The organism is Streptomyces sp. NPDC054883, from assembly GCF_053610645.1.
This window is the reverse complement of the sequence record NZ_JBSGYT010000004.1, coordinates 57,672-113,715: the sequence shown is the minus strand read 5'-3', so window position 1 is coordinate 113,715 and position 56,044 is coordinate 57,672. Positions and strand designations below refer to the sequence as shown.

At 70.4% G+C, this 56,044-nt stretch carries 51 protein-coding genes and 5 pseudogenes (2 of these 56 only partly in view); 34 read left to right on the top strand and 22 right to left on the bottom strand.

What is annotated here, in order from left to right; translation table 11 throughout:
- Together ACWGH1_RS05135 and ACWGH1_RS05130 are read left to right on the top strand one after the other, a co-directional pair.
- Positions 1-46: the 3' end of a heavy-metal-associated domain-containing protein gene (locus ACWGH1_RS05135; protein WP_453352789.1), read on the top strand. Its footprint begins 173 nt before the window's first position; the window shows 46 of its 219 coding nt (coding positions 174-219); its start codon lies beyond the left edge, outside the window; its stop codon occupies positions 44-46.
- 1,106 nt (positions 47-1,152) lie between these two features.
- On the top strand, positions 1,153-1,440 hold the full coding sequence (locus ACWGH1_RS05130) for a hypothetical protein (protein ID WP_453352790.1): 288 nt from the start codon (positions 1,153-1,155) through the stop codon (positions 1,438-1,440).
- A 131-nt stretch (positions 1,441-1,571) separates the two neighbouring features.
- Here ACWGH1_RS05130 and ACWGH1_RS05125 read toward each other — a convergent pair.
- A pseudogene (locus ACWGH1_RS05125) lies at positions 1,572-1,726 on the bottom strand (IS630 family transposase); the annotation flags it as partial.
- 811 nt (positions 1,727-2,537) lie between these two features.
- On the opposite strand from ACWGH1_RS05125, the gene ACWGH1_RS05120 reads away from it, so the two are divergent.
- Positions 2,538-3,407, top strand: a complete 870-nt coding sequence (locus tag ACWGH1_RS05120; RefSeq protein ID WP_453357476.1) for an MBL fold metallo-hydrolase — start codon at positions 2,538-2,540, stop codon at positions 3,405-3,407.
- 432 nt (positions 3,408-3,839) lie between these two features.
- A complete protein-coding gene (locus ACWGH1_RS05115) occupies positions 3,840-4,346 on the top strand; it encodes a SigE family RNA polymerase sigma factor (RefSeq protein WP_453408439.1) in 507 nt (168 codons plus the stop codon).
- A 102-nt stretch (positions 4,347-4,448) separates the two neighbouring features.
- On the opposite strand, the gene ACWGH1_RS05110 is transcribed toward ACWGH1_RS05115, so the two are convergent.
- Positions 4,449-4,889, bottom strand: coding sequence for a hypothetical protein (locus ACWGH1_RS05110; RefSeq protein ID WP_453408438.1), 441 nt, complete (start codon positions 4,887-4,889; stop codon positions 4,449-4,451).
- A gap of 155 nt (positions 4,890-5,044) precedes the next feature.
- Between ACWGH1_RS05110 and ACWGH1_RS05105 the strand changes: the two are divergent.
- Positions 5,045-5,767, top strand: a pseudogene (locus tag ACWGH1_RS05105) (dolichyl-phosphate beta-glucosyltransferase); the annotation flags it as partial.
- A 26-nt stretch (positions 5,768-5,793) separates the two neighbouring features.
- On the top strand, positions 5,794-7,038 hold the full coding sequence (locus ACWGH1_RS05100; RefSeq protein ID WP_453356299.1) for a hypothetical protein: 1,245 nt from the start codon (positions 5,794-5,796) through the stop codon (positions 7,036-7,038).
- Positions 7,039-7,224: 186 nt separating this feature from the next.
- Here the strand turns inward: ACWGH1_RS05100 and ACWGH1_RS05095 are convergent, their stop codons facing one another.
- Positions 7,225-7,704, bottom strand: a complete 480-nt coding sequence (locus ACWGH1_RS05095) for a MarR family winged helix-turn-helix transcriptional regulator (protein WP_453356300.1) — start codon at positions 7,702-7,704, stop codon at positions 7,225-7,227.
- Between the two features lie 211 nt (positions 7,705-7,915).
- Between ACWGH1_RS05095 and ACWGH1_RS05090 the strand changes: the two genes are divergently transcribed.
- Positions 7,916-9,046, top strand: a complete 1,131-nt coding sequence (locus ACWGH1_RS05090; protein WP_453408437.1) for an NADH:flavin oxidoreductase — start codon at positions 7,916-7,918, stop codon at positions 9,044-9,046.
- Between the two features lie 159 nt (positions 9,047-9,205).
- Here ACWGH1_RS05090 and ACWGH1_RS05085 read toward each other — a convergent pair whose 3' ends face one another.
- The 5 genes from ACWGH1_RS05085 to ACWGH1_RS05065 all read right to left on the bottom strand — a co-directional run bounded on the left by ACWGH1_RS05085 (position 9,206) and on the right by ACWGH1_RS05065 (position 14,467).
- Positions 9,206-10,714 carry a DUF4246 domain-containing protein gene (locus ACWGH1_RS05085; RefSeq protein WP_453355153.1) on the bottom strand — a complete coding sequence of 503 codons (1,509 nt, stop codon included), beginning with the start codon at positions 10,712-10,714 and terminating at the stop codon, positions 9,206-9,208.
- 138 nt (positions 10,715-10,852) lie between these two features.
- The gene (locus ACWGH1_RS05080; protein ID WP_453355152.1) at positions 10,853-11,836 is read right to left on the bottom strand and encodes a DMT family transporter; all 984 of its coding nucleotides are present in this window, start codon (positions 11,834-11,836) and stop codon (positions 10,853-10,855) included.
- Positions 11,837-11,916: 80 nt separating this feature from the next.
- Positions 11,917-12,681 (bottom strand): ArsR/SmtB family transcription factor, encoded by a 765-nt coding sequence (locus tag ACWGH1_RS05075; RefSeq protein WP_453355151.1) that lies wholly within the window; start codon positions 12,679-12,681, stop codon positions 11,917-11,919.
- Between the two features lie 152 nt (positions 12,682-12,833).
- Positions 12,834-13,478, bottom strand: coding sequence for a dihydrofolate reductase family protein (locus tag ACWGH1_RS05070; RefSeq protein WP_453355150.1), 645 nt, complete (start codon positions 13,476-13,478; stop codon positions 12,834-12,836).
- Positions 13,479-13,813: 335 nt separating this feature from the next.
- On the bottom strand, positions 13,814-14,467 hold the full coding sequence (locus ACWGH1_RS05065; protein ID WP_453355149.1) for a maleylpyruvate isomerase N-terminal domain-containing protein: 654 nt from the start codon (positions 14,465-14,467) through the stop codon (positions 13,814-13,816).
- An 832-nt stretch (positions 14,468-15,299) separates the two neighbouring features.
- Between ACWGH1_RS05065 and ACWGH1_RS05060 the strand changes: the two genes are divergently transcribed.
- Positions 15,300-15,722, top strand: a complete 423-nt coding sequence (locus ACWGH1_RS05060; protein WP_453355148.1) for a hypothetical protein — start codon at positions 15,300-15,302, stop codon at positions 15,720-15,722.
- A 297-nt stretch (positions 15,723-16,019) separates the two neighbouring features.
- Here ACWGH1_RS05060 and ACWGH1_RS05055 read toward each other — a convergent pair whose 3' ends face one another.
- Positions 16,020-17,210 (bottom strand): ALF repeat-containing protein, encoded by a 1,191-nt coding sequence (locus ACWGH1_RS05055; protein WP_453408436.1) that lies wholly within the window; start codon positions 17,208-17,210, stop codon positions 16,020-16,022.
- A gap of 263 nt (positions 17,211-17,473) precedes the next feature.
- Here ACWGH1_RS05055 and ACWGH1_RS05050 point away from each other — a divergent pair, with 263 nt between their 5' ends.
- From ACWGH1_RS05050 to ACWGH1_RS05040, 3 genes are all read left to right on the top strand, one after another.
- Positions 17,474-17,902, top strand: coding sequence for an ester cyclase (locus ACWGH1_RS05050; protein WP_453355627.1), 429 nt, complete (start codon positions 17,474-17,476; stop codon positions 17,900-17,902).
- A gap of 555 nt (positions 17,903-18,457) precedes the next feature.
- Positions 18,458-19,462, top strand: a complete 1,005-nt coding sequence (gene galE / locus ACWGH1_RS05045; protein ID WP_453357521.1) for a UDP-glucose 4-epimerase GalE — start codon at positions 18,458-18,460, stop codon at positions 19,460-19,462.
- 187 nt (positions 19,463-19,649) lie between these two features.
- Positions 19,650-20,072 carry a hypothetical protein gene (locus tag ACWGH1_RS05040; protein ID WP_453408435.1) on the top strand — a complete coding sequence of 141 codons (423 nt, stop codon included), beginning with the start codon at positions 19,650-19,652 and terminating at the stop codon, positions 20,070-20,072.
- A gap of 292 nt (positions 20,073-20,364) precedes the next feature.
- On the opposite strand, the gene ACWGH1_RS05035 is transcribed toward ACWGH1_RS05040, so the two are convergent.
- Positions 20,365-22,536, bottom strand: coding sequence for a hypothetical protein (locus ACWGH1_RS05035; protein ID WP_453355308.1), 2,172 nt, complete (start codon positions 22,534-22,536; stop codon positions 20,365-20,367).
- A 490-nt stretch (positions 22,537-23,026) separates the two neighbouring features.
- Here ACWGH1_RS05035 and ACWGH1_RS05030 point away from each other — a divergent pair, with 490 nt between their 5' ends.
- Positions 23,027-23,782, top strand: a complete 756-nt coding sequence (locus ACWGH1_RS05030; RefSeq protein ID WP_453355307.1) for a beta-phosphoglucomutase family hydrolase — start codon at positions 23,027-23,029, stop codon at positions 23,780-23,782.
- A complete protein-coding gene (locus ACWGH1_RS05025) occupies positions 23,779-26,133 on the top strand; it encodes a glycoside hydrolase family 65 protein (protein WP_453355306.1) in 2,355 nt (784 codons plus the stop codon). Before ACWGH1_RS05030 ends, ACWGH1_RS05025 begins: the two co-directional genes overlap by 4 nt.
- A gap of 17 nt (positions 26,134-26,150) precedes the next feature.
- Here ACWGH1_RS05025 and ACWGH1_RS05020 read toward each other — a convergent pair whose 3' ends face one another.
- From ACWGH1_RS05020 to ACWGH1_RS05010, 3 genes are all read right to left on the bottom strand, one after another.
- A complete protein-coding gene (locus tag ACWGH1_RS05020) occupies positions 26,151-26,603 on the bottom strand; it encodes a DoxX family protein (protein WP_453355305.1) in 453 nt (150 codons plus the stop codon).
- Positions 26,604-26,907: 304 nt separating this feature from the next.
- Entirely contained in the window at positions 26,908-27,576 is a 669-nt protein-coding gene (locus ACWGH1_RS05015; protein ID WP_453408434.1) for an HAD family acid phosphatase, read from the bottom strand.
- Positions 27,577-27,758: 182 nt separating this feature from the next.
- Positions 27,759-28,538 (bottom strand): NAD(P)H-dependent oxidoreductase, encoded by a 780-nt coding sequence (locus tag ACWGH1_RS05010; RefSeq protein ID WP_453408433.1) that lies wholly within the window; start codon positions 28,536-28,538, stop codon positions 27,759-27,761.
- 140 nt (positions 28,539-28,678) lie between these two features.
- Here ACWGH1_RS05010 and ACWGH1_RS05005 point away from each other — a divergent pair, with 140 nt between their 5' ends.
- Positions 28,679-29,527, top strand: coding sequence for a helix-turn-helix transcriptional regulator (locus ACWGH1_RS05005; protein WP_453408432.1), 849 nt, complete (start codon positions 28,679-28,681; stop codon positions 29,525-29,527).
- Between the two features lie 114 nt (positions 29,528-29,641).
- Here ACWGH1_RS05005 and ACWGH1_RS05000 read toward each other — a convergent pair whose 3' ends face one another.
- Positions 29,642-29,956 (bottom strand): hypothetical protein, encoded by a 315-nt coding sequence (locus ACWGH1_RS05000; protein WP_453357203.1) that lies wholly within the window; start codon positions 29,954-29,956, stop codon positions 29,642-29,644.
- 669 nt (positions 29,957-30,625) lie between these two features.
- On the opposite strand from ACWGH1_RS05000, the gene ACWGH1_RS04995 reads away from it, so the two are divergent.
- Complete coding sequence (locus ACWGH1_RS04995; RefSeq protein WP_453357204.1) at positions 30,626-31,168, top strand: DUF3887 domain-containing protein; 543 nt, start codon at positions 30,626-30,628, stop codon at positions 31,166-31,168.
- Here ACWGH1_RS04995 and ACWGH1_RS04990 read toward each other — a convergent pair.
- The 3 genes and pseudogenes from ACWGH1_RS04990 to ACWGH1_RS04980 all read right to left on the bottom strand — a co-directional run.
- On the bottom strand, positions 31,163-31,369 hold the full coding sequence (locus tag ACWGH1_RS04990) for a hypothetical protein (protein WP_453357205.1): 207 nt from the start codon (positions 31,367-31,369) through the stop codon (positions 31,163-31,165). The genes ACWGH1_RS04995 and ACWGH1_RS04990 overlap by 6 nt on opposite strands.
- A 401-nt stretch (positions 31,370-31,770) precedes the next feature.
- Positions 31,771-32,493, bottom strand: a complete 723-nt coding sequence (locus ACWGH1_RS04985) for an alpha/beta hydrolase (protein ID WP_453354957.1) — start codon at positions 32,491-32,493, stop codon at positions 31,771-31,773.
- 393 nt (positions 32,494-32,886) lie between these two features.
- Positions 32,887-33,042 (bottom strand): annotated as a pseudogene (locus ACWGH1_RS04980) (SDR family NAD(P)-dependent oxidoreductase); the annotation flags it as partial.
- A gap of 223 nt (positions 33,043-33,265) precedes the next feature.
- On the opposite strand from ACWGH1_RS04980, the gene ACWGH1_RS04975 reads away from it, so the two are divergent.
- Positions 33,266-34,429: a pentapeptide repeat-containing protein gene (locus ACWGH1_RS04975; protein WP_453354958.1), complete on the top strand. Its 1,164-nt coding sequence runs from the start codon at positions 33,266-33,268 to the stop codon at positions 34,427-34,429.
- Between the two features lie 1,367 nt (positions 34,430-35,796).
- Here the strand turns inward: ACWGH1_RS04975 and ACWGH1_RS04970 are convergent.
- Positions 35,797-37,209 (bottom strand): oxygenase MpaB family protein, encoded by a 1,413-nt coding sequence (locus ACWGH1_RS04970; protein WP_453354960.1) that lies wholly within the window; start codon positions 37,207-37,209, stop codon positions 35,797-35,799.
- A 482-nt stretch (positions 37,210-37,691) separates the two neighbouring features.
- On the opposite strand from ACWGH1_RS04970, the gene ACWGH1_RS04965 reads away from it, so the two are divergent.
- Positions 37,692-39,077, top strand: coding sequence for a S53 family peptidase (locus ACWGH1_RS04965; protein ID WP_453408431.1), 1,386 nt, complete (start codon positions 37,692-37,694; stop codon positions 39,075-39,077).
- Between the two features lie 972 nt (positions 39,078-40,049).
- On the opposite strand, the gene ACWGH1_RS04960 is transcribed toward ACWGH1_RS04965, so the two are convergent.
- Positions 40,050-40,814 (bottom strand): hypothetical protein, encoded by a 765-nt coding sequence (locus tag ACWGH1_RS04960; RefSeq protein WP_453356485.1) that lies wholly within the window; start codon positions 40,812-40,814, stop codon positions 40,050-40,052.
- Positions 40,815-41,506: 692 nt separating this feature from the next.
- On the opposite strand from ACWGH1_RS04960, the gene ACWGH1_RS04955 reads away from it, so the two are divergent.
- On the top strand, positions 41,507-42,112 hold the full coding sequence (locus tag ACWGH1_RS04955) for an RDD family protein (RefSeq protein WP_453356486.1): 606 nt from the start codon (positions 41,507-41,509) through the stop codon (positions 42,110-42,112).
- A gap of 304 nt (positions 42,113-42,416) precedes the next feature.
- Here ACWGH1_RS04955 and ACWGH1_RS04950 read toward each other — a convergent pair whose 3' ends face one another.
- Positions 42,417-43,583 carry a hypothetical protein gene (locus tag ACWGH1_RS04950; RefSeq protein ID WP_453408430.1) on the bottom strand — a complete coding sequence of 389 codons (1,167 nt, stop codon included), beginning with the start codon at positions 43,581-43,583 and terminating at the stop codon, positions 42,417-42,419.
- Positions 43,584-43,986: 403 nt separating this feature from the next.
- Between ACWGH1_RS04950 and ACWGH1_RS04945 the strand changes: the two genes are divergently transcribed.
- Positions 43,987-44,154, top strand: coding sequence for a hypothetical protein (locus ACWGH1_RS04945; RefSeq protein WP_453353806.1), 168 nt, complete (start codon positions 43,987-43,989; stop codon positions 44,152-44,154).
- A gap of 136 nt (positions 44,155-44,290) precedes the next feature.
- On the opposite strand, the gene ACWGH1_RS04940 is transcribed toward ACWGH1_RS04945, so the two are convergent.
- Entirely contained in the window at positions 44,291-44,638 is a 348-nt protein-coding gene (locus ACWGH1_RS04940; RefSeq protein ID WP_453353807.1) for a nuclear transport factor 2 family protein, read from the bottom strand.
- Positions 44,635-45,264 (bottom strand): TetR/AcrR family transcriptional regulator, encoded by a 630-nt coding sequence (locus ACWGH1_RS04935; protein ID WP_453353808.1) that lies wholly within the window; start codon positions 45,262-45,264, stop codon positions 44,635-44,637. Before ACWGH1_RS04935 ends, ACWGH1_RS04940 begins: the two co-directional genes overlap by 4 nt.
- Before the next feature lie 340 nt (positions 45,265-45,604).
- Between ACWGH1_RS04935 and ACWGH1_RS04930 the strand changes: the two are divergent.
- The 15 genes and pseudogenes from ACWGH1_RS04930 to ACWGH1_RS04860 all read left to right on the top strand — a co-directional run.
- A pseudogene (locus tag ACWGH1_RS04930) lies at positions 45,605-45,864 on the top strand (IS5 family transposase); the annotation flags it as partial.
- Entirely contained in the window at positions 45,855-46,187 is a 333-nt protein-coding gene (locus tag ACWGH1_RS04925; protein ID WP_453408429.1) for a hypothetical protein, read from the top strand. The pseudogene ACWGH1_RS04930 and the gene ACWGH1_RS04925, both read left to right, overlap by 10 nt.
- A 385-nt stretch (positions 46,188-46,572) precedes the next feature.
- Positions 46,573-47,037: a hypothetical protein gene (locus ACWGH1_RS04920; protein ID WP_453353810.1), complete on the top strand. Its 465-nt coding sequence runs from the start codon at positions 46,573-46,575 to the stop codon at positions 47,035-47,037.
- A gap of 723 nt (positions 47,038-47,760) precedes the next feature.
- A complete protein-coding gene (locus ACWGH1_RS04915) occupies positions 47,761-47,940 on the top strand; it encodes a hypothetical protein (protein ID WP_453353811.1) in 180 nt (59 codons plus the stop codon).
- Positions 47,941-47,989: 49 nt separating this feature from the next.
- Positions 47,990-48,226, top strand: a complete 237-nt coding sequence (gene rpmB / locus ACWGH1_RS04910) for a 50S ribosomal protein L28 (protein WP_453353812.1) — start codon at positions 47,990-47,992, stop codon at positions 48,224-48,226.
- Positions 48,226-48,531: a 30S ribosomal protein S14 gene (gene rpsN / locus ACWGH1_RS04905; RefSeq protein ID WP_453353813.1), complete on the top strand. Its 306-nt coding sequence runs from the start codon at positions 48,226-48,228 to the stop codon at positions 48,529-48,531. The genes rpmB and rpsN overlap by 1 nt, the downstream gene beginning before the upstream one ends.
- A 693-nt stretch (positions 48,532-49,224) precedes the next feature.
- Complete coding sequence (locus ACWGH1_RS04900) at positions 49,225-49,401, top strand: hypothetical protein (protein WP_453408453.1); 177 nt, start codon at positions 49,225-49,227, stop codon at positions 49,399-49,401.
- The gene (locus tag ACWGH1_RS04895; RefSeq protein WP_453408428.1) at positions 49,398-49,586 is read left to right on the top strand and encodes a hypothetical protein; all 189 of its coding nucleotides are present in this window, start codon (positions 49,398-49,400) and stop codon (positions 49,584-49,586) included. The genes ACWGH1_RS04900 and ACWGH1_RS04895 overlap by 4 nt, the downstream gene beginning before the upstream one ends.
- A gap of 886 nt (positions 49,587-50,472) precedes the next feature.
- Entirely contained in the window at positions 50,473-52,500 is a 2,028-nt protein-coding gene (locus ACWGH1_RS04890; RefSeq protein ID WP_453353814.1) for a HelD family protein, read from the top strand.
- Between the two features lie 360 nt (positions 52,501-52,860).
- Positions 52,861-53,025, top strand: a complete 165-nt coding sequence (gene rpmG, locus ACWGH1_RS04885) for a 50S ribosomal protein L33 (RefSeq protein ID WP_453353815.1) — start codon at positions 52,861-52,863, stop codon at positions 53,023-53,025.
- Positions 53,026-53,049: 24 nt separating this feature from the next.
- Positions 53,050-53,298 (top strand): type B 50S ribosomal protein L31, encoded by a 249-nt coding sequence (locus ACWGH1_RS04880; protein ID WP_030843780.1) that lies wholly within the window; start codon positions 53,050-53,052, stop codon positions 53,296-53,298.
- A 26-nt stretch (positions 53,299-53,324) separates the two neighbouring features.
- A complete protein-coding gene (locus ACWGH1_RS04875) occupies positions 53,325-54,437 on the top strand; it encodes a CobW family GTP-binding protein (RefSeq protein ID WP_453408452.1) in 1,113 nt (370 codons plus the stop codon).
- A 30-nt stretch (positions 54,438-54,467) separates the two neighbouring features.
- The gene (rpsR, locus tag ACWGH1_RS04870) at positions 54,468-54,704 is read left to right on the top strand and encodes a 30S ribosomal protein S18 (protein WP_453352700.1); all 237 of its coding nucleotides are present in this window, start codon (positions 54,468-54,470) and stop codon (positions 54,702-54,704) included.
- A gap of 52 nt (positions 54,705-54,756) precedes the next feature.
- Entirely contained in the window at positions 54,757-55,308 is a 552-nt protein-coding gene (locus tag ACWGH1_RS04865; protein ID WP_453352699.1) for an N-acetyltransferase family protein, read from the top strand.
- Positions 55,309-55,449: 141 nt separating this feature from the next.
- Positions 55,450-56,044: pseudogene (locus ACWGH1_RS04860) on the top strand (Y4yA family PLP-dependent enzyme) (it continues 874 nt past the right edge of the window).

Sequence of the window (56,044 nt, the reverse complement as noted above, 5' to 3'; positions counted from 1 at the left end):
CGCCGCGATCGCCGGAGCCGGCTACGGCGCCACGCTCGTCCCCTGACCGGTCGCCGGGGCGCCTCGTGCTCGCCCACGGGGCGCTCCGGCCACCGCCGTCAGACCGCAGACCGCAGACCGCAGACCGCAGACCGCAGACCGCAGACCGGCTCAACAGCTGCCCCTTGGCGGCGGACATGGGGCGCTCGGTCAACGGCGGGCAGCACACGACGACGGCCCGGCCGGCTTATCGTCCAAGGCGGGGCAGCCCCAGTCGCGTACGGTCTCCACGGCTCGTCGAGCCGTCTTCTCCGCCGCCCACCGATCGGCTCGGAAGGTGAGCGCGGCAGTGCGCCGGTTCCACACGCTCACGCGGGGACGTCGTACGACGACCTACGTCTTCGGCTTCGTCGCCGGCTGAGGCCGCACGGGCTCGACCGGCTTCTTCTGCGGTGGCGGAGTCTTCGGCGGATAAGTCGGAGGAAGCTTCGGGCCCTTGCCCGCCGAACTGATCAACGTGTCCTCCTCGCAGCAGGTGCCGACAGCTTCCATCCATCCTGACAGGACCTCCGCCTGCGGGTGCGGTTCATCCGCCCGGCGCCGTTCAGGGGCCGCCTCGGGCTCTCCCCCCTCCGGTCCGCAGACACCCACACGGGTTCGGGATACGGCTGGGTCTCGATCGGTTTCCGCAGCCCGGAACTCTTCGTCCGGGGGCCGAGGGGGTGCAGTCGCGGGCCGACGACGGCTCTCACGACTCACTACGAGAGCACAGGTCCGGTGCCGACCGATGCGAGCCGGCACGGGGCGACATATCCATGCGGGTCGCATGCCGCCGACACCGAGAGGATCCGAAGCACCTGTGGGACCGCGCTGTTCACCGCACCGGCTGTCGTCACGACCGAGCAGGTGCTCACCTTCGTCCTACCCCGTGTGGCCCTTCACGGGATAATCCGGGGGTCTTAACCCGGAACCCCCACGCGGGGCGGGTGTGCACGAACTGCGCACCATCCCCGTCTCTCTGCAATCACCGAACCCTCAAGGCCGGACGTCACTCATGAAGATCCTCGAAACGGCAGTACAGGCCTGGCGAGAGCCGGTCTCCCGCGTATACGCGGTCCTACGCGCGGTGTGTGCGCTGTGGGCGGTGGCCGGTGGCAGCGGCCTGGGCGAGGAATGGCGGCTGCCCGCATCATCGCGGTGATCCTGACGATGCCCTGGATCCTGCTCGTCCACCTCTTCCTCGTGGTCACCCAGCTCGACTCGTTGCTGCTCGGCTACAACTTCTACTTCGACTCCCCCGCCTGGCTGTTCGAACCCCTCTTCATCGCCTACTGCCTCACCGCGGGACTGCTCAACGCCCACCTCCTCGGCCGCTGGTCGCGCTCAGCGAAACGGACCTGGCCGGTGCCGGTGTGCGCCGTCGGCTTCTTCACGGCGGTCTTCACGATCTGGCGCCTCTAGACATGAGGCATCAGGAGCGGCTACTGAGGTTTCCAGGGTGGCGGCGCCGGTTCGACGGGTCAGGTCGGTCGGCTCGGCCGCGCACCGCTTCAGTCCGCCGGCCGGGTGTGGGTTCAGATGGCCCCAGACCACCAGGACGGGCCGTCGAAGCCGTGCGCTGCCGGGCCCTTGTCGAGTTCCTCCTCCAGCACCGCGAACTCTGCGCCGTGAGCGTCGGGAAGTTCGCCGGGCCCACGGAACGCAGGCCCTCCACGCCACCCTCACGCCAGGCACGGCGCCCGCGTTCACCGACCGCGTTCCGGCCGGACCGCGAGCAGGTCGCATTCGCCACCCTCGGCCGCCCTCATGTGCATGGCGGCGACAGCCGGCCCGTGCCTCCTCGCGCGCGACCTCAAAGGCCCCGAAGATCACCAACAGCATCACCGGCCGTCATGACGGCCGCGAGCCGTGCGACGGGGTCGTCGGCGATCTGGTGCCGGGACTGGTGCGCCGGCCAGGTGGAAAACCTGTCGTCCGACCAGCGCGGGACGACGTGGAAGTGCAGGCGAGGGACTGCGCCGCCTTCGGTTCGGCCACCCAGCGGCCGAACCACCGCGTCGCCGTGCCGACCCATTCCTCGAACACCTCCGCCGTCGCGGCCGGCAACACCTCACCGGCCGCGAACCGCGGTGCACGTGGCTCCGGCCAGCGAGGCTCTGCGGCCTTGCACGATCCTGCCGCAGGCGAGGACACAGACGACCGGCGAGTTGCAGCCCCGCCTGTGCACCCGTCCGTCCTGGGTGGTCACCGCCGGCTGGCGGGCCGGTGGCGTAGAGCTCCGCCGTGCCGCCCGCATCGACACGTCGGCCCCGACGGAACGGCAAGCAGCCATGAACAAAGAGACCACTATCAAGCGCCCGCCACACCAAGGGTGGGTGCTGAGCGTCTCTGCGGGCCCTCGTGCCATGGCCGACGCGGCCTGGAGTCGACCGGATCGGGAGAACGTATCGGGACCGAAAGCACAAGATCGGCAGGGCCTACCGATTCGGGCCGCAAGTGGGATATCCCTGAAAGGCGGCCCCGGCCGGGGGTCGTCGCCCCGTGGAAGGACGCTTGCCGTGGACGGCTGGTACGTGGATGACCGCTGCTTCAACTGCGATGTCGCACGACAGCTCGCGCCCGACCTGATCGGCGAGGCTGAGGGAAGGTCCCAGATGCTGCGCCAGCCGCGCGATGAAGCGGAGACGCGGGACTTACACGCAGCCGTCTTCGCCTGCCCCACGCGCTCGATCCGTCCCTCCTCCGGGCAACCGGACGACCGGCTCGATCCCTTTCCGATGGCGTTGGACAACGGCGTACTGCTGTGCGGGCACAACTCGGCACACACGGCCGGAGCCAATTCCTACTTGCTTCTGCGGCCCTCCCGCACGGTCATGATGATCGACACACCGCGCTGGAGTCGTGAACTCGCCGAGCGTTACGCAGCAGTGGGCCCGGTCACCGATGTGCTCCTCACCCACCGCGACCACGCTGCACACGGCCGCCGCTACGCGGACCAATTCGGCGCCCGGCTGTGGATCCACGAGGGCGACCTCGATGCGGCGCCGGACGCGGACCAGGTGATCCGGGGTCTCGAACCTCTGGAGATCAGTGAGGGAGTCACCGCCCACCCGCTGCCCGGCCACACTGCGGGCAGCGTGCTCTACCTCGCAGATGACCGGTACTGCTTCAGCGGGGACAGCTTCTACTGGTCACGCACCACGTCCGATCTGGCAGTCGCGGACAGTGTGACCTGGTATTCCATTGAGGAATTGGCCAGCTCACTCGCCAGGGCGGCCGGACGGCTCCGGTTCGAATGGGTGCTGCCAGGCCACGGCGATCGCCGCCGGCTGTCCGCCGACGAGATGGCCCGGCGGTTCGGAACACTGGCTGAGCGCACTCGGCTGCTGCAGCCTCGGCCGGTCGACTTCACCGCCGTTCGCTGGTGAAGGGGCGGGCGCGAACGGAGCCGCGCCCGTGACACCGGCCACCGTGCCTCAACCTGGACGTCCCCGAACAGGCAGCAGGTCCCCAGCTCGCCGGCCAGCCGCGCCGGCACGTCGCCGAAGTCGGCCTTCACCTCCGCTGCGGGCACCATGCTCGTCCGGCAGCCACTCGGAGATCCGCTTCACCGTGTGCCACCGGTTGCGCGGCGCGTCCAGTTCAGCCCGCAGCATCTCGTCGATCAACGGCTTGCACGGCTCCAGCCGCATCGGCCGCGCATGGCCTTCCAATGCGTCCGATCGGCCCGGCTCTTGGGAGGAACTGCCCCCCGCGACACCCGACATGTGACGCAGGTCACGGCGACCGGGTGCAGCGCTCCAGGGGGTCCAGGGCCTTTCTCCTGATGTAGACAGCCGGCGAGAACGGGGACCGTGGGAATGGAGCATGTTCGGGCCGGTGAATACGACGCGTTTGTGGCGGCCCGCTGGACGGCGCTGTTCCATCTGGCCCGTCTGCTCACCGGAGGCGATCGGCACCGGGCCGAGGACCTGTTGCAGGAGTCCCTGGTCACGTTGTGGTTCGTCTGGCCGAAGGTCGCCGACGAGGCACCGGAGGCCTACGTCCGCAAGGTGCTGGCGCGGGCCGCTGCCCGGTCGGCCCGTAGACGGTGGTGGAGCGAGCGGCCCGTCGAGGAGCTGCCCGAGGTCGTGGCGGCAGGCGACGTCTCGGCGACCGTGGCCGAGCGCTCCCGGCTGGAGGCGGCACTCGCCCAGCTGAGCCCGCAGCAGCGGGCCGCCGTCGTACTGCGCTACTACCAGGACCTGCCGGACCGGCAGGTCGCCGAGACCCTGGATTGCCCGGTCGGCACCGCTCGGTCCCACGCCGCGCGCGGGGTGGCCCGGCTGCGCCGGCTCCTGGCCGATGTCATCGAGCCGGTTGGGTGAGGGAGAACCCGTGGACCACATGGACGGCATGGATCACTTCGAGCGGCAGCTGGCGCAGCTGATGCACCGCACAGAGGAAGAGACGCCTTTCGCGGCCGGAGATCACGAGCGACTGCACGCCGGCGTGCGCGCCCGGCGCCGGGTACGGGCGGCCCGCCGGGCCGCCGCTTCCGTGCTGGCCGTGGCCGCGCTGAGCCTCGGGGTGTTGCTGCGGCCACAGGCCCCAGCCGACGACCGGCCCAGCGCGCCGCTACCGCGGCCCGCCGTCAGTCCGTTGCCGAGCCCGACTACGTCACCGGCGCCGGACGGCTCCCCGAGCGCACGGCCCACCTCGCCCGCCACGACCGGGTCCCCGACCGAGGGCGGGCGCTCGCCGGCCTCGGAGCCGCCCGGCACGACCGGGAGCTCCGCGCCCGCTTCCGGCAGCCCACCCAGCGGCCGTGCCACGGCGGCCGGGAGCACATTCCCCACACCGCCGGTCACGGAGCCCACCAGCACCCCGGCCGGCCCTTCGAACCAGCCGTCGCCGGTCGACAGCGCCACCGGATAGCGACCGGATCGCGCGCCGGCCCGAGTAACCGCACCGCCATGCCTGCCTTCGGCACGCCTGGAACCCAAGGACAAAAGAGACCTACGTGATAAATCTTCGCTCCGTTCGGACCACACCGGCCAAAGCGCGGCCACCCCGGCACGCTCCCCTGCCCAGGCATCACGAGGAGCCGGTCCTGGATGTGGCGGTGCCGGTCTTCAACGAGGAGAAGGACTTGGAGCCGAACGTACGGCGGCTTCACACCCACTTGCAGGACACGTTCCCGTACCCGTTCCGAATCACCGTCGCCGACAACGCCAGCACCGACCGCACCCCGCGCATCGCCGCAGCGCTCGCGGACGAACTGGCCGAGGTGGAGTGGCTGCGGCTGTCCGAGAAGGGGCGCGGGCGGGCGTTGCGCGCGGCTTGGTCAAGGTCGCGGGCACCGGTGCTGGCGTACGTCGACGTGGACCTGTCGACCGGGCTCGCGGCGTTGCTGCCGCTCGTCGCACCGCTGATCTCGGGCCACTCCGACCTGGCGATCGGTACCCGACTGGCACCCGGCTCCCGGGTGGTGCGCGGGCCCAAGCGGGAGGTCATCTCGCGCTGCTACAACGTCCTCTTGCGCTGCACGCTCGCGGTCGGCTTCTCCGACGCGCAGTGCGGGTTCAAAGCGATGCGCCGCGACAGCGCCGAGCGGCTGCTGCCCCTGGTACGGGACAGGGAGTGGTTCTTCGACACCGAGCTGCTGGTGCTCGCCGAGCGGGCCGGGATGCGGATCCACGAGGTGCCGGTGGACTGGGTCGACGACCCCGACAGCAGCGTCGACGTCCTCTCCACCGCGCTGGCCGATCTGCGCGGCATCGCCCGGATCCGCTGGGACCTGATCCGCCATCGTCGTGCGGGGCGGGCCGGCGCATGAGCACGACCCTCGATCCCGTCCAGGATCCGCCCGCGGTCGCGCGCCACACGCTCCGTCCCCGCCTGCGCGCCGCGGCCCGCCACCACGGCCCGGTCCTCGCTCTGTTCGGCGTCCTCAAACTCGCCGGCTTCTGCTCCTTCATGCTCCTGCTCGCCTCCACCGGCGACTTCCGCACCAAGCATCCTCGTTTCGGCGGCGGAGCGCACCCCTGGGACGTGCTTGCCACATGGGACGGCTGGTGGTACCAGCAGGTCGCCCTGCACGGCTACGACCCCGAGCTCGCCCAGATCCCCGGCGCCACCGGCCTGATCACCCTCGAGGGCAATTCGGCCGCGTTCTTCCCGCTCTACCCGGCGCTGATACGGCTGACCATGGCGGTCACCGGAATGGGTTCGTACGGCGCCGGACTGCTGGTCTCCATCCTCGCCTCTTTCGCGGCAGCCCTGGGCATCTACGCGATCGCCGAGTGGTTCGCAGGCCGACGGGCCGGTCTCGCCGCGGCCGGGCTGTGGGCCGTCTGGCCCGGCTCCGGCGTGGAGTGGGCGGTCTACTCCGACTCCCTGTACGTCGCCCTCGCCGCGTGGGCCTGCTACGCGGTCATGACCCGCCGCTGGCTCACCGCGGGCGTCCTCACCTTCGCGGCCGGACTCAACCGGCCCACGGCCGGCGCGCTGATAGCCTCGCTCGCCGTCGCCGCCCTGCTCGCGCTGCGCCGCCGCGAGGACGGCTTCCTGCGCCCCTTGCTCGCACTCGCCCTGGCGCCGCTCGGCCTGCTCGGCTACCTGGCCTGGGTGGGCCGGCGCATGGGCGACTACGGCGGCTACTTCAAGCTGCAATCGGGAGCCTGGGCCCACGAGTTCGACTACGGCAGACAGACCTTCGACGTACTGACCTCTGTCCCCGTGGGCCACTTCACCTACCTGTCCGCCTTTCCTTGGGCGGACGTGATCGGCGTCGGGGTCGTCCTGCTGGCCTTCATCCTCATCCCCCTCCTGGCGCGGCTGCGCCCACCCGCGGTCCTCGTCGTCCACACTCTGCTGACCCTCGTCCTGGTGCTCGGCAGCCAGCAGATCTTCGCCAACGTCTCCCGCTATCTGCTCCCGTGCTTCCCGCTGTTCATTCCGCTCGCGGTCGGGATGCGCCGGCTGAGCCCGCCCGTGCAATGCGTCCTGCTCGGCATCGCCGCGGTGGCCTCCGGGTCGTACGCGGGCTACGCACTGTTCGAGCTCGGCGTGCCGTAGCTCTCCTGCCGCTGCTCCGGCGCAGGCCTTGTCCGGGTTGCTGCCGTCCTCGTCCTTGAGGACCTCTCGGTCGCCCCGATAGGCAGCTGCCCCACAGGTCAGCCGCCCTCGGGCGCCGGCCTGCCCGGCCGACTCGAATGGGCAGCCCGACAGATCCGGTCCTCCCGGGGGCGGGCGGCGGCCCTCCTACGGCGCGGGCGCCGCGGGTTCCTCCGGCACCGGGGGGTGGCACGCGGCGCGGGCGTCGCGCTCCTCCGTGCGCGGCCAGTGCCGTCCTTCGAGGGCCTCGGCGCTGCGGTTGAGCCGGACCAGGACGTCCTCGAGCTCCCGCACCTCCTCAGGGGACCAGTCGGCGACCACCCGGGCCAGGCAGGACCGGTTGACCTCACGGTCTCCGGCGAGCCGGCGGCCGCCTTCGGCGGTGATGCGCAGCTTGCGGGCCATGCCGCCGTTCGGGTCCGCGACGCGCTCGGCCAGTCCGCAGCGCAGCAGTGCGGCCGTCTGGCGGTTCACGGTCGAAGTGTCGAGCCCGAAGGCCTCTGCCAATTCCCCGATGGACATGGGTCCTTGCGTCTCGATCCGGCTGAGCAGCAGGTACGCCGACCGCTCCAGGCGTTCGGGGTCGCGCTCGCGCCGGGCCAGCACCTGGTGCCGCGAGAGCAGCATCAGCTCCCGCTCCAGTTTCTCCAGCACTGCGCCTCCCACTCCTTCCGGCGCTCCAGTATCGCGGACCCGAGGACCGGCGGACCTCTGCAGGGACGGTCTGCGGACGGCTCGGCGCGAGGACCGGCCGGCAATATGCATGATACATAACATGTGTACTATGCACTCCTGGTTGTCACCCCGACGAGCCACAGCTTCAACCCGGAGGACCCGCATGACCGTCACCACGTCCACCGCCTCCCGCGCCGCCGAGATCCTGTCCCGGCCCGTCACGCTGAACGGCCTGACCGTCCCCAACCGCATCGCGATGGCTCCGATGACGCGGATGTTCTCCCCCGGCGGCGTGCCCGGCGAGGACGTGCAGGCGTACTACGCCAGCCGGGCCGCCGCGGGGGTGGGCTTGATCGTCACCGAGGGCACCTACGTCGGTCACGAGTCCGCCGGGCAGAGCGACCGGGTGCCGCGGTTCCACGGCGAGGACCAGCTGGCGGGGTGGGCGAAGGTCGCCGCGGCCGTGCACGAGGCGGGCGGCACGATCGTTCCTCAGCTGTGGCACATAGGCATGGTGCGCAAGCAGGGCGAGGCACCGTACGCCGACGCGCCCGCCGTCGGCCCCTCCGGCATCCGCGTCGACGGCACCGAGGGAACCGGCAAGGCGATGACCCGCGCCGACCTCGACGAGGTCATCGGCGCGTTCGCCGACGCCGCCGCGGAGGCCGAGCGGATCGGCTTCGACGGCATCGAACTGCACGGCGCCCACGGCTACTTGCTCGACCAGTTCCTGTGGGAGCGGACCAACCGCCGCACCGACGCGTACGGCGGCGACGCGGTGGCCCGCACGAAGTTCGCCGCGGAGATCGTGGCGGCGGTCCGCGAGCGCGTCCCGGCCGACTTCCCGGTGATCTTCCGCTACTCGCAGTGGAAGCAGGAGGCGTACGACGCCCGGCTGGCGCAGACCCCGGAGGAGCTGGAGGCCATCCTGGCCCCGCTGACGGCGGCGGGCGTCGACGCGTTCCACGCCTCCACCCGGCGCTACTGGCTCCCGGAGTTCGAGGGCTCGGACCTGAACCTGGCGGGCTGGACCAAGAAGCTCACCGGCCGGCCGACCATCACCGTCGGCTCGGTCGGCCTCGACGGCGACTTCATCCGCTCCTTCGTCGGCGAGGGTGCGGCGCTCGGCGACATCGACAACCTCCTGGAACGCATGGAGCGCGACGAGTTCGACATGGTCGCCGTCGGCCGGGCGCTGCTCCAGGACCCGCAGTGGGCGGCGAAGGTCCTCGGCAACCGCTTCGACGAGCTGAAGCCGTACGACCCGGCGGCGCTCAAGTCGCTCAGCCGGTAGCCGGTAGCCGGTTCGGCTACCGGAAGCCGGCAGCCGTCCGGACGGATGATCCGAGGAAGCCCCGTGACGTCGGTGACCGACGTCACGGGGCGTTCGCGTCCCGGTCAGCGGGTCAACCCTGTGCGGGCATTCTCACGACCCAGGCCCGGCACACCAGGTTCAGTGCTCGCAGAGCGAGAATTCTCGTTCGTAGAGCTGCTCGTTGTGTTCGTCGACGAAGAACTTGCGTTCCTGCATGAGTTGTTCGCGGTAGTCCTTGGCCTGTTCGAGCGTCATGGTCGAGGTGTCGGACCACGGCTGTTGTGGCGGTACATCGGATGTCGAGACGATCATTTCCGACGGGTCGACCAGGAAGAACGCGAGAATCTTGCGATATCCCGGGCGGGTGGGGTCCGTGAGACGGAACGAACCGACGCGGTGTTGCAGGATGTTCGGAAACGCCAGGCAGCGACCCGCCGGGGTCGACGCCGAACCCAGCACCTGGTTCAGCGCGTCTTCGTTCTCCAGGCCGTAGACCTCACGAACGCCGTTGTCGTCGTTCTGTTCGTAGTGCGGGTCGTCCAGGGCCGCCCGGAAACTCAGCCGGCTTTCGGTGATGTTCTCGCTGTCCCAGTAGGAGATGGCAGTCGAGACGATCCGCTCGTTCAGCATCCCCTCGACGTGCCAGGAACCGCCGGGGTACTCGGGCTTGTCCGGGGTCAGATGAATGGTGGCGAGCTTGACGATGACCTGGAGACGGCGGCCGCGCAGGTCGACTCGGGCGGATTCACCCGGCAACTCGGGCGGGGTGAAGGCAGGGGCGTCCGGGATGACCGGGCGACGGCTTTCCCACCAGTCGTCCTGCGCCTCTTCCCACGCATCGAGGGCTTCTGCGTAAGCCCCTTCATCGCTGTAGGAGGATTTGTTCGGGTACTCCGGCTGCGAGTCGTACCACCCGTAGGGATCGGCCTCGATCCGCAGGGGCCGCGGATGACGCAGATCGGTGAGCACGTTCTCCAGCAGGGGGCGCACGCATGCGAGCAAGTCAGGCAGGACCGCAGCCAGTTCGCGGTGCTTCTCGGGGTGCACGTTGTTGACGTACGAACGGAAGGTGACATCACCGTCGTCACTGATGTCTACGTCCGTGGGCAGCCACTGGAACTTCTCCGAGAATTCGTACTTCGAGTAGCGGTCCGCCGGGTTCTGCCAAGCCCGCTCGGGGGCTCCGCTCACCTCTCTCACCAGGCAGAACAGGGAGGGATGAACCAGATCCAGCACCTGGCCGTCGGAACCGGGATGCCAGTCTTGTTCCGCTTCGGGGACCTGCTCCAGAACCCGAACCGCCTCGCGCAGCCGGGACCTGAGCTCGTCGTCGACCAGCGTGTCCGACTGCCACACTCCGTCAACGGCGGACACCTCGATGCCGGTTCCCGCGTCCCGCAGCCCGGCGTAATGCCGGAGTTCGGCAAGCACGTAACGAACCTGTGCTTCGGTGAGGCCCTGGGCGACCGCTTCCTGGGTCCACCTGGCGACGATGCCGGCATCGTTCATCTTGTCGAACCACCCGGGCTTCGCCCGAATGAGTGCGCTGCACTGCATCATCTGGAGTTCCCGCAGCGTTCGGGGTGTCGCGAACGATATCGAACGAGAAGCGTGGAAGGGCAGCGGGAAAGCAGACAGGCCAGTCAATTCTCTTGGTCTCCCCGGTCGGTGTGCGGTGGCAGGAAGGATACGTCAGCAGACTGACACCGCAGCCGTGGTCTCCGTCATCGCCGGCCCGGGAGGCGGGACTGCGAGGAAGTCGTGTCTTTGCCACCAGGGTGGCGGTCAGGACCCGGCACGGGGACCGCCGGCGGTACGGGCGCCTCGGTCAGGCCCGCACGGCGCGGGGTCGACCGTCTCCGACGGTGCGGTCGAACGAGGCCGGTAGCGGGAGACCGCGACCCCGGCCAGGCAGAGCACTCCGCCGAGCAGGGACAGCCAGCCGGGCACCTCACCCAGGAGGGTCCAGCTCAGCAGCACCACGATCGCGGGGACGGCGTAGGTGGTGGCACCGAGTTTGCCGGCGGGTGTGCGCGCCAAAGCGTAGGTCCAGGTGATGAACGCGAGGGCGGTCGGAACCACGCCCAGGTAGACCATGTTCAGCGTCGCGGAGAGCGGCGCCCTCGGCAGCTCCGTGACCAGCTGCCCTGCGAAGGGCAGGCAGGCCACGGCACCCGTCATGCAGCTGTAAGCGGTGATTTGCAGGGGTGTTCCGAAGGACAACGCGGGTTTCTGCGAGACGACACCGGTTGCATAGGCCACAGCTGCGAGCAGGCACAGCACCACGCCGAGCACCGAGGTCGACGCGCCGCCACCGGAGGACATGGACAAGCCCACGACGACCGCTCCGACGAACGAGACGGCCATGCCGGACAGCAGGCGCGGCGGCAGCGCCTCCCCCAGGAGACGGGCGGCGAGCAGGGCCATCAGGATCGGGCCGGTGTTCACCAGCAGGGAAGCCGTACCGGCGTCGACCAGTCGTTCCCCCCAGTTCAGGGCGACCGTGTACCCGCAGAACCACACCACGCCGGAGATCAGGATGCCCCGCCAGGCCTTACGCGGCGGCAAGCCCTGGCGGCGGATCACCAACAGGGCGGCGAGTACCGCCGAACCGGCCAGCAGACGGCCGAGGGCCAGGGCCCCAGGGGAGTAGGCGGCGCCCGCGCTGCGGATGGAGACGAAGGCGGACGCCCAGGCGAACACGGTGAAGGTCACGGCGCCGACCGTGACGGCGCTGTGCGACATGCGGCTCGGGCGCAGGGAGATCATGTGTGCACCCTACCTCAGAACATTTCGGTGAGTGCCGAAATGTTGGGCACCTCCCGGGCCCTTCCGCGCACTCCCAGCATTCAGTTCCAGTCGTCGGGAGTGATTCCCAGCAGATCCCGCAAAGCGCGCTCACCGGCGGCGGTCACCTCCAACGCCCGCCCGCCGCCCGCCGGTCGCACCACCCACCCACGGTCCAGCGCCCGCGCGCACAGTCGCGCCCCGGCAATGCCACCCAGGTGACGACGGCGCTCCGTCCAGTCCAGGCAGGAACTCGCCGCCGGCCTTCGACCCACGGGTGCCAGGGCCACACCCGCCTCGGCGCACCACCGCCGACCGGCCTCCGTCAACTCGAAGACGCCCTCCGTACGGAGCAGCCCTCGGCGCTCCATGGCGTCCGTCACCGCCATCCCCAGGCGTCCCGCGAAGTGGTCATAACAGGTGCGGGCCCGAGCCAGTGGGTCGGGCGCCGTGACCACGGGCACCGCGTGCGCCGCGTCCCGGTCCGGAACCGCATGCGAGGCGACCTCGTCCAGGAGGCGGGCCGTCGCGGCGTCGGCGATCCGTACGTAGCTGTGCCGCCCCTGCCGCTCGGTCACGCAGAGACCCGCCTCGGTCAGACGGATCAGATGGCCGCTCACGGTGGACGGCGCGACCGAGGTGATCCTGGCCAGCTCCCCCGCGGTCCAGGCGCGCCCTTCCAGTAGCGCAATGCAGATGGCGGCCCGCGTCTCGTCGGCCAAAGCCGCGGCCAGAGCCGCGAGGCGCGCGGCCGGGGCGGTGGCCTCCGCGGGTGTCCCGGCGCCCGGCGCTCCGCTGCCCGGCGTGGAGGCATGCAAGTCGGTCATGCCTCCAAGGATGCACCATCGCTTCGGTCATCGACGAACGATAGGCCCGGGGAGTGCTGCTCGGACTCACCGGTTGGTTCCCGCGGCGAAGCGAGCCGTTGCCGCGTCCACGGCACCGGTGCAGCCGTCACGTTCGGCGGCGCGGGGTGACTTCACCCGTCGCTCCCGGCACCGCGATCGGGTGCGCTCATGTCTCCCGTGGCGGGAGTGCCGTCGGCGAGCCCGTAGCGCAGGTACACGGTGCCCTTCGGACTGGTTGCCGGGGGCGCGAGGAGGCTGAGGTTGGTGGGCACCGCGCCATCGTCGAACACCTTCTTCCCGACACCGAGAACGATGGGGTGAACCCAGAGATCGAGGCGGTCGAAGAGCTTCTCGCGCAGGAGGCTCTGCACGAGGTTCAGGCTCCCGACGACCTTCACGTGTTCGTGGCGGTCCCGGATCTCGCGCACCGCTGCGGCGAGGTCCGGACCCAGCTGCGTGGACCCGGCCCATGAGAGGTGAGGCCGACCGCGCGAGGCCACGTACTTCGGGACGCTGTTGAAGAGCGTGGCGATCTCGTTGTCCCGGCCGCCGTCCTGGTGTGGCCAGTAGGCGGCGAAGATGTCGTACGTCCGCCGGCCGAGCAGGAGTGCGTCCGTGCCCTCGTACGCGGCACCGACCTGCGCACCGGCGACCTCGTCCAGCAGGGGCGCCTGCCAGCCGCCGAACGGGAACCCCACGGGGTCCTCGTCGGGTCCCCCGGGTGCCTGTCCGACGAGGTCGAGGGTCGCGAACATCTCGATGTGGATGACGCCCATGACTTGCTCCCGGTGAATCGGCTGTAGTCCGTCAAGAGATAGACCTGCGGGTGTCCCCGAACTCATCGCCACGCCGGAACCCTGGCTCACCACACGACCCGGGCGTGCGACGGGACGAGGGCAGGTCCTTGACAGTCCTGCACGGAGTGCCGGACGACGCGCCGCGACCGGAGCCGGGGAACCTGTGGTGCGGCGCGCTGCTCGCCGGGTGTCGGCCGGACCCGGCCCGCGAACAGCGACGGCATCCCGCCCTCCAGCAGGAAGTGGCGCCCTCGTGTGCGCCAGGCATTCTGAGTGGCACGGCCGGCCCGGCCCGGGGCTGGGCGTGGAGCGCGTCAGCCCAGGATGAACGGGAGACCAGCCGCCATGGTTTCCAGTTCGGCCCTCTCCGCTGTGGTCGGGGCGCGCCGTCCCGTGCCGACCAGCAGGGCGTCCGCGTCGGAGAAGGACGCGGGGAAGGTCGCGCCCGCGATCCTCTCCAACAGGGCGCGCGACCCGGCGAGGCCCTCGGAGGGCGGCTGCGTCCCGGCCGGGAGGTGAGCGACCAGATCGAGGTGGTGCAGCGTCCACTCCAGGACGTACGCGTGGAGGTAGTCGCCGACGGTGAGCACCTCGTCGCGGGTGGCGACCCGGGCCGCGGGGTCGGCGAGTCCGGCGGCGCGGCCGGCGGCCGAACCGACGTCGTCGAGGTGGAACCTGAGCAGCCACGGCTCCTCGTACGCGGCTGCGAGGCGGACGGTCAGCGCGTCGAGCGGGTCCTCGCCGGTCGGTGCCTGGACGAGGTTCCAGTAGGTCGCCGCGTTCCTGGTCGGTTCCGGGCCGGCGGGGGTGGCGAGGGTGATCAGGACGTCCTGGGCATCGATGACCAGGTGGCACACCAGGTCACGTACCAGCCAGCCGGCGCAGCCGGACGGCCGGGAGAAGTCTTCGTCCGGGAGGGCGGCGACCGCTGCGCGCAGCGCGGCCCAGGAGCGGGAGAAGAGGTCCACGACCGCAAGCTAGCAGGCGACGGGCTCAACGGCGGGCCGTCCGCTTCCGGATGGTCGCCGGGCCGACGGCCAGGAGGAGCGGGGCGGCGGGGACGAGGCCGCCTCGGCGAGACGGTCGGCCAACAAGTGAGGGACGGGTTGGTCGTCATCGGCTGGAAGACGCAGCAGAAAGCCGAGCGGAGGGGCCACCGTGCATCTGGTCACCCGGCCTCGGGTCCCACAAGAACCCGGGACGCCTCCCCCGGAGACGGCTCACCCCGGCCACCGCCGTCCCGCGGGTACAGCGGCGTCCCGGCGTCGTCCCCCGTCAGGCGACCCCCGGCGGCGACGGCCCGGGGCCCGCCGGCGCCTCGTACGCCCCGGCCGGCACGAGCGCGCTGCGGCGCACGGAGGCGTCCGCCACGTTCTCGTACAGGGCGCCCCCCAGGCGGCCCCCGGGTACCCGCCGTGTCAGGCGCTGCGTCCCGGACCGGCCCGGTCCCGGCCGTCGACGACTTCCGCCCGTCAGGGAGCACCGCACTCAAGCCCGCTCGCGCCCGGCGAGCGTCATGGACCGCTGCTTCGCCGGGGGGGCCTTCAGAGGAAGTTCTTCTCCACCAAGAGGCGCACGGCGTCCGGGACCGACCCCGCCGCAGCCCTCACCACCGCGCAAGCCGCCCTCAGCGCAGCCCGTGAAAGGGGCGACCAGCTCCAAGTCGGCTGGGCCCTGGGCTACGCCGCCGGAGCACTCCACCGGCTGGGACGCACCGAAGAATCAATCACCCGACTCCGAGAAGCAGCAGACCACCTCAAAGAGCTGACCTGCCCACCGAGCCGGCTCGCCGAACTGACCGTGCTCAACACCCTCGGCCAACATCTGCGCCACACCGGCCGCGCGCAGGAAGCCCTGACCATCCACCGACGCAGCGAAGCCATCTGCTGCGCCGGCGTCCCCGGAAAGCCACGGGAACTGATCGGCCTGTACCTCGCGGTGACCCGTCAGCACATCGGCAACGACCATGCCGCGCTGCGCCGATGGCACATGGCCGAAGACCCCCTGCGCTATGCCCTCACCCACTTCGAGGCGGCACGGATGCCCGCCTGGAGCGAACCGGTCCGCCTCGACCTCGGAATCGTCCTGCGCCACCTCGCCCGGTACCAAGAAGCCCGCGAGACTCTGACCGCCGCCCACAACGCCCTGGTCCAGCTCAACGACCCCCGCCGGCTCGAAGCCCTCAAGGAGCTCCAACCCGTTGCAGGCGACACCACTGGCTGAGGGGGAAGGGTCTCAAGGGCGGCTCGCCCGTCAAGGGCTGCTCCGGGTATGGTCCGTTCAACGGACCGGCCTTCGGCCGGGAGCACCTGTCGAATGGCGGAGTCCACCGATACGCGTCCGGAGAGGTACAGCGGCCTCGTCCCCTGGCCGCCGACCTCTACGCGAGCGACGCCGGATCCTAGCGCCGGATTTGCCGTCAGGAAGGCCGCCCGGTACAGACGCCCCCGTCCTGCCGCAAGGCAACGGGGGCCGGCCGCGGCAGCGCGCGGCCGGCCCCCGAAGACGGGTGCTACCGGGTCAGCCCGAGGAACCGGCGCGGCGCATCCGCGCGGCGAGCAGGAGGCCCGCGCCGGCGACCAGCGCGGTGCCCGCACCACCCGCGAGCAGAGCGGAGTCACCCGCGCCGGTGCTGGCGAGGGGGGCACCGCTGCCGCCCTGGGGAGTGACGGCCGCGTTGCCGGAGGTGGTTCCGGAGCCCGTACCGGGGTTGGTGCCCCCGCCGGCCCCGGAGCCCGAGCCGGAGCCCGTGCTGCCGTGGCCCTGCTGGTCCTTGTTCTTGTCGTTCTCCTGCTGGGTCTTCTTGTCCTTGGCGCGGGCCTCGTGCTGGCCCGTCTTCAAGAACTCGGCGCGGTCGGCGGCGGTACCCGCCAGCGCGGCGCGGCCGGCCTTGACCAGTTCCGGACCGCCACCGTCGATGATCTTGGCGATCGCGACCCGGTTGTCCTGGTCGCGCAGCTCGTACTGGGTCACCTCCAGGAAGTGGCGCAGCTCGGCCGGGGTCGGGGACGTGTTGAGGAGCCTGCTGATGGCCTCGCTCAGGATGGGGCCGTCCCAGCCCTCGTCGATGCGGGCGAGTTCGACCCGGTCGTCCGAGGCCTGCGCGAGGTACCGCCCCGCCTTGAGGAAGGCGACGCGGTCGGCGGGAGTGCCCTGGAGCGCCTTCTTGCCCGCCTCCTTCACACCGGGGCCACCGGTGCCGATCAGCCTGGAGATGTCGACCTTGTTGTCGTCATCGCGCAGCTCGTACTGGGTCACCTCGTAGAAGTGGCGCAGCTGCTCCAGAGTCTGCTTGTCGCTCCGGAAGAGGTTGTTGATGCCTTCCCTCAGGCCGGGTCCGGCGCCGTTGGTGAGCCTGAGGATCAGCACCCGGTAGTCGTCGAGGCGGATCGTGTGCTGATCCGTCTCGATGAACTTGCGCATGGCCGGGGGGCCGTCGGCTATGGCCTTGTGGCCGGCCTCCTTCATGTACTCGCTGGCCATCGGTTCGGCGATGATCGCGAGGATGGTCTCGCGGTCCTGTTCCGCCTGGTCCTTGTCGGACCGGCCCTTGTCGGCCTGGTCCGGCGCCGCCTGGTCAGGTGCGGTCGGAGAGGTCGGATAGGTGGATGCGGCAGTGTCCTTGCCGGCGGCGAACGCCGGTGACGCGATGAGGACGGCCGGAGCAAGAGCGGCAGTGGTGACCGCCGCGGCGATCCGGGACAACTTCACAGACAAAACCCCCTGGAAAATGTACTTATGAGGATGAGACTCGCCGGATGCGCCGATGGTTGTACGACGCATCGAGAAGCGCGCATCCGCACCCGGTCGCACCACCACCCCACCGCCGCGTCACGGCGACATTGCGCGGTTCCGCCGCGGAAGATCAGCGTCATCGAGAGGGGCCGCGTCTCGCCCCTCGCCGCGTCGCGGGCCAGCCGGGGCACCCGTCGCATGATCGCGCCCGACCAGTACCCGAGGGGGAGAGAGTGGCCGTGAGCACGGACAACAACAAGCAGTGCGTACGGGGGTTCTTCGCGGCGGTCAGTGATCGCCGGGCCGACGACCTCGAGCAGTTCATGGCAGCGGACGTCGTCGACCACAACAAGATCATCCATGGCGAGGCCGACGAGCCCGGGTCCGCGTTCGACGGCATCCGCAGCCAACTCGCCGCCTTCGACCCGCTCACTGTGCAGGTTGAAGAGCTCATCGCCGAGGGCGACCGCGTCGTCGCGCGCGTCGTGCAACGGGGCACCCACGGGGGCAACCACCCCCGGATGCCCCAGCCGACGGGGCGCGACTTCGAGGTCGAGGCGATCTGGATCTTCACGCTGGCGGACGGGAAGATCGCGGAGATCCGTGCGGTCAGCGACCGGCTCGGGTTCTTCCTCCAGTTGGGCTGGGACTGGCCCCGGGCCGCTTGATCCGCGGCGGACCTGAGGTGGGGTGGTGTGAGCGGGCATACGATCGCTCGTTGGGGCGTGACCCGGCCGGGCGTCGGGCGCCTGGGATCTGCACCACCCGCCGGTGCACGGGCTGCTCGCCGAACTCGCGGCGAGTACGACGACGCGTTGGGTCACGGCGGGGCCGCGCTGTCGAGGCTGCTTCTGCTCGCCCACGCCGCCCCGTAGTGGGTGTGACGGCCAGCTCCCGGGCTGGCCGGGCGGCGGCCCTCCGCCACCCCCGTCCCGCTGGGTGAGGGCACGCGGCGCTCCGACGCGTGCCCTGAACAGCGTTCGGAGCGGCCGGAGTGCTGCGGATCCCGGCCGCGGCGGCTCGCGGGTCACCAGCCGGGTCGTCAAGGAGGTCTACCGGTCAACGTGCAGTTATCCGCAGACTTCTGCCGCAGCGGGTTCCACGCGCAGGGCGAACGCTCAGCTGCATGGCTTCCTCCGCTCGCCGCTGATCAGCCGATGATGCCCCGCTGGGTTCTCCGTTAGCCTGGCGTCGATTGCCACTGGGGCTCCAACGACCGGGAAGTGAGCATCTTGACAACCGTCCTCATCGCCGGAGGAGCCGGCTACATCGGTAGCACCGTCGCCTCGGCCTGCCTGGACGCGGGCATCACTCCCGTGATCCTCGACAACCTCGTCCGGGGCCGCCGCGAATTCACCCGGGGCCGCACCTTCTACGAGGGCGACATCGCAGACGGCGAGCTGATCGACAGGATCTTCTCGGTGCACCCGGACATCTCCGCCGTAGTGCACTGCGCCGCCCTGATCGTGGTGCCGGAGTCCGTCGCGGACCCGATCGGCTATTACGAGGCGAACGTCAGCAAGAGTCTGGCCTTCGTCGGCCACCTCCACCGCAACGGCTGCGACCGCATCGTCTTCAGCTCCTCTGCCTCTGTTTACCGGGCCGAGGACGGCTCCCCCGTCAACGAGGACTCGCCGCTGGCCCCGCAGAGCCCCTATGCACGGACCAAGGCCGTCTGCGAGGAGATGTTCGCCGACATCGCCGTGGCCGGGCCGCGCGTGCTGTCGCTGCGGTACTTCAACCCGGTCGGGGCCGACCCCCGGCTGCGGACCGGTCTGCAGCTCAAGCGGCCCAGCCACGCCTTGGGCGTGCTCATCAGGGCACACCAGGAAGGCCGTCCCTTCCCGATCACGGGCACGGACTACCCCACGCGCGACGGCACGGGCATCCGGGACTACGTGCACGTCTGGGACCTCGCCGCGGCCCACGTCGCGGCGATCGAGCGCTTCGACTCCATCCTCACCGACTCGAAGCGGTCGGTCGCGATCAACCTGGGTACAGGCTCCGGCACCACCGTCCGGGAACTGTGCGACGCGTTCAACCGGGTCGTCAGTACGCCGCTGGCCACCGTGGACGCCGACCCGCGCCCAGGGGACGTGGCAGGCGGCTACACCAAGAGCGACCGGGCGGCCGAACTGCTGGCGTGGGCACCGACCCTGTCCCTGGAGGAGGGCATCCGGTCCGCCCTGGAGTGGATCCCGGTGCGCGACGAGCTAATTCAGGACTGACCCGCTCTCCTCACCTTTCCGCTCCTCCCGCCGTCGCCCCTCCGCACGGACGGGCCGGTCGGGTGGGCGTGCCATCCCCGGTGGAAGGTGACTGCCGCGCCAGGGCCGTTGACAGTGGCGGGGGTTAGCGTGGTCGGTGCCGGTCGTAGGCGGTCGGCACCGAGCAGGACGACCTGTGGGGGGAACCATGAAGTACACGTACACCGCCGGCAAGGCCCTCGCGACCGTGGCGATGGCCTCGGTACTGGCGCTGCCCGCGGGGGCGGCCCAAGCCGCCGCGGATGACGAACTGGTGGGCTATCCGGGTCCGGACGGGCTGATCTGGGTCCCGGCGCAGACCGGCTCGGGCGGCTTCGTCTCGGGCGGGCTCTACGCCGGCCTGGACACCTTGATCACCGTCGGCTGCGAGGGCGGCGGCAGCATTCAGGTGACCTTCCGCGTCGACGAGGAGCCCGAGGCCCGGGCACCCTTCAGCGTGGACTGCCCATCCGGCACCCCGGCCCGCGTCACCGTCCCCCTCGGCACCGGCCTGCACGGCGGCTTCGGCGCCGTCGTGACGACCTCGTCCCCGTCCATACGCTGGGGTGCCGCTGTCATCCAGCCCGAGTAACCGGCTCGCACCGGCCACAGCGCCCGTCAGACCTGGTCGGCGACATGACGGGCGCTGTGTCGCAATCCCAGCACGGCCGGAAACCTCCGCCGCCCGGAATCGTGGCGAGGAGACCCGTCCCCACCCGTGAGGGCGTCGGAAAGCCGGCTCACGCCGAAAGGCCTCCGGCCGTCCCGCGTACAGGCGGGACGGCCGGAGGCCTCGAGTCGGTGGCGAGGAAAGCGAAGGGACTAATTTCAAGGAGTGTGGAGAAGGAAGCCCCTTCATGGCCTCGCCACGGTCACGTTAGCACTCAGGCGGGGATCAGGTCGCGCAGGTTTTCTGGAGTGACGATCCGCGACCGCGGGTGGAGTCCGGCGGGGCGCTCCAGGCCGATGTAGGTGACGGGCCCCGTCGGGACCGTCTTGCCGTCCCACTCGGTGACCGTCGTCGCGCTGCCGGTCATCAGCTCGGTGAGGTAGCGCACGGTGAGCTGCTCGCGCTCGACGATGCCGCGCAGCAGCGTCGCGACCGTCGCCCGGTTGCTCTCGACCCTGTTCGACGACGGGGCCCCCTTCAGGTACAGGTTCAGCCACTTGGCGCGCCACCTGCCGTCGGGCCCGCGCAGGAAGACCAGGGGCAGGGCGACCCGGCCCGGACCGCGCAGTTCCGACTTCATGCGTACCGTGCGCGGCTCGAACGGGCGTCCCTTCTGCTCGCCCTCGCGCAGCATGAACCCGAAGAACGACTCCGCGACCTCCTCGAAGCCCTCTCCCGAGAAGATGTTGACCTGCGGCACGACGCAGGCGGCGCGCACAGCGCCCAGGCGCAGGTTGATGAACTCCGAGGCTCCGTCGGGGGCGTCCGTGATGTCACCGGAGTGCTCGCCCTCGACACCGCGCAGGTTGGTGTACGACAGCCAGGAGGCGGTCGAGTAGTCGGCGTTCAGGAGCGCCGCCGACAGGTCGTAGTCGGTCGAGCGCTCGCTCTGCTTCCAGTACACGAAGAAGCGCAGCAGCTTTCCGTCGACGCGGGACACCGAGCCGCGCGGCAGCACACCGAGCCCGGATGCGGTGGCCTTGCCGCTGAGCGGCAACGCCACGTCCAGGACCTCCGGGTCGATCAGCAGGTGCTCCGCGGCCGGCAGCCGGCGGCGCAGCTCCGTGTCGAGCGCGGCGATCAGTCGCTCGCGCTCGGGCGCGAACACCGGGCGGCGGATGTCGTCGGTGACCCAGGCCCGGCCGAGGCGGTTGACGAACACGCGCTGCTCGCCGGTCTCCTGCTCGCGGTTGTGCAGGTGCTGGCGCACCGACAGCAGGACCCGGCCGGATACGTCGGGAACGACCTGCTCGGCGGCGGCCACGACGACGTCGCGCTCGTCCTGGGTGGAGGAGTCGCGCAGCAGCTGGTCCACGGAGCGGAAGAGTTTGCCGGGCGCGGCCTTCAGCAGCTCGACCGCAGCGGTGGTGTCGCCACGGGCGAGCAGCTCCTCGACCCTGCTGTCGAGGGAGCGCGCCGTCTTCTCGCCGCGGGCGACGGCGAACACGTCGGCCGCGTGCGGCCACTGCGGGTACTCGTGCGGGTGCAGCCGCTCGCCGAGCCGCTTCCACATCTCGCGGTGGGCGGGCACGTCGGCGAGCTTGGCCGGCGCCGCGGCGACGACCGCGTCGAGGCCCGCGAGCAGCGCCCGGCGCACCGATCGGGGCAGGGTGCGCAGCCGTGTCGGCTCCCGCAGGGTCAGGTCGCCGCCCAGGAGCGCACAGGCCAGGCGGAGCACGTCGGTGACCGTGTCCAGCAGCAGGCCCGCACCGGCCATGAGCCGGGCCTGGTTGACCACGGCCCGGTTCTCCCGTACGGGGATCTCCGCGGGCTGCGGCCCGTCGGCGCAGTGGCCGGCGAGGTCGCTCAGGTCGCGCAGGCCGTCCTCGCCGAGAGGCGTGGTGCTGCCCGTCAACGCCGAGTAGAGACGGGTGATTTCGTCATCGAGGGTGCCGCCCAGGTGCAGGACCGTCATACGGTCTCCCGCCGCGGCGATCAGCTCGTCGTGGTGGGCGAGCATCTCGGCGTAGGTGTGCCGGTGGTTCCCGTACGACGGGAGGCTGAGCAGGTTCACGACACCGGTGCTCAGCTGCTCCAGCGTGCTCGCGCGCGTGGTGTCGTCGGCGAGCGCGTCGGCGATGCACCGCGTCCAGAAGTCGAAAGTGTCCGGGACGTTGGCGGGGAAGTCGATGAAGTACACGTTGTGCCGGACGTGGTCGCCGACCATCTCCCGGACGGCACCCAGGGTCCGTACGGCGGTCTCGACGACCGCACCCTCGGAGAGCCCCGACAGCTGCGCGAGCAGCTCGGCCGAGAGCTTGAAGCCCGCGGACATCAGCGCGGAGTCGAACTGCCGCGCCGCGACAGCGCCTTCCCCCACGGGTCCGGTGGGGCAGGGGATACGGTGGGTGTGCCGGATGACCAGGGGTTCGAGTCGGTGGACCATCCCGGGATGATCCCAGGGCGGGGCGAGCGGCCGCACCCGGTTTTCGAGACCGCAGCACGCCCGTGGGACCGGCGCTCTGCGGGCCGTCGGCACGGACCGCTCCGGCATCCGCCGAATGATCCGCCTGGAAGCCGTCTGCCGCGCCCGCCTACGGGCCCGCTGCTTGACTGCCCGGTTGGCCCGTTCGGGGCGTGGAAGCTCAGTGGACCGACCACCGGCGCGGTCCCGCCGTGCTCCGGCGCCGGGCGGGAATCGGCGGCGGTGTCCTCGCGAGGCGGGTTGCGTGCAGCGCCGTCCGGGTGGTGTCGCCCGTTCGCCTCCGTCAAGGGCCGGGCTCGATGGGGAGGGCCTGTTGTCCTGCCTGGTCCGTCCCACGGCCGTACGTACGGCCCCGGGCGGGCGGTGCGGGACGGCTCGGCCACTGCGCGCGGAACCCCGACACGGCGATCACAACCGTCTCAGCGCCGCGACACGGGGAAAGGTTGGCCGTATGACAACAGAGCTCGGTCTGCCCGAAGAAATCCAGGCGTGCCTGTTCGACCTCGACGGGGTCGTCACCAAGACTGCCGTCGTGCACGCGGCCGCCTGGAAGGAGACGTTCGACGCATTCCTGCGCGAGCGCGGGGGAGAGGGCTTCCGGCCCTTCGACGCCGTCGCCGACTACGACGAGTACGTCGACGGCCGGCCCCGCGCCGACGGGGTCCGTACCTTCCTCGACTCCCGCGGCATCCGACTGCCCGAGGGCAGCCCGGACGACCCGCCGGACGCCCAGACGGTCAACGGCGTCGGCAACCGCAAGAACCAGCTGGTCCTGGAGAAGATCCATGACCAGGGCGTGGAAGCGTACGACGGGACGTTGCGCTACATCGAAGCGGCCCGGGCCACGGGCCTGAAGACGGCGGTCGTCTCCTCCAGCGCGAACACCCGGGACGTGCTGCACTCGATCGGCGCGGAACACCTCTTCGACACACGTGTCGACGGGGTGGTCGCCGCCGAACGCAAGCTGCCGGGCAAGCCGCACCCCGACACGTTCCTGTCGGCCGCCCGCGACCTCGGCGTCGACGCCGAGCACGCCGCTGTCTACGAGGACGCGCTGGCCGGCATGGACGCGGGCCGCTCCGGCGGCTTCGGATTCGTCGTCGGCGTCGACCGCGTGGGCCAGAGCGACGCGCTCTACGCTCATGGCGCCGACGTGGTCGTCAGGGACCTCGCCGAGCTTCTCCGGGAGCGGGGAGGCGCCGCGTGATCACCCACCGCTCATACACCGTCGAACCCTGGGCCGTGCGGGAGACCGAGCTCGATTTCGATGTCCTGGCGCAGAGCGAATCCGTGTTCGCGCTGTCCAACGGACACGTCGGCTGGCGCGGCAACCTCGACGAGGGCGAGCCGCACGGACTGCCCGGCTCCTACCTCAACGGCGTGTACGAGGTGCATCCGCTGCCGTACGCCGAGGCCGGCTACGGCTACCCCGAGTCCGGTCAGACGGTCATCAACGTCACCAACGGCAAGATCGTGCGGCTGCTCGTCGACGACGAGCCGTTCGACCTGCGCTACGGCCGGCTCGTCTCGCACGAACGTGTCCTGGACCTGCGCGCGGGAACGCTCACCCGGACCTGCGAATGGGTCTCCCCCGCCGGCTCCCGCATCCGGGTGCGCTCCACCCGGTTGGTCTCCCTCACACAGCGGGCGATCGCCGCTGTGGCCTACGAGGTCGAGGCCGTGGACCGCCGGGCGCGGGTGGTGATCCAGTCCGAGCTGGTCTCCAACGAACAACTCCCCGAGTCCGACGGCGACCCGCGTGCGGCGATGGCGCTGCAGGCAGCACTGGAACCGGAGGAGGACTTCGCCGCCGACAGCCGGCTGCGCCTCGTCCACCGCACCCGGCGCAGCGCACTGCGCGTGGCCGTGGCCGCGGATCACGTCGTGGACGGCCCCGAGCCGACCACGACCGCGAGTGAGAGCCATCCCGATCTGGCCCGGCTGACGGTCACCTCGGTCCTGGAGCCCGGGCAGCGGCTGCGGGTGGAGAAGGTGACCGCCCACGGCTGGTCCGGCGTCCGCTCGCTGCCCGCGATGAGCGACCAGGTCGACGCGGCGCTCGCGGCCGCCGCGCGCGGCGGCTGGTCGGGACTGCTGGACGAGCAGCGGCGGTACTTGGACGATTTCTGGGCCCGTGCCGACGTCAAGGTCGAAGGCGACGAGGAGATCCAGCAGGCCGTACGGTTCGCCCTCTTCCACGTCCTGCAGGCCGGCGCCCGCGCCGAGCAACGGGGCATCCCCGCCAAGGGACTGACCGGCTCCGGCTACGACGGGCACGCCTTCTGGGACACCGAGATGTTCGTGCTGCCCGTGCTCACCTACACCGCGCCGCAAGCGGTCGCGGAGGCACTGCGCTGGCGGCAGTCGACCCTGCCCGCCGCGCGCGAGCGCGCCGCCCAGCTCGGCCTGTGCGGCGCGGCCTTCCCCTGGCGGACCATCGAGGGGCAGGAGGGGTCGGCGTACTGGCCCGCCGGCACGGCCGCGTTCCACGTCAACGCCGACATCGCGCACGCCGTGACGCGGTACGTGGCGGCGAGCGGCGACGAGGAGTTCGAGCGGGACACCGGGGTGGAGCTGCTGGTGGAGACCGCCCGCCTGTGGCATTCGCTGGGCCACCACGACCACCACGGCGCCTTCCACATCGACGGGGTCACCGGGCCCGACGAGTACAGCGCGGTCGCCGACGACAACACCTACACCAACCTGATGGCCCGGGCGAACCTGCTGGCCGCCGCCGTACTCGTGGAAAAGTATCCGAAGGAGGCGGAACGGCTCGGCGCCGGTGAGGAGGAGAGCGCCGCGTGGCGCGACGCCGCCCATGCCATGAACATCCCCTACAACGACGAGCTCGGGGTCCACGAACAGCACTCGGGCTTCACCCGCAACCAGCGGTGGAACTTCGCCGGCACCCGACCCGACCAGTATCCGCTGCTGCTGCACTTCCCCTACTTCGACCTGTACCGCAAGCAGGTGGTCAAGCAGGCCGACCTCGTGTTCGCCATGTACACCTGCGGTGACTGGTTCGACGAGGAGCACGTCGCCCGCAACTTCGCCTACTACGAGCCCCTGACCGTGCGGGACTCCTCGCTGTCGGCTTGCGTCCAGGCCGTGATCGCCGCTCAGGCGGGTCATATGCGCCTCGCCTACGATTACGCGTCCGAGGCCGCCTTGATGGACTTGGAGGACTTGGAGCACAACACGCGCGACGGGCTGCACATCGCCTCTCTGGCCGGCACGTGGATGACGCTCGTCGCGGGGTTCGGCGGCACCCGCCGCATGGGCGGAGACCTGCGGTTCGCCCCGCGGCTGCCGGAGAGGTTCAGCCACCTCGCCTTCGCGCTGCAGTTCCGCGGCCGACGGATCCGGGCGGAGATCGACCGGCAGAGTGCCACCTACACGCTGCTGGAGGGCCCGGCTCTGACCATCCACCACCACCGCGATCCGGTCGTGCTGCGCCCCGACACCCCGACGTCCCGCCCCATCCCCCCGCTCAGGCCGGGTCCGGCTCCCGAACAGCCCCCGCACCGCCGGCCGAACGCCCACCACGGACGCGGGTGAGGGCCGAGGCCGTGGGGCTACCGGTCCGGGGTCGGTTCACCCCGGACTCGGCGCCCTGATTCCAGGGGCGGTGGGGAGGCGAGCGACCGGCCCCACGCAAGGGCGCCCGGGCCGGTGAACACCAGCAGCAGGAAGACCCAGCAGAACATCGCGGACGCCTCGCCGCCGTTTTCCAGCGGCCACAGTGCGCGCGGCTGGTGGACCGTGAAGTAGGCGTATGCCATCGAGCCGGACGCGAGGAGGGCGGCCGTACGGGTGCACAAGCCCAGGACGATCAGGCTTCCGGCGCCCAGTTGGATGACGGCGGCGTACCAGCCGGGCCACAGCCCGAACGGGATCGTGCCGCCGGTGTGTGCGCCGCCGAGGACACCGAAGAGGGCGGCGGCTCCGTGCGCGGCGAAGAGCATGCCGGTGACCATCCGGAATGCCGCGACGGCGTACGGGCGGTACCGGTCGAGGTGTGTGGTCACCGGGCTCCTCTCCTCGTGGGGCCGCCGGTGCGCAGACCGGACGAGTGCGGCTCCACCGCTTCGGGGAGGACCGCGGCGGGATCCTCGGGAAGACGCGTCGTGGTGGGGGGGACGGCGGTTCGGGCATGGCATGGTGCGTTTTCGGCGGAGGTCAGCGTCTGGCAGTCCGCCTTCGCCGGCCAGAAGGAAAGGTACCGCTCGCCGGTGGCCGTCGACGGGTCCGGCGCGCGGCGGCTTCAGCGTTGTCGGAGCGCCCGGGCCCGTCCCGTACGCGGGCGCTCCGCCTCCCTGCAACGCGGGTACGTCAGGAGAGCTTGCCGCCGTAGTCCGGGAGTTTGAAGGTGCGTTCCGCGTGTCCTCCGACGAGGTCGCTCTCGTTGTTGCCGATGTTGGCGATGATCGTGTAGCCGCGGTTCTCGATCTCGGTGCGCTTGGCCGTCTTGTACGCGCTGACCTCACTGAACAGGTTGGGCAGGTCGCGTACGTAGAGCCCCGATACCGGGTAGCCGACGGAGGTCAGGTTGCGTTCGGTGAGCGAGTGGAGGATGCCGGGGCGGGCGGTGACGAAGAAGACGGCGACGCCGCGCGCGTTCGCGTACCGGGTCAGGTCGAGAACGGGGGCGATCGCGGGGGTGGGGCTGGTCCAGAACCAGTGGAAGTCCGTCTCCAGCGAGGAGTTGTCGATGTCGAGGACGATGGCGGGCTTCTCGCCGGCGGGGGAGGAATCGAGGCGCTGCTCGACGTAGGGCCGGGCGGCGGCCATGACGGCGCCGACGTCGCGTTGCCAGGTGGCGTAGTCGATGCCGAGGATCGCGGCGTTCCCGCCGGGCGCCCAGGTGGTGACGGCGGCAGGGGCCGGTACGGGCGCCCTCGTCACCGCGTTGGCGGCGGTGGCCGGGGCCAGGGCCAGCACGGCCGCGGCTGCTGCGGTGCCCAAGGCGGTGCGGGCTCTGCGTGTGGGGGTCACAGTCACTCACTCCTGGTGGAGGTTGGCATGTACTCGAAAAGAATCTGCCGGCTCTCCCGTGATTTCTACTGGTCGGTAGGTAATTTCTGGCAACCGTCGGGTGAACGGGCAATCGGAAGTGTCCGGGCGACGGGCCCGGCCCGGCGGGGGCCCGGCGACCGCCGGGCAGCCCGCGGTCGCCGTTGGAGTCAGCCGCGCACGTGCAGCCCGAACCCCGCGCGGCCCTCGCGCTCCAGTCCCTCCCTCAGGTGCAGGGAGGGGATCTCGTAGTCGCCGAAGTTCTGCCGCCGGAACGGGATCGGCTCGGTCGACTCCAGGGTGCGCAGGCGCTGCTCCCAGGCCTTGGCGATGTCGGGGTAGTCCTCTCGGGTCATCCGGTCGGTGCCGTACAGCACGAACGGCGGCAGCACCTCGATGCCCGGGTAGTAGAGGATGCCGTGGTGGATCGGGAACAGCAGATCGTCGATGGGGCCGTTGATGCCGCGAGCGGCGTAATGAGACTCCAGGCCGCCGGCGGTCACCGACAGCAGGGCCCTCCTGCCCGCGAGGGTGCCTTCGCCGAAGCGCTCGCCGTACCGGGTGTCGCTGTGTTCGCCGACTCCGTAGGCGAAGCGGTAGGTGAACACCCGGTCCACCCAGCCTTTGAGGATCGCGGGCATGGTGTACCACCACAGCGGGAACTGGAAAATGATCGTGTCCGCCCACAGCAGCTTCTCCTGCTCGGTGAGGACGTCCGGGGTGAGGGTCCCGGCGTCGAAGGCCCGGCCCGAGTCCAGGGCGACCTTCAGCGGAGTCGAGACGTCGGGACCGTAGTCCGCGGCGTCCACGACCGCCTTCCAGTTCATCGCGTACAGATCACTCACTTGTACCTCGTGCCCGGCGGCCTCCAGCGTGGACACCGCGAGGTCCTTCAGCGAGCCGTTGAGCGACTTGGGCTCAGGGTGGGCGTAGACGATCAGCGTCTTCATGGGAACTCCTTCTCATCGGGTGCCTTCGATCCTGGGCGGCGTGGCGCCCTGCGTTCAGGGGCTCCTCTTCCGTCGGACGGGACTTCCTGGTACCGGCAGGACCACCTTCACGGGCCCCGGCCGGCGCCATACTGATGACCATGGACGATCTTGCAGGCTTCCTCCGGACCCGGCGTTCCCGGGTCGACCCGGCAGCCGTCGGCATCCCCACCGACAGCCGTCGCCGGGTCGAAGGACTGCGCCGCGAAGAGGTCGCGCACCTGTCCGGAGTCAGCGTCGACTACTACGTGCGCCTGGAGCAGGGCCGCGCGACCCAGCCTTCCGAGCAGGTCCTCGACGCGCTCGCCCGCGTCCTCGGCCTCGACGCGACCGAACGCGGGCACCTCTACCGGCTCGCCCGGCAGCGCCGCCGCCGCGCGAGCGCGCCGGGCGGGCGGGTCCGCCCGGAACTGCTGCGCGTCCTCGACCTGGTGGCCGACGCACCCGCGCTGATCATGGACTGCCGACTGGACGTGCTCGCCGGGAACCGCCTCGCCGGGCTCCTGTTCGGCCGGCCTGTGCCGGGCCTGAACATCGCCCGGCACGTCTTCCTCGTTGAGGGCGAGCGCGGCCTTTATGCGGAGTGGGAGGAATGCACCCTCGACGTGGTCGGGCACCTGCGCCTGGCCGCCGGCAAATACCCGGGGGATCCTCGCCTGGCGTCGCTGATCGGCGAGCTGGCGATGGGCAGCGAGCGCTTCCGCCGGCTCTGGGCCCGCGCGGACGTGCGCGCCCGCACGCATGGGCGCAAGGCGTACCGGCACCCGTTGGTCGGCTTGCTGGAACTGCACCAGGAGAACTTCTCGCTACCCGACGAATCGGGCATGGAGTTGCTGGTGCTGTCCGCGGCCCCCGGCAGCCCTGCCGAGGACGGGCTGCGCCTGCTCGCGGGGCTGGGCGCGGACATCGGAGACGCGCATCGCACAGTGAACGCTCGGGTACGCGAATAGCTCCCCGACGCACCCCACCGCCGGGGATGGGGCTGCAGGCCTCTCGCTGTCGCCGCGGCCGTCATCACCCGTCGGCACCGCTGTGCGTGGTGACGTTGTTCCCGGCGCTCGGGGTCAGCCGGTCTTGGGCACGGCCTGGACCGCGAAGGACGAGCTGTTGTCGGCCGTGCCGGCGTCGCCGGCGCCGGTGATCGAGGCGTGGATCGTGCCGTTGCCGGCCCGCGCCACGGTGGCGCGGTACGGGATCTGGTTCGTCTCGGCGGCCATGACGGTTCCACCGGTGCACCGGAAGCCGGCCGGGCCGGAGGCCGCGCAGGTGAAGCCGCTGAACGTGCCGGACTCCGGAGGCCGGCGCAGCGTGAGCGGTCCGGTGACCCAGAGCTCGATGACGGCGTTCTTCACCTCCGCGCCGCGGTTGGCGTGGGACACCCAGTAGTTCCGGTTGGTGCCAACGACGGCTTCGCCTCGCCGGAGATCGGCCCGACGGACAGGGCCGCCGTCCCGGAACCCTGCTTCGACGGGTCCGTGGGCTCGGCACAGACCCGGTCGGACCGGCTGACCGCCTCGAACCGGGTGCCGATGCCTTCCGCACGGTCGACGGTTTCGATGACCTCGCGATAGGCGACGCCCGGCTTGATGCCCGAGTTGATCGCCTGGCGTTGCGGGACTTCGCCCCCGACCGGCAGCAGGACGGCTGCCGCCCCGGCGGGTACTGATCCAAGTGTCCGGCAGCCCCTCCAGGTCGGCAACCACGGCGCCGCGGCGGCCCTGGTCGGCAACGGCTGCGACGACGCCCGGCGCCGAGCGAAGCCCTCCCGGCGGAGTGTCCTACTGATCGGCGCAGCGGGCGCGCCGGCCGCGGGGCGAGGGCCCGGGCGGGCGGAACGCGCTCGCGCAGACCGTCGCCCCCGACATCGCAGGCGGCCCTCGATCCTGGTCTGCCGAGCAGCCACGACCGCCCTACGTGGGACGCTCGGCTACGCCCTCCCTTCCAACAGGCCGACACGGCGAGCGGATCGGCGCCCCCGTCCACGCCGACAGCTCCTGCACGCCGTCCGGCGAAGGGCCGGCATGCGGGGGGAGGGCGCGTGGAGCACGATGGACATGTCGGACTACCGAGCTGGAGAAGTCGTGGTGCTGATGCCCGGCAAGGACTCAACGCTCAGCAGCAAACGTCATCTGGCCCAGGCTGTGGTACCGCTCGTACTGGCCGCCTGCGTGCTGTTGCCGGCCGGCGCTTTCCCGCCCGCTGCGGCACTCACCCCCGCCGCATCGACGGTCGCGGGCACGGTCGCCGCGCCCCTGCCGGCTCAGACACGGTACGACCGGATCGCCCTTCAAACACTCGATGCCATCGCGAACGGCAGGTTCACCGCGGCCACGGCCCACTTCGATCCGACCGTGCGCAAGCTGCTGCCGCCGGCCGCCCTCGCGCAGGCCTGGCAGGCCTACCAGACCGCGTTCGGACGCTACCGCTCGCACGGCGATCCCAAAGACGTCGCGTCCGGCGGGTTCACCGTGGTCCAGGTGCCGTTGAGCATGGAACACCGGGCCGGCGAGTTCCGGGTGAACTTCCACGAGGACGGAACCATCGCCGGTCTGTGGTTCCTCAAGACGGGAGTGCCGGCTTCAGTCTCATAGGGGCGCGCAGCCACCGCGTACCGAATCCGGCCGGTGCTCGACCTCGAACGGCTCGTCGCCGTACGACGTCCCACCGCAAGTCCCGTGCGCCGTCGGCGAGTGGGTGACCACGATGCAAGTCTCCTTCGGCCGGATCCGGTGGATGTCCGCCCAGGGCTGCACGGCCAGCTCCAGCAGGTCCTCGCCATCGTTGCCGACCACCAACCGCGGACCGTCCCCGGCGGCCCCGGTCCGTGAGCGAGCCGCCCGTCCGCTGCGGCCGACGGGTCAGTGGTGGACGGCTCCGAGCCGGCCATCCACAGGCCAACAGAACCGGTCAGCCTGGTGGTTCGGCATTCGAGGCACTGCCGCGGTAGCGTCCTCCCGCGTCGCCAACCAGTACGAGGAAGTCCGGGACATGGCGACGCCGTCGAGGTGCACCGTGCTGGACAGAAGGAACGGCTGGGCGAAGGCTGGCGTCGCGGACGTTCGTCTCATCACCCCGTCCCTTGGGCAGTAGAAGGCCACCGCTCATCGAGGAGGGTCGGAACCCGCCCTCGATGAGCGGTGGCCTGGCCTGGTCGGCATCGCCTACCGTCTGCTGCCGGCCTGACGGACCGGTGTCACTTCAGGTGCCGGCCGAAGAACCGTTCCCCGTCCTCCACCTCGAACCACGGGGTACCGACGTGTCCGCCCATGTTGGCGTGCAGCGTCTTCTCCTTGCTGCCGAAGGCGTCGAACAGGTCCAGGGCCCGCTGCCGGGGGTTTCCCTCGTCGTCCCACTGCAGCAGCAACAGCATTGGAATGGTGACCTGCCGGGCCTCCTCGCGCTGGGCACGGGGCACGAAACCCCCGGCGAAGAAACCGGCGGCCGCGATGCGCGGCTCGACCGCCGCGAGGCGGATGCCGACGGCGGTCCACCCCGAGTACCCGACCGGGCCGCCGATCTCGGGCAGTGCGAGCAAGGCGTCCAGGGTGGTCTGCCATTCCGGGACCGCCTTCTCGACCAGCGAGCCGACCAGGGACTCGAAGATCTCCTCGACCGGCTCGCCGGCCTGCATCGCCCGGCGGAGGTCGGCGCGAGACTGCTCGTCGGCGGCGGAACGGGGCCGGTCGCCGCAGCCGGCGGCGTCGATGGTGGCCACCGCGTAGCCGTGCGCCGCGGAGTGCCGGGCCCGGGCCACCAGCCGGGATTGCTTCCTGGGGAGGCCGTTGTTGTGGGCCATCAGGATCAGCGGGACCGGTGCGGCGGATTCGGGCGTCCACAGGGTGCCGGGGATCTCGCCAAGGGAGAATTCGCGCTCGAGGACGCCGTCGTCGAGGCGCTGTTCGGAAGTGAATTGCATGGTCGTGTCCTTCGGGAGTGCTCTTGAACGGCGCTCCCGGACGACCTATCGCCCGACCGTGACCCCGGAGGGGAGCACCCATGTCGTTACTGCATTCACGGGTACCACCTCCTCGTTCTCTCGCACGGCCTCCGGAAAGGTAGCAGTGAATCGCTGCGGTCCGCCAAAGTGTTTTTGCGGAGACTCCGTGGATCCGGTGCTACCGACACCGTCGGCTCCTCGGTAAAGCACGGCTCGGGCGAGGGTGACCGGCGCCGGAGGCGCCCGGGGCGTGTGGGTTCGTCATGCCGGTGAGCATCCACCGGGCCCCTCAGCGTGCGGTCACCGCCGACTCACCGCCCCTCGCCACCACCGACGCTCACGAGGGCGCGACACGCGTGCCGGCGCTTTCTCCTCGATCCGGGCCACCGTTTCCCGGGCGGCTTCCTCGTCGCCCCCGTAGTGCACGGCGACCAGTGCGCCCTCGGCCGCGGGCCGCAGCGCGACCGCCCGGCCGATCCCCCGGGACCCGCCCGTCACCAGCGCCGTCTTGCCCGTCAGCGTGTGCAGGGTCCGCTCCTCGTTCCCTGGCAGGCGCGGGGCCGGCTATGGAGCAACCGTGCCGGGGGCGGCACACCGCCCGCTCACCGCCCGCTCACCGGCAGGCGGCTGAGCCGATGCGCTGGGTCCGGAGCAGAAACCGGTACAGGCGGTTGCCGCTTCGCGGGCTCCAAACGGGGGAGCGCGGTGTGGCGGTGGTGGCCGTTCCGCCGCGGCGTGTGCCAATGATCGGATGGCCGGGACCTCTATCTACACCCGATTCCGCAGGAACGCCCACCGGCGAGCTGCGCGGCGCCGCCTGAACAACCGGCGGCGGCGGGCCGTCGGCCCGGGATCCGGCGGCGGCCCGTCCCCCCGCCTATCCCTGCTGATCTTGAGCCTGCCGGGGCTGGCTGCCGTGGCCGCGCTGCTCTTCACCTGGCTCCAGGTGGGCCAGAACGGAAAGGAGCTGCGGATCGCCGAGGAGGGGCAGATCACCAACCGTTTCAACGCGGCCATCGCCAATCTGGGATCGGGCTCAGTGGATGTGCGACTGGGCGGGATCTACGCGCTGGAGCGGATCATGAACGACTCTCCGCGCGACCAGGCCACCGTCGTCTCGGTGCTCTCCGCGTACGTCCGCCGACACGCCCCGGTGCCCACGTCCGTACCGATGGCCGACATCAGCGCGGCCATGAACGTGCTGGTACGGCGCCGCCCAGACAAGGACAACGGGCTTGAAGTGAATCTGGCTCGCACCGATCTGCGGAGCTGGCGCCCCGCACACCCTTACGAAAATCAGGCCATCCAGCTGCGGGGAACGATTTTAACAGGCGCAAACCTGAGCGACACGGAATTAAATGGCGCAGATCTCGCCGAAGCCAGCCTGGATGAGGCGAACCTCAGCCGGGCGAGCCTTTCCGAGGCGAACCTCTCGGCTGCGGTTCTCCAGAATGCACAGTTGCGCGACACGGGGCTTTCTGGCGCTGACCTCACCGGCGCGTACTTCTGTGCCCTGGCTGTGGAATGCGCGGACATGACGGGGACGAACTTTGCCGGGGCGGACCTGACCCGCGCCTTCCTTACGGGCGCGGACCTCAGGAAGGCAACTCTCTGCGGGGAGCTGTTTCTGGCTCCCGTCGGCAGCACCGAGGAGCCGAAAGCCGTAACCACATGTGCCGCTCTACGGGAAGCCAACCTCATTGGCGCCAACCTGTCCGGAGTGGATCTGGCCGGTGTCGACCTGTCCGGGGCGGATCTCACCAACGCCGACCTCACCCACGCCGAGCTCACGAGGGCCAACCTCTCCAAAGCCGATCTCACAGGTGCGAATGTCACAGGCGCCGACCTCTCGGGCGTCAAACTCGGCGGCGCCAAACTCAAGGGAGTGCGAGGCCTCCCAGACTCCCTGCGCTAGCAGTGGTCGTCGGAGTGGCGCGCCCGACGCCGGAGCAACGCGCGAGTGACGGGCGCTCGACAGGAATGGGCGGTCTCGACTTACCTTTGACGGCTTCCGCCCGAAGCGCGCCCCGGCTACAGCGGAGCCGCAGCGACAGCGGGCAATGCCCGGCAGTCGGGGGAACGCCGAGCGCGCCTGATTTCCATCACCAGCAGGCCCTGTTTAGGGTGCCTATTCCCGGCCATCGCGTCCTGAGGGGCTGCTGTGACACAGATCCGGATTGCCACGTTCAACCTGGAAAACTTCGACGAGACCGCCCCTGGCGCGCGTCCTTCTCTGGCTGAACGCGCCGACGCGCGGATCATCGTCGCCGGCGACTTCAACGCCGAGCCCGAAGAAGTTCCGGTCCTGGCCATCTGCGGCAACATCGAGGACACCAACAACGGCGCCCTCGCCACCCGGGTCCTGGTTCCCATCGAGCACACCATCCCCAGCGACGCCCGCTACAACCCTCTTCCACCACGGCCGCGGGCAGATGATCGACCACATGCTCGTCACCCGCAACCTCCTCGCCCAATTCCCCGAATCCGACCACGCTCCCGTCGTCGCCATATTCGACTTCGACTGACCGGGAACCCGCTGGGCCCGTCGAGGGAGCCACGACACGGGTGTCGAGCAGCACCGCCGTCTCCGGCTCGCAGCATTTGCCTCCGCGGCCGGTGATTTTCGTACAGGCCCAGCAGAATGCCGGGCTCCAAACCCCGCACACCTACAACCCACCCTGTCATCTCGGCGACAGCGACAGACCGTAAATGGCGGCTTCCATATATCGCCGAGGTAATCGTCAGATGCGTCCAGGCGCTGTTTGCCGGACCCGATGGAAAGCAGTGAGAGACATGTGGCGGATTCCACTTCGCAGGTGCGTGACGGCACTCGCCGGCTGCCTCATCGCGGGCAGCGTTCTTCTCCCGTCGTCAGCTGAAGCTGCCGCGCTGGTAACCACGAGATGGTCCTGCAACGGAGGGCCGGTCTTCACCGTCACCACCACCCCCCAGGCCACCGCCCTACTCAAGCAGATCTACCCGCAGTACGGCTGTCACCAGGTGGCATAACCCGCGCCATACCGGGCCGCGCACCGCGACCGGCCGCACTCCGGGCCCGGTGGCCGTCGCGGCCGGCCCGTCCTGGAGGGGCGGGCCGGTGTCACGAGGCGAAGGTCCCTCGGAGGCCGGGAGCGGGTAGCGGGTAGCGGGTAGCGGCGGGAGGACGGACCGGGGCCCCGGACGGTGGAGCGTTCACCTTGTGCGGCAGATCGCGCCGGCCGTTGGCGCCGGCCCGGCTCGCCGCCTGCCGGCCTGTGCTCTCCCTGCGCTGCTTGGCCGCCCTCAGGGGCGGCCCAGCAGCGCCACGCCCGCGGCGGTGTCCGCACGAGCGGTGAAGAAGTCGGTGAAGGCGGCGACGAATTCCTCCTCGCTGATCCGGCCGTCGCCATCTGCGTCCAGCTGCCGGAAGGCATCGTTCAGCTCGGCGGGGTGGACGCGCGGGCCCCCGAACAGGACGCGGTACTCGTCCGCGCACAGGTGTCCGCTGCCGTCGGTGTCCGCGGTCCGGAACAGGACGCGCACCGCCGGCTTGAGGCCCTGGTCGAGGTAGTCCGGATCCCCGTCGATGCCCTTGAGCATCGCGGAAACGAACTCGGCACAGTCCACCGCCCCGTCGCCGTCCGCGTCCATGCCCGCGCGCAGTTGCTCCCACCAGGACTCGAAGGCGGCGTAGAGCCGGTCCTCGCGCTCGACCGGAAGCTCCAGCTGCCAGCACACGTTGTGGACCATCGCCTGGAGGTCGGCGGAGTCCACCTTCCCGTCACCGGTCTGGTCGAGCACCTGCCGGAAGAACGCCTCCAGCCGCGCCGGGCGGGAGTCGCCGCCACGGGGCCGGGGCAGCCGCGGAGCCGCCGTGGGCCGCCGGGGAGCGGGCTGCTGACCGCCGTCCTCGTCGGAGTGGCCGCGATAGCGCAGGCGGTCGGGCAGGCGGGTCATGACCTGGCGCATGCCGCGGTGCAGCGTCCAGGACAGCGCGGCGGCCCTGCGGGTCCGGGGTGTGCCGAACCGCTCGTGCCAGGCCGGCGGCAGGTCCGCGATGGTCAGGCTGGTCAGCAGGCTCGCGACGACGGCGCGCAGCAGCGGCCAGGCCGGCCGCAGCAGTCCGAGTCGGCGGGGTGCGGGAGCCTCGCGCAGCATGTCGAAGAGGAGGTAGCGGACCTGGTCCCCGAGCTCGAGGACCTCGCGGACGGTGCGGTCGACGTAGGCGGGTACGTCGGCTGCGGTAGCCGGGAGGAACTCGCCGGAAATGCCGAGGGCCTCGCAGACCTCCTTGAACTCGCCGTACAGTGCGTCGAGTTCGGACGGTGCGAGCGGATCGCCGGACAGCTCGCGCATGGCGGTCATGGCCTCGTACAGCGTCAGCATCACCCACGCGCGCACCTCCGGGTCCTCGGCGCTGTACGGGCGGCCGGCGTCGTCGGTGCCGCGGATCCGGCGGTGCGCGCGCTCCAGCCGGGCGATCTCGCGCTGCCTCTCCTGGGGTCCGGCGAAGAACAACCGGCTGCCGCTGTCCATGGTGTGCTCGATCCGCCGCCACGGGTGGGCCCGGTAGGTGGAGTAGCGGGCCGTGCCGGCCGCCACGACCGGGTGCGCCGTCTGCAGGACGAGCAGCCGCCAGGCAACAAGCCCGATGCGCCATTCCCCGAGGGTCTGACGCAGCAGGCTGTCGGTCGCGGGCAGAGAGGTGGGCGTCACACGGTGCTCCTGGGGTGGGGGGACTTGGGCCAACAGGAGTACAACGCCGCACGCGCAGGGAGGATGCGGCGAGCGGCCAGGGCACCGGGTGGCGTCCCGGCGGGGACAACGCGAGGTCCCAGGCGCGGCACTGCCGCCCTCCGCCGCCCCCGGCATGACACGGGGGTGTCACCACCCGGGCGCGTCGGAGCCCGCCGGCCGGCGCAGCCGAGGTGTCCGCGGCTCAGTCCCTTCCAGGCTTGGCCGTCTTCCGCTCCCGCCGCCACGAGCACGCGGCCAACGGTCCGGCGGGCCGGACCCCCATGCGCCCGTCGCAGATCCGCCGCCGAACTCCGCCCATGATTGGGTCAGGAAGCGTCAAAAGATGGGGAGTCAGGCAAAGCGTTCGACATCAAGCGACAAAGATCCTTGTCCAGTGCATGACCTCCCGATGGGATCGCGGAAGCCGTTACGTGCGGCTCCACCCCACACAAGGAGCACTCATGCGCATACCCCGCCCCAAGCTCCGCGCCACGGTCGCCACGGCAGGGGCCACCGCCCTCGCCGCCGCCGCCCTGGTCACCACGCCTCTGAGCGGGGCCGCCTCGGTTGCCCCCGCCGCCGGCGGGCAGGTCAAGCCCGTTCCGGTGGTGGCCGGACACCAGTTGATCCGTGCCGTCGGCAGCCCGCTGTCCACGGAACAGTGCCAGGCGAAGTGGAAGATCGCCTGCTACGGACCGCTGCAGTACCGCCAGGCGTACCACTTGGACCCGCTCTACCAGGCCGGCATCACCGGCAAGGGCCGGACCATCGTGATCGTGGACTCGTTCGGCTCGCCGACGATCCAGCACGACCTCGACGTGTACAGCAAGCAGTTCGGCATGCCGAGCAGCAAGGTCCAGGTGGTCAAGTGGGGCAACGTCCCGGCCTGGGACCCGAAGAACGCCGACATGACGGGCTGGGCCGGTGAGTCCACGCTCGACGTCGAGATGGCCCACGCCATGGCGCCGGACGCCAAGATCGTGCTGGTGGAGACGGCGGTCGCGGAAACCGAGGGCGTGACCGGCTTCCCCGAGATGATGTCGGCCGAGAAGTCCCTGATCGACCGGGGCATCGGCGACGTCATCACCCAGAGCTTCGGCGCGACCGAGAACACCTTCCCGGGCTTCGACAAGGGTGACCTCTCAAGCCTGAAAAACCTGCGGTACGCCTTCAAGGCTGCGGCGGCCCACGATGTGACCGTCCTCGCCTCCTCCGGTGACGGTGGCGCCACGGACAACACCGCGGACGGCAGCGGTTACTACAAGGAGCGCGTCAACTCCTGGCCCTCGTCCGACCCGCTCGTCACCTCGATCGGCGGCACCCAGCTGCACCTCGACGACAAGGGCAACCGCCTCAGCCCCGAGAGCGTCTACAACGACAACGGAGCGGGGGGCGGCGGCCAGTCGCACGTCTTCGCGCGGCCCACGTTCCAAAACGGCGTCCGCGGGATCGTCGGCAACCGGCGCGGCACCCCGGACATCTCGATGGCCGCCGCCGTCAACGGCGGGGCGTGGGTGTATTCCAGCTACGACCCGACCGCGGTCGGCTGGGACGTGTCCGGCGGCACCAGCGAGGCCGCGCCGCTGTTCTCCGGCATCGTCGCCCTCGCCGACCAGGCCGCCGGTCGCCGGATCGGCAACCTCAACGAGGCCCTGTACGCGCTGTACAAGGACGAGGGCTACAAGCCGTCGAGCGGACTCGTGGACGTCAACGACGGCACGGACAACAGCTATGCGGGGGTCACCGGCTACACCGCGGTCAACGGATATGACATGGCGACCGGTCTCGGAACCATCGACGCGGCGCGCTTCGTCCCGGCCCTGGCGCGGGTGAGCCGCCGCTACTGATCACCGGGCCGCTCCCGACCGCCGCGCACGGCGCCTCCCGGTTCTCCGGGGGCGCCGTGCGCATGTCCGGCGCGGACGGGCCTCCTCCGGTGGAGCCCCCCGCCACGCCGGTCGTGCTGAGCGCGCGGCGGAGAGGCCCGGACGGGAGTCGCCCGTGTCCCGCGTCGGGTGCCCCGCCCGTCGGACCTCCCTTCCAAGGACCGAGAGATCACGCCGCTGCTCCCCGTCCGGCGGATGGCCGCGCGGCTACCACTCCAGGACTGATCCGCCCCACCGCAGCGGCAGGACCCGGCCCGACGGCCGCGGGTCAAGGGGATCGAACCGCGTACGAACAGACTCGACGGGACCACCACGTCATGCCCGCAGCGCTGCCCCTGCACGGCCACCTGGTGCATCTGGAGCCGATGTCCCGCGCCCATGCTCCCGGTCTGCTCCGCGCGGCGACCGAGGACCGCAGCGCCTATGCCCACACCTACGTCCCCGCGGACGCGGCCGCGATCGACCGGTACATCGAACGCGCCGAACTCGACGCCCGCTCCCACCTCGCCGTCAGCTACACCATCACCCGCAACCGGGACGGGGCCATCGTCGGGCACCAGCCGCCTGCGGGACTTGGAGTACTGGCACGCCGGGGTATGGCCGCCGCGCCCCGGCCACGTCAGCCCCGACGCGATACCCGACGCCCCTCGCCTTCTACCAGTGGGGCGTCCACCGCATCTCACTGCACACCGACGTCTGCAACACCCGCGCCTGGGAGCGATCCACGAAGGCATTCCGCCGGGCCCACTTCCTCGCCGCCGACGGCAGCGTGCGCGACTCCGCCCTCTACTCCATCACCCGCACCGCCAGGGGGCCAGCCAGGTGGAGCCGATCTGGCCGACCGCAGGCACCCATCCCCCTCGGCCAGGGCCACTCTCCTGGGCTTGGTGTTCACGAGTGACCTTCGAGGTCAACCACATGACCGGCCCCCGGTCAGCGGGCCAGGTGCAGCCGGGTATGGAAGTACCCCGCCGACTCCTTCCCTGCCGGGTCCTCGCCGAGGGCGGTGACGGTGGCCACCGCGCGCTCCTGCTCCCGGGGATCCGTGAACCGTCGCTGCGGCTGGGTGGTGCCGGCCCGCTCGACGGTGAGACCGTACGACCGCAGGCAGCCGGAGATCGCCCCGTAGTCGTGGGTGCGCAGGACGAAGGCGGCCACCGGCACGGGGTGACCGATGGCGGTGAAGAGCCGGACAAAGGTGCGCTCGGTGAGGAAGCTGGTGCCGCCGGTGATGGTGATCAGGCCCGTCCCGGCGAGCGAGCCGCCGAGCCGCTCCCCCGGCTCGGTGCGCTCCAGGTCCACGCAGTGCCCCTCGTCGAGCAGCCCGACGGCCACCGCATAGTCCAGGGCGGGCCTTGACACGTCGATGCCGATGGCCCGCACGGCGTCGGGGCGACGGCGGGCTGCATAGAAGGCACGGTCACGGGCGCTGAGTTCCGCGGTGGTGAGTTCGGCCACCCCGTCCGAGGTGTAGTGCGCGAAGAGTTCGCCGAGGGTGATGTCGTGGTTGAGGAGGGCGGCGTTGATCCCGTAGGAGCAGCACACGTCGAGGACCGTACGCCGCCCCGGCCCGAGTTCGGCGGCGAGCGCGCGGAAGACCGGCTGGGCATGGCCGGGGGTCTGGTACTCGTACGGCCCGAGGGCGGCGAAGTAGCCGCGCGGGTCGGGCAGGGCGTAGACACCGTCGAAGCTGGTCATGCCGGATGGGGTCATCAGGTGCGCCTCCAGGGTGAATCGGCCGGAGCGGGGCGGGGACACGGGAGTCCAGTGGTACGCCAGTCGTACCCGGCCACGCGTCGACACCGAAAGACCGCGGATCCGGCCACCGCCGGGCACGGGGGACGCCGACCCGGCACGTCAGCCGGGGGACATCAGCTGGCGCCCCATCAGGTGAGCGCGCCGCCTCCGGCTGCTCGGGGCGTCACCGGACCGCTTCGCACAGGCCCTGACGCCGGAACGTCAGAAAAGCCCCGCCCGATTCGCTGCGCTGCGCTGTCCTGCGAGCTCCGTGCGGCGCACCAGCAGACCGGCCTCGTCCGCGCAGGCACCAGTCGCGGCCGGAAACAGCTCCGCCCCGCTACGTCGGCACGTCGGCGCTGTCCTGTCTCACGGAACGCCGCGCTGCGGGCGCTCACGGCCGAACCTGTCCGGGCCGTGTACGAGGTGCCGGCGGGTGGTAGTGACACGCTCTGGACGAGACTCCGGCCGCGCGGAGAGGCCGCCCCGCTCGGTGCTGTGGCGGCGTGGATCCGGGACCCGGGAAGTCGCGCCCTGCGGGCGGGTCGTGGCAGTCGGGAGCTCGGCCAGACCGCGGAAGACGATCCGAGCCGTCCGTGTGTCAATAGGATGATCGATGCGCAATGCAGACGATTCTCCGCCAGGAAGGCACCATGTCGATCCCGCCTCAGCATCCGCAGCACCAGCAGTTCCCCGCAGGGCCTCCCCAGCCCGCCGCCCCACCACAGTTCCAGCAGTCCGACGGCCAGGGCTACGGCCCCGCGTACGGGCAGGGGCACGGATACGGGTATACGGCGCCGCCTGGTTGGACGCCCGCCGGCCCCGGCTACGGAGCTCCGGCCGGCCTGGCGAACATCGGTGCCCGGCTCGGCGCGCGGTTGCTGGACGTGATCTTCTGGTACATCGGGTACTTCCTCTCGGCCATTCCCATGATGATCTGGATCGACGCCGGCGGTGGCGCCCCCGCCAGGGCCCTGCTCATCACCTGGCTCGTCGCGTCCTTCGTGCTGTACTTCGCGGTGTCCATAGGGAAGTTCGGTTCGACGCTGGGCAAGCGCATCTGCGGGATCCGGATCGTGCGCCGGGAGACGGGCGCCCCCATGGGGTTCTGGCGCGCCGCCGGACGTGAGGCGTTCTGGCTGCTGGCAGCCGTCGTGCCCGTCCTCGGTCTGCTCAACCCGCTGTGGTGCTGTTGGGACAAGCCGTACCAGCAGTGCCTGCACGACAAGGTCGCCGACAGCATGGCCGTCACCCGCTGAGCGCCGGAGGGACCTGGGGCGCCCGGGCGTACCAAAGCCTGGACTCGGGCCGCCAGAGGACCTTCTGCTCTTGGTCGCCGGAGTGCACGCTGACCTGCAGCCCGCACCTCGCCACCCCCGGGGTCACCAGCATGCTGCGCGACACCGCCACCACACCCACCACACGCCGCCGGTGAACGCGCCGAATGCGCCCGGCGATTCGTCTGATGGGCCCGCGAGCCGTACGGCGGCGGGCGGGAATCGTGGGGCACCCCCTGGGGTGGCACGCCACATAGTCCTGGGCCGCCGCGCGGTGTGCCCGTGGTCAGCCGCCACCTGGACGGCCTGCCCGCAACGCCCGGGCCCGGGGTTGGAAGATGCCGGCCCGCATGTGCTGCGTGAGGTTGTCCAGGACCTCGCGCAGCCATGGGTTGCGGACGCTCGGCAGCCGAACGAGGGTGTGCTGGAACACTCCGGAGTCGGCGCGGAACAGGTGCCGGGGGTGCGGCGCGGGCGGGTCGAAATCATCACGGAGGACACCGTCCGGCAGGCCGCCCGACGCGGGGACGGGAAGGTCCGGCTCAGGGAAGGCCAGCCACAGCCACACCCCGAACGGCAACGGCACCGGGTACGCCGCCGGGTCGGCCGGGGCCCACGCCTCCCCCGTCTGCGGATGGGCCGGCACGAGGAGGATGTCGGCGTCCCGGTCCGGAGCAGGCCGACCAGGTCCGGCCAGAACGGCTCGTCGTGCCTGGGGACCAACTGGCAGCATGGCGTCCAGCGCGCGTTGGAACACCTGCCCGAGCAAGCCGTCCGGGACGATCACCGGCCGGCCCTCCGAGGCGGCGAGCAGGTGCGCGAGCGCATGGCCGGCCGCCGCCTCCCACTGGGGGCTCCACGACCACCAGTGGTTCGACCAGTGGCCCGCCCCCATCCGCGACCCCCACGTGGCGATCGGTTCGAACGGGGGCGTGCCCGTCCCTTGCGCCATCAGCTCCGCCCAGGAAAGCGGTACGACGTCGGCGCCGTCGACGGGAAGGCGGCGCACGGCGTTCGGCGCGAGCCACATCGCCTGCCAGAGCGAGCAGTCGTCGATCCGGCTCGCCACGGGCAGGGCACACGCCATACAGACCACGTTGGGGCCGTCGGCCCCGTCGAGGCCGCAACAGTAGCCAGTTCCCCGGCTCTCCGGTACCGGCACGGTGCCGCAGGCGTCGCCTGGCGCGATGACGATCGCGCCAGGCACGCCGTCGGACAGGGCATAAACCGGCGCGTAGACACCGCGGGCGACCGCCTCGTCCGGATGGATCTCTTCCCACGCCCGCCACGGCGGCCCCCAGGGCTCCGCATCCACGGCGAACGTGCCCGACTCCATGAGCACAGGGAGTTGAATCCCGTTCCCGTATTTCTGATGGACGTGGACCGGCAGGGCGACCTGGGACAGCGGAGTGGTCAGCTCAGCGCCGCACCCGGCACACACGAAAACGAACAAATGCCCTCCGCCCGGGAAACAGAGGCATCATCGCAGCTCACCGGCGGCCGGCCAATCGGTTTCGGGCGGGGGGCTTGGCTGAGCCAGAACCTGCGATCGGGGAGCAGCTGACACCCCTTTGCGCAGCGTCCGCGGTTGTGCGTGACTCGGCATCCGGAGTCGGATGGCCGGCTCGGCGCCACCCGGATCCGCCGCACCCCCTCCGCTGAGCTGTCCGGCAGCGGCGACTCATAGCGCTACGTCCGGCGAAGCTCAACCGTCCTCTGCGCCTCGGGGGCCGTTGGGCCGGTACGGTCCGACCCCTGACGTCGTATCCCTGCAACAAGAGGGCAGCGCAGCCGGCCGGCACCGGAGGCGCAGGGAGAAACAGCACTGAACGGTTCGGGAACTCCCGCCGTCATGGATGGCCGTCGCCTCCGACGAATCGCTCGGAGAGTCGACAAGGACGTTCACCGACCTGCGTCCTGGCGCGGCCGTCCTCGACCGGTTGTCCTTCGACGGCGCCCGCATCGAGACCGGAACGGAGTCCCACCACCCGCTCCGACAAGCCAAGCAGCAGCCGACGAAGTAGCCGTCACAGGCGGATGGATCCGTGCGAGGGCAATTGCGGCCCCGGGGTCGCGTTCCCTGGGCGCACTGCGGTCCCCCGGAGTTGGACCGTGCGGTACCGACGCGCATCGCCGGGTACCGCACGCACGCGGTTGTCGTCAGGCGGGAAGGAAGAATCCGGTCACGTCGGCGAGGAGGCCGTCCCGGTGTACCGCGCTGCTCACGCCCGTCATGAAGGTCTCGCCGTCCGGGCCGATCTGGGTCCAGCGGGCCAGTGACCGGTCGTGGTGGTCGAGGACCTCGTCGATGCGGAAGCGGTGTCCGGGAAACGCCCCGGCGAAGCCGCCCATGTACGCGTCCAGTCCGGCCAGGCCGCCGACCTCGGTCCCCGGGTCCCGGTAGGTGACGTCGTCGACCGCGACCGTGCCGAGCGCCGCGAGCCGTATCGCGGGGTCGGCCGACCAGCACGCGGCGTAGTCGTCCCAGAGCTGCTGTTGGTCACTCATCGCTGTTCCTCTTCGTTGGCTTGCTTGGATGTCTCGGTCTGCCTGGCACCGATCGACGCCAGGGCTCCGTCGGTGATGGTGTGCAGTTTGGCGGCGCCCGTACCGGACCGGACGAGCACCAACAGCCCCTGGTACAGCGCCAGGAGCTGGGCGGCCGACTCCTCTACGTCGAGTTCCGCGGGCAGGAGGCGCTGGGCGCGGGCGCGCGTCAACGCGTCCGCGAAGCCGGACTCGATCGTCTCCAGCCCCCGGCGCACACCCGGCGTCGCCTGCGGAACGGTGAACGACTCCACCGCAGTGTTGGTGAGCAGGCACCCGGGATCGGGTTCGGAGCCGGTGCCGGTGTCGAACGCCGATGTGAAGAACGAGCGGATCCCGGCCACGGGGTCGTCGGCGTCCCGTAGGTGGATCTGGACCCTGCCCTCCACCACCCGCTCGTTGTAGGCGTCCAGGGCCGCGCTGAACAGACCTTCCTTGCTGTGGAAGGTCCGGTACAGGCTGCCCGGGTGCATTCCGGTTGCCTCTTCGAGGTCGCGCACCGAGGCGCCGAGGTATCCACGACGACGGAACAGACGCATGGCCGAGGCCAGCACCTCGTCCTGGTCCCATACCTGTTTGCGGCCCATCAGCGCTCCTCGTAGTTGAACGATCGCTCACAAAGTAGCATACGTCGATCTTGAAGACCGGCTGCTGCTGCCCCGGCCGCTTCCGTACAGCCGGTCCGCCACCGGCCCCGAGCGCCTGGGCGTATTCGGTACGTGGCGGTACGCCGGAAGCCGGTAGTTGACCGAGCCGGTGCCGGCCACTTGGCGCTTCGAGCGCCGTGGCACGGCCCTGGACTACTTCGACCGGCCGCCGAGCATGACCTGCACGACATCATGGACGCGATCTTGTATGTGGTCCGGACGCGGCGCTCGGCCTCCTTCTCGCTGCGCTGGTCACCGCAGCGAGCGTGCAGGACTCCATCGCCGACACCTCGTCGAGCATGCCGCCACCCTCGGCCTCGACATGAAGATCACAGACCGCAAACCCGGAACCAAGGGTTTCACTCCGATACCGAAGCGGTGGCCGTCGAGCGGACCGGCTGACTCATGCTCCGCCGCCGCCCGGCCCGCGACTACGCAACCCTGCCCACCCGCTCCGAAGTCCTGATTCACCTTGCGATGACCGACCTCATGGCCCGCCGCCTCACCAGCGAAAACACCATCTCCGCCGAATGGCGGTGATGGCTGACCGTTTCTTCGGGCGAAATCGCCCAACCAGCGAGTCAGCCGACGGTGTGTGGGAGCGAAACAGTATCCGGGTACTTGCCGTCCACGACTCGGCCGGTCACATCATCTCACTCGTCGCTTCGCCGGAAGACGCACCGACCGTGAGTATCGAACTTCGGGCGGGAGAATACATGCATGCGGTCGACGTCTCTGAATTGTCACTCGACATGGAAGAGTCCCGGATCTACGAGCGACTGGCCGAGGTTGCCGAGAACTTCCGAGTCGATGCACCCGAGGCCGCCATCCCCAAGGCGCAACTCATCCCCCGGGACAGCTAACAGCTACTCCGCGAGCCCGCACAGCCCATGATGCTGCGCCGCTCCGGGCTGACGCCCCCACGTGGACCTCGCTCACGGCACCTGTCACCACATCGAGGGTCGAAGCTCGGACCTGGCTCTTGAGTGGTTCCACTCCTCATCATGCCGTTTTGCTCGCAGCGGGTACCCGGCCGCAGATCGTTGACCGGTCCACATTGGAGTGTTTTCATCATTGAAAGCTGCGCGGAACGAAGTCTCCTGACTTGCGATCAGGATCCAGGAGTGCTGGTCTTGAACTGGCGGCGGCAACCGGCGATGGCAATGGCAAAGACCCTCAGTAGAGGTGGCTGGACGCGTCGTGTGACCACTAGACCCCCAGTGCTGCCACCCTACAGGGAGGTACACGATGACACACGTCTCTTCTCCCGGCAGTCCACTGCGCCGGATTATGGCCTTGTTCGTGACGGCCGCCTTGACGCTTTCCCTCTCGGCCACGGTCACGCTCGTCTCGGCGAAGCACGCGTCCGCCTTGTGCGTGACAAATGCCTTCTCGGGAAGATGGCGTTCATCCGATGGCAGGCTGAGCCGTATCGACGTGTGGCCCGGAGAGAACTGCCAGCTTTACGCGAAAGCCTGGTCCCGCTGCCAGGACAACGCCTCGCTCGACTGTAGTTGGGATAGGAGGGGGATGGAGCTGCAAGGTACCCCGGACAGGAACTTCCGGTTCGTCAGTTACAAGTGGAACAACGCGAACGAGGTGGTGCAGCTGCACCTGAAGGACAGTTCCCATTTGGCGGCGTGGGACCACACGGATTACAACTCCGGTCGGACGGACAGCTTCTGGGTGCAAATGGTCAAAAAAGACCGCTGAACGTGCCTGTCCGCCGAACAGGGCTACAGCAGGGCCCCGGAACGTGATCGTGCCGGGGCCCTCAACCATGTGCCCCGATCCGAGGCGCCGTCGCGGCCTGAGGCCCCTCGTGCGCGGCACACCGCCCATCCGTTCACGCCGCGGACGCCGTCGGTAGGCCGGCCGGTTGCACGCGCGCGAGGGCTACCACTACCCCCACCTGCGGAAATGGTTAGGTCAGCGCGGTAATCGGGCACCTCTTCGCCCGCAAGGGAATCGTTTCCTCCGAGTGGCTGGGTGCCACCGCTGGACGACAGGACGTGCCATGGCCTGACTCGCCCTGTTCACCATCATGCTGCTCTGCGCCGACTGGGCGACGCCATCACCTCGAAGCCGCCGGACGTGGCCCGGATCGCGCCGCCCTGCTGGTGTACTCGCACTGATGCGGGCCGGGTCACTCGCCATCGGCCCGGACTCCCCGCACACCGCCCCGTCGGCATGCACCGCCGCGGGCCACGACTGCGAATTCGCCATCGCGGTCGCCTTCTCGGGCGTCGCCGGTCCCCTCATCGAGGTCCCCGCACTGATCGGCCTCTGCTACGTCGTCCTCGCCGCCTGCCAGCACTTCCCCACCATCGCCGCACCGGCGGCTGCCTGGCTCACCGACTGCACCGCGCGACGGATGGAGGTCCGCTCAGCCGGTTCCGCGCCGCCGACAGCGTCGGCCCAGCGGCCGCGGCAGCGATGGCCGAGGTCGCCATCGACATCTCCACCCAGGCCCCGAAGATCCTGACCGCCGATGCCGTGCAGTCCTCTCACGTCGCCGTCACGACGGGATGCGGGGACGCCCGTCCGGGCTTTCCCGGCAAGCGCTACCTCGACCGGACGCTCGCCGACCGCTGCCGAGGCGCTAGTATATGGTAATGATTACCATTACCAATAAGTGGTGGCTGAAGAGAGGCAGGAACCATCCATGTCCGCCCACTGCCAACTGACCGGCGCGAAGCCCGGGTTCGGCAACTTCATCTCGCACTCCCACCGGCGCACTTCACGCCGCTTCGACCCGAACATCCAGAGCAAGCGCTACTGGTTGCCCAGCGAGGGTCGCCATGTCCGCCTGACCCTGAGCGCCAGGGCGATCAAGACTGTGGACTCGATCGGCATCGAAGCGGCCGTGGCCAGGATCCGGGCGCGCGGGGGGAAGGCCTGATGGCGAAGAAGAGCAAGATCGCGCAGAACGAGAAGCGGAAGGCGACCGTAGAGCGGTATGCCGCCCGGCGAGCCGAACTGAAGGCGATCACCAGCCGCCCGTCGTCCACCGACACCGAACGGCGAGCCGCTCTGGCCGAATTGCGGAAGCAGCCGCGCGACGCGAGTGCCACCCGGGTACGCAACCGTGACAGCGTGGACGGTCGACCGCGCGGCTACCTGCGGAAGTTCGGACTCTCCCGGATCCGCGCCCGCCGTCAGGCACATGCCGGGTTCCTGCCGGGAGTGACCAAGTCCTCCTGGTGACCCGAGCCAGGTCAGGTCGCAGCTGCGACAAGCACCCCACCGCAGGAGCTGGTGGGGTGCTCGGGGCAGAGAGGGGGTAGCGCCGAGGTAAGCCCAAAAGCCGCCAGTTCTCGCCGGCAGCCGGGAGTGCGTTGACGGGGTTCTCGTACGCGCGGCGGGCCTTGCGCTAGTCCGCGTGACCTTGCCCGGCATGTCGAGGGCGACCGCCAGTTCCGGGCCGGGGCGCCCGGATCGACGGCCGTGTACTCGGGCAGAAGGTTCGCGACGGCGGTACGGATTGCGCCGCGGCGGACATCATGGCCGCGAGCGAGAGCGGCGATGGAGCGGCCTTCGTCCGCGGTGCGCACGTCGACGGCCTTCGTGGCTGGGACGGCGGGGAGGCGCCCGCCCTCACTGCCCTTCGCCTCGGCGGCCGACGGACAAGGCGGTTGGTGCTCGGCCTGCTCTCGGATCTGCCCCGCAAGAACTGCTGGACCATCGCCGAGTGGGCCGGGGGGGCCGCCCCGGACGGCATGCAACATCTGTTGAACCGGGCCGAGTGGACGCCGACGCCGTCCGCGGCGACCTGCGCGACTACGTGGCCGAGCACCTGCACGACGACCAGGCCGTACTCGTAGCCGACGAGACCGGCGACGTGAAGAAGGCAGCCATACGGTTGGCGTCCAGTGCCAGTACACCGGCACAGCAGGGAGAATCGAAAACTCCCAAGTCGCCGTCTACCTGGTGTACGCAGGCCGGCGCGGACATACCGCAGTGGACCGGGAGCTCTACCTCCGCGCTCGTGGACCGACCGGCCTGACCGCTGCCAGGCGGCCGGGCTCCCCCCGGACACCGCGTTCGCGACCAAACCCGAACTGGCGGCTCGCATGATCACCCGATTCCTGGATGCCGGCCACCACGCCTCCTGGGTCGCCGGCTACGAGGTCTACGGCGGCAACCCGGAACTGCGCGCCGCCCTGGAGGCACGCGGTACCGGCGAACTCGCTTACTTCCACTGCTACTCGCCCAAACCAGTGCCACTGGCGACCTTGGTCCGGGTCGCTGGATCGAGGTAGGCGAGCGGAGGAGACGTTCGCGATGCTCGCCCGTGCCTTCCTCGCCGTCGTCCGTGCGGACGAACACACCCGCCAGCCCGCCCGGGACGAGCTGATTCCGCTCACCTGCAACGAGCCCGCCCGTTTGTTCATCACCCTCGTTGCCCAGCGCGTCCACGACACGGCCAGCCGCAGCCCCAACACGATCACGATCTACCGCTGGAGTATCGTATCCAGGCGTTCCGACAATGCAGCGAGGTGCCGTAGCCGACCTCGTGCGCCCGCCGGGGATTACGGGACAGCCCTTGGCTGTCAGCAAACCGTGTCATCAGCCGTCATCGGATCCGATTGGATCGGCGCCGCCGCCGGGCGCCGGAAAGCCCGGGTTCATTGAACGCCGCTGCGCCTGTCGGCCTTCATTCCTCTGACGACATCAAAAGAACGAAGGCCGAAGATCGGCGGATCCAGGTTGGGCGGCCCGGGCCGGATGGTCCGGGCACGGACGGGCCTGCCGCCGGGCGTCGTGGCGGCGGACGGTCTGCGCTCGTCTCCCCGGTTGGGTCGCCAGCCGAAGCGACCAGATGCTCCCTGGCAATGAGCTCGATGCCACCGATCGCCTCGCCGGATCTTCCCCCCCCCCCTTCCCGAGCACGGCAAAACGTCGCCGGCATCTCGCAATAAGGCAGGTGACCGTCGGGAGCACGCGATATACGGAACGGGCAGAATGCATGATGCACCATACGGTCAGCCGTCGTGGATTCAGTCGCAGGGCCACAGCTTGACCAAGTAAGTCAAGACTTACCTTTAGGGAGGTATGACCGTATGGTGTGGCTCCAATCGAAGGAGCCCCCTGTTGTCGAAAACGAATGATCCCGCTGTGCGCGCAGTTGAATCGGAGCGGGATTATGTGTCCTCCTTGTATGAGTTGCTTACCGAGCGGATTTCCGAGGCGCGAGTACACCGGGCGAGTGTGCTGAAGGCCCCGGCGGAAAGCACCGGTGAGGCATACGAAAGAGAAATCGCCGCCGAGCGTCTGGCCAAGGAAATCGGCCGGCTGGAGGGCGCCGAGAAGGGGCTGGTATTCGGGCGCATCGACTGGACGGATGGCACGGCCCTGCGCATCGGGCGGATCGGACTGCACAGGGAGGAGGATGACCTGCCGCTGCTCGTGGACTGGCGCGCGAACGCGGCGCGGCCCTTCTACGAGGCGACACCGGTCCGCCCGATGGGCCTGCGGCGGCGCCGGCACCTGCGCCTCGAGCAGCGCACGGTCGTCTCGGTGAGCGACGAACTGCTGGACGGGACCGCCCCGACCGACGAGGACGTCTTGGGGGACGGCCCGTTGACCGAGGCTCTGTCGGCACGGCGTACGGGCAGGATGCATGCGGCCGTCGCGACGCTGCAGGCCGAGCAGGACGATGTCGTCCGCTCCGCCCACCGCGGGGTGACCGTCGTGCAGGGCGGGCCCGGCACCGGCAAGACGGTGGTCGCCCTGCACCGGGCGGCCTATGTCCTGTACGCGTTCCCGCGCGCCGCGGAAGAGGGTGTCCTGGTGGTGGGCCCGAACGCCCGGTTCCTCGACTACATCTCCCAGGTCCTCCCCTCGCTCGGGGAGAACGACGTCGTTCTGGCGACCTGCCGGGAACTGGCCGGGGTGTCCACGGACACGGCGGACCCGTTCGATACGGCGCGTCTCAAGGGCAGCTCCGACCTCGCCGACGCCTTGGCCGGCCTGCTGCGCGTGCACCAAGCCCCCGCCGGTGACTTCACCGTACGGGTCGGACAGGAACTGGTGCACCTGTCCGGCGAGGAAGTCGCCACGGCACGCGACGCCGCCGTGGCAGCCGCACCGGGGCACAACCCCGCGCGCCAGGTGTTCAGGGAGCTCTTGGTCGACGCCGTCACCGACGCGATGCAACGAGACATGGGCGACCTCCTGGAGCAGATCGACGCCGATGCCGAGAGGATGACGGGCCTGAACCTCGATCGGTTCACGGGAGCCGCCCAGCGCCGTGCCGAAGGTGCGGCCGACTCGGGTCCGGTCCACGAGCTGGACCTGGACGCCATCCGAGCCGATCTCCTCGACGACGCCGGCGTCGACCGAGCGGTCGAGGTGTTGTGGCCGCGGCTGGTACCCGGTGACCTCGTGCAGGCGCTCCTGACGAACGCCGGCGCTCTCGCCGAGCGCCTGCCCCGCCTGACCGCGCAGGAGCGGTCCCTTCTGCTGCGCGGTCCGGACGACCCGTGGACCGATGCCGATGTGCCGTTGCTGGACGAGGCGGCGAGCCTGGTCGACGGCCCCCCCGAGCGGACGTACGGGCACGTCGTCGTGGACGAGGCGCAGGAACTGACCGCCATGCAGTGGCGGATGATCGTCCGCCGCTGCCCGGCAAGGGCGATGACGCTGGTGGGTGACTTCGCCCAGGCAGGCCCGGTCGCGACGGCACGCGACTGGAAGGAAGCACTGCGCCCCCACGTCGGACCGCGGTTCAAACTGCACAACCTGACCGTCAGCTACCGCACCACGCGGGAGATCCTGGAGAGCGTCCGGGACCTGCTCACGCGGATCGCGCCGGACCAGAAGCCCACACGGTCACTGCGGAGCGGTGAGAGCCCTCGCACCGTGACCACACCTCCGGACGGGTTGGTCGCCACCGTCGTTCAGGAACTCCGCGCCCAGGGCACCGCGCACCCGGGTGAGCTTCTGGGAGTGATCTGCGCGGACACCAGGGTGAGCGAGCTGACGGCCCAGGGCATCGCCCACCACGCACGCATCGTGCCGGCGTCCGAAGCACGCGGCCTGGAATTCGACGGCGTCGTCGTCATGAACCCCGAGGAAATCAGCACGGCCCGCCCCGGTGGGGAAAGGGACTTGTACGTGGCCCTGACCCGGGCCACCAAGCGCCTGTGCACCATCACCGTCGAGCCCGCCTGACGACTCGGCGCACGGGCTGCTCGCCGCCCCACCGCTCGTGGCCGCACCCGAGGATCGAGCCGGAAATAAGGCTGAACGGCGACCACGTCCCGGAGACCGAGGAGTACGGGATCTCCTCGCTCGCGTTCCGCTCGGACCTGCCGTTTCACGCGCGGTGGCCCGCTTCGAGCCGTCGGGCGCCCGTGGACCGGACACCGCACCGGGCCGGGAGCTCGTGTTCATCCGGGATCGAAGCCGCCTGCGAGCACGAAACCGCCCCTCGAGCGGCCTGGAACTCCGGGCCGGACGGCGGTCGCAGCCACGGCACCGTCCGGCGCGGGCATCTATTGAAAACGATTCCCATTGTCGTATACTCGGGCCATGGCACGCAACGAAGTACGCCCGGTCATCAAGCTCCGCTCCACCGCCGGCACCGGCTACACGTACGTCACCGGCAAGAACCGGCGTAACGACCCGGACCGCCTGGTGCTGCGCAAGTACGACCCGGCCGCCCGCCGGCACGTCGACTTCCGCGAAGAGCGCTGACCCCTCCCCAGAGAGAGCAACCCCATGAAGCCTGGGATCCACCCCGCCTACGGGCCCGTCGTCTTCCGCGACAAGGCCGCCGACTTCGCCTTCCTCACCCGCTCGACTGCCACCAGTGACAAGACGGTCGAGTGGGAAGACGGCAACACCTACCCCGTCATCGACGTGGAGATCTCCTCGCAGAGCCACCCCTTCTACACCGGCACCGCCCGCGTCCTGGACACCGCCGGCCGCGTCGAGCGCTTCGAACGCCGCTACGGAGGGCGCAAGTGACCCTCCCCGTCGTGCTCGTCGCCGGCATGCACGCCGACGCGCGCAAGGAGACCGTCGAGCACCTGCTGCGCAGCGTGCCGGGCAGCATCGCCCTGCACCACGATCTGTCCTCGGCATCCGACGGCAATGTCCTCCGAACGCTCCGCGATTGCGGGGGCGCTATCTCCGCCGACCAGACCCCGCTGGTCAACGACTGCGCCTGCTGCGCGCTGCGCGAAGACCTCGTCCCGGCACTGAAGCGGCTGGCCGCCGGCGGGCCGACCAGCCTGGCCGTGGTGGAACTCTGGGACTCCGTCGAGCCGAGGGCGATGGCAGAGGTGATCGTCGCGCACGGCGGCGGCGTACTGGAACTCACCAACGTGATCACCGCCGTCGACCCCGCGCTCGTCCTGCCCTGCCTCGGCAACGGCGACGACCTCGCCGAGGCCGGACTCGCCGCTGCGGCCACCGACCGGCGGACCGTCGGGGACACCTGGGCCCGTCAGCTCGAATACGCGCCGGTCCTCGCGATCGCCGACAGCGGGGAGGCCGACGACGAGGACCGCGTCCTGCTCGCCCAGCTGCACCCGACGGCCCGCCGGGTGCCCACCGGCTCCAGCGAACTCACCCGGCTCGCCTTCGCCGGCTTCGACGTGGAGAGCGCAGCCGCCGCCCAGCACCCCGCCTGTGCGCTCCTCCCCCAGGACGCCGACGAGGCCGGAGTCGCCACGTTCGTCTGGCAGCGCCGCCGGCCGTTCCACCCCGAGCGGCTCTACCAGGCCCTGGAGGACCTGACCTGCGCCGCGGCCCGCAGCCGCGGCCGGTTCTGGCTCGCCGACCGCCCCGACACCCTCCTCGCCTGGGACGCGGCCGGTGGCGCGCTGTGCGTCGAGAACGCCGGTCCTTGGCTGGCCTCGCTCCCCGATGCCGCCTGGGAACTGGTCCCGGCCATGCGTCGGGCCGCGGCCGCCCTCGACTGGGATCCCGAGCACGGCGACTGCTGCCAGCACCTGGTCTTCACCTCTCCGGGCCTCGACCGGGACGGGATCGAACAGCTCCTGGACTCCTGCCTCCTGACCGAAGCCGAGTACACGGCCGGGCGAGAGGCGTGGAAGCAACTCCCCGCCGCCTTCGCTCCGCTGCTCGACTCCGTTTCCTGACCCCCCGTACCTCTACCCCCGAGGACTCCCATGGCCCGCCGCCAGTCCCCCAGCAAGCCGCTCAAGTCCCGCCCCAACCCCTTGGATGCGGCAGGAATCACCTACATCGACTACAAGGACACCGACCTGCTCCGCAAGTTCATCTCCGACCGCGGCAAGATCCGCAGCCGCCGGGTCACCCGCGTCACCGCCCAGCAGCAGCGGCGACTCGCCCTGGCCGTCAAGAACGCCCGCGAGACGGCCCTGCTCCCGTACGCCGGCCGGTAGCGGCCGTGCGCCACTCCCCCACCGCCCACGGCCCTGTGACAGGCTGACCACCATGGCGACCTCCGAGTCCCCCAGGCTCCTCCAGGCGACCTTGCCCGAGGCACTCACCGTCGGCCTGAGACGGCAGCTGATCGACTGCTGGGTGGCCGTGGCCAACGCGGGCGGTGCGGTGATCGCGGCCGGGTTCCCGATGCCGCCGGTCAGCGCCCGCGAGGTGGCCCCCGTCGCGGATCGGCTCATCGCCGCGCTGGAGCCGGACCGCAGCCGGATCATCATGGCCGTCTGCGGGGACACCCTCGCGGGCTGGCTCGTCCTCCGGCGCGATCCGCATCCTCTGATCGCGCACTGCGGTGTGGTCAACCACGTCCAGACGCATCCTGCGTTCCGCGGCCGAGGGCTCGGCGCGGCGCTGATGGAGCGTGTACGGACCGTGGCACGCGGGGAGATGGGCCTGGAGCGGCTGCAGCTCAGCGCGCGGGCGGGACTCGGCCTGGAGGAGTTCTACGGGAGGCTCGGGTGGGTGGAGGCGGGCCGGTGGCCTGGTGCGCTGCGTGTGGCACCGGGCGACTACCGTGACGACATCCTCATGAGCATCAGCCTCTGAACCATCCTGTTCCGGCCGATACGGGAACGGATCCGGGCCGTCCCCTGGAGAGCCTGTACAAACGGGCCCATGATGGAGCCAAGGCGTACGGACGAACGCTGAGGACCAGCCTGCACACCTCATCGGGGGGGCACAGCCGGCATGAGCGACGCGCCTTTGTACCTGGAGCCTCGGCTCAGTGCGGCAATGGCGTCGCTACTGCGGTCGGCCTCCTTCCTGCAATCGCTCGTCGCCGCGCTCGGATCACCGCTCAACGTGGTGATCCCTGATCAGATCGCGGTGAATCTGGGCCTGTTCAGTTCGGTATTGCACCGGCATCAGCTCTCCGGCCGGTTCTTCTTCGCGCACAAGGCGAACCGGTCGAGCGCTCTGGTCCGCCGCCTCACGACGACCGGGGCCGGCCTGGACACGGCCTCCCTCGGCGAACTGCAGCACGCCCTCGGCTCCGGCTTCACCGCCGACAAGGTGATGGCGACCGGACCGAAGGATCCGGAATTCCTGTGGCTGGCCGCCCGCTCCGGTGCGATCGTCCATGCCGACGGTCCCGCCGAGCTGACCGCGGCCGCCGGCCTCGTCCGGACGTACGGACTGCCGCGGCTGAGGGTGCTGCTGCGCCTGTCCGGGTTCGAGACGTCAGGTGCGAGAACGCTTTCCCGCGCGAGCCGGTTCGGCGTCTCCTACAAGGCCCTCGGCGGCCTGCTCGACACTCTGGAGTCCGTCAAGGACGAGCTGGAGC

What these genes read in the sequence shown, in the direction of transcription:
- ACWGH1_RS05130 (WP_453352790.1), top strand. Translation starts at nt 1,153, where the DNA reads ATGGCGGCTGCCCGCATCATCGCGGTGATCCTGACGATGCCCTGGATC.
- ACWGH1_RS05115 (WP_453408439.1), top strand. Translation starts at nt 3,840, where the DNA reads ATGGAGCATGTTCGGGCCGGTGAATACGACGCGTTTGTGGCGGCCCGC.
- ACWGH1_RS05100 (WP_453356299.1), top strand. Translation starts at nt 5,794, where the DNA reads ATGAGCACGACCCTCGATCCCGTCCAGGATCCGCCCGCGGTCGCGCGC.
- ACWGH1_RS05095 (WP_453356300.1), bottom strand. Translation starts at nt 7,704, where the DNA reads ATGCTGCTCTCGCGGCACCAGGTGCTGGCCCGGCGCGAGCGCGACCCC.
- ACWGH1_RS05090 (WP_453408437.1), top strand. Translation starts at nt 7,916, where the DNA reads ATGACCGTCACCACGTCCACCGCCTCCCGCGCCGCCGAGATCCTGTCC.
- ACWGH1_RS05080 (WP_453355152.1), bottom strand. Translation starts at nt 11,836, where the DNA reads ATGATCTCCCTGCGCCCGAGCCGCATGTCGCACAGCGCCGTCACGGTC.
- ACWGH1_RS05075 (WP_453355151.1), bottom strand. Translation starts at nt 12,681, where the DNA reads ATGACCGACTTGCATGCCTCCACGCCGGGCAGCGGAGCGCCGGGCGCC.
- ACWGH1_RS05070 (WP_453355150.1), bottom strand. Translation starts at nt 13,478, where the DNA reads ATGGGCGTCATCCACATCGAGATGTTCGCGACCCTCGACCTCGTCGGA.
- ACWGH1_RS05040 (WP_453408435.1), top strand. Translation starts at nt 19,650, where the DNA reads ATGAAGTACACGTACACCGCCGGCAAGGCCCTCGCGACCGTGGCGATG.
- ACWGH1_RS05035 (WP_453355308.1), bottom strand. Translation starts at nt 22,536, where the DNA reads ATGGTCCACCGACTCGAACCCCTGGTCATCCGGCACACCCACCGTATC.
- ACWGH1_RS05030 (WP_453355307.1), top strand. Translation starts at nt 23,027, where the DNA reads ATGACAACAGAGCTCGGTCTGCCCGAAGAAATCCAGGCGTGCCTGTTC.
- ACWGH1_RS05010 (WP_453408433.1), bottom strand. Translation starts at nt 28,538, where the DNA reads ATGAAGACGCTGATCGTCTACGCCCACCCTGAGCCCAAGTCGCTCAAC.
- ACWGH1_RS05005 (WP_453408432.1), top strand. Translation starts at nt 28,679, where the DNA reads ATGGACGATCTTGCAGGCTTCCTCCGGACCCGGCGTTCCCGGGTCGAC.
- ACWGH1_RS04995 (WP_453357204.1), top strand. Translation starts at nt 30,626, where the DNA reads ATGGACATGTCGGACTACCGAGCTGGAGAAGTCGTGGTGCTGATGCCC.
- ACWGH1_RS04985 (WP_453354957.1), bottom strand. Translation starts at nt 32,493, where the DNA reads ATGCAATTCACTTCCGAACAGCGCCTCGACGACGGCGTCCTCGAGCGC.
- ACWGH1_RS04975 (WP_453354958.1), top strand. Translation starts at nt 33,266, where the DNA reads ATGGCCGGGACCTCTATCTACACCCGATTCCGCAGGAACGCCCACCGG.
- ACWGH1_RS04965 (WP_453408431.1), top strand. Translation starts at nt 37,692, where the DNA reads ATGCGCATACCCCGCCCCAAGCTCCGCGCCACGGTCGCCACGGCAGGG.
- ACWGH1_RS04960 (WP_453356485.1), bottom strand. Translation starts at nt 40,814, where the DNA reads ATGACCAGCTTCGACGGTGTCTACGCCCTGCCCGACCCGCGCGGCTAC.
- ACWGH1_RS04955 (WP_453356486.1), top strand. Translation starts at nt 41,507, where the DNA reads ATGTCGATCCCGCCTCAGCATCCGCAGCACCAGCAGTTCCCCGCAGGG.
- ACWGH1_RS04945 (WP_453353806.1), top strand. Translation starts at nt 43,987, where the DNA reads ATGGCCGTCGCCTCCGACGAATCGCTCGGAGAGTCGACAAGGACGTTC.
- ACWGH1_RS04940 (WP_453353807.1), bottom strand. Translation starts at nt 44,638, where the DNA reads ATGAGTGACCAACAGCAGCTCTGGGACGACTACGCCGCGTGCTGGTCG.
- ACWGH1_RS04935 (WP_453353808.1), bottom strand. Translation starts at nt 45,264, where the DNA reads ATGGGCCGCAAACAGGTATGGGACCAGGACGAGGTGCTGGCCTCGGCC.
- ACWGH1_RS04925 (WP_453408429.1), top strand. Translation starts at nt 45,855, where the DNA reads ATGGCGGTGATGGCTGACCGTTTCTTCGGGCGAAATCGCCCAACCAGC.
- ACWGH1_RS04920 (WP_453353810.1), top strand. Translation starts at nt 46,573, where the DNA reads ATGACACACGTCTCTTCTCCCGGCAGTCCACTGCGCCGGATTATGGCC.
- ACWGH1_RS04915 (WP_453353811.1), top strand. Translation starts at nt 47,761, where the DNA reads ATGGCCGAGGTCGCCATCGACATCTCCACCCAGGCCCCGAAGATCCTG.
- rpmB (WP_453353812.1), top strand. Translation starts at nt 47,990, where the DNA reads ATGTCCGCCCACTGCCAACTGACCGGCGCGAAGCCCGGGTTCGGCAAC.
- rpsN (WP_453353813.1), top strand. Translation starts at nt 48,226, where the DNA reads ATGGCGAAGAAGAGCAAGATCGCGCAGAACGAGAAGCGGAAGGCGACC.
- ACWGH1_RS04895 (WP_453408428.1), top strand. Translation starts at nt 49,398, where the DNA reads ATGATCACCCGATTCCTGGATGCCGGCCACCACGCCTCCTGGGTCGCC.
- rpmG (WP_453353815.1), top strand. Translation starts at nt 52,861, where the DNA reads ATGGCACGCAACGAAGTACGCCCGGTCATCAAGCTCCGCTCCACCGCC.
- ACWGH1_RS04880 (WP_030843780.1), top strand. Translation starts at nt 53,050, where the DNA reads ATGAAGCCTGGGATCCACCCCGCCTACGGGCCCGTCGTCTTCCGCGAC.
- ACWGH1_RS04875 (WP_453408452.1), top strand. Translation starts at nt 53,325, where the DNA reads ATGCACGCCGACGCGCGCAAGGAGACCGTCGAGCACCTGCTGCGCAGC.
- rpsR (WP_453352700.1), top strand. Translation starts at nt 54,468, where the DNA reads ATGGCCCGCCGCCAGTCCCCCAGCAAGCCGCTCAAGTCCCGCCCCAAC.
- ACWGH1_RS04865 (WP_453352699.1), top strand. Translation starts at nt 54,757, where the DNA reads ATGGCGACCTCCGAGTCCCCCAGGCTCCTCCAGGCGACCTTGCCCGAG.